52 protein-coding genes and 1 pseudogene (1 of these 53 only partly in view) are annotated in these 56,649 nt (G+C 59.8%); 21 read left to right on the forward strand and 32 right to left on the reverse strand.

Annotation, left to right across the window (positions count from 1 at the left end; genetic code table 11):
- Positions 1-142: 142 nt before the first annotated feature.
- The 6 genes from FQ187_RS19020 to exbB form a co-directional block, all read right to left on the reverse strand.
- Entirely contained in the window at positions 143-1,543 is a 1,401-nt protein-coding gene (locus FQ187_RS19020) for an aminoacyl-tRNA deacylase and HDOD domain-containing protein (RefSeq protein ID WP_149630662.1), read from the reverse strand.
- 78 nt (positions 1,544-1,621) lie between these two features.
- Positions 1,622-3,697 (reverse strand): ATP-dependent DNA helicase RecG, encoded by a 2,076-nt coding sequence (gene recG / locus FQ187_RS19025; protein WP_129439976.1) that lies wholly within the window; start codon positions 3,695-3,697, stop codon positions 1,622-1,624.
- A 9-nt stretch (positions 3,698-3,706) separates the two neighbouring features.
- Positions 3,707-4,636, reverse strand: a complete 930-nt coding sequence (locus FQ187_RS19030; protein ID WP_008150125.1) for a hydrogen peroxide-inducible genes activator — start codon at positions 4,634-4,636, stop codon at positions 3,707-3,709.
- Between the two features lie 279 nt (positions 4,637-4,915).
- Entirely contained in the window at positions 4,916-5,665 is a 750-nt protein-coding gene (locus FQ187_RS19035; protein WP_149630663.1) for an energy transducer TonB, read from the reverse strand.
- On the reverse strand, positions 5,662-6,090 hold the full coding sequence (gene exbD / locus FQ187_RS19040) for a TonB system transport protein ExbD (protein WP_149630664.1): 429 nt from the start codon (positions 6,088-6,090) through the stop codon (positions 5,662-5,664). The genes FQ187_RS19035 and exbD overlap by 4 nt, the downstream gene beginning before the upstream one ends.
- A gap of 6 nt (positions 6,091-6,096) precedes the next feature.
- Positions 6,097-7,074 (reverse strand): tonB-system energizer ExbB, encoded by a 978-nt coding sequence (exbB, locus tag FQ187_RS19045; protein ID WP_149630665.1) that lies wholly within the window; start codon positions 7,072-7,074, stop codon positions 6,097-6,099.
- Between the two features lie 189 nt (positions 7,075-7,263).
- On the opposite strand from exbB, the gene FQ187_RS19050 reads away from it, so the two are divergent.
- Entirely contained in the window at positions 7,264-8,121 is an 858-nt protein-coding gene (locus FQ187_RS19050) for an SDR family oxidoreductase (RefSeq protein ID WP_149630666.1), read from the forward strand.
- 51 nt (positions 8,122-8,172) lie between these two features.
- Here the strand turns inward: FQ187_RS19050 and FQ187_RS19055 are convergent, their stop codons facing one another.
- The 7 genes from FQ187_RS19055 to FQ187_RS19085 all read right to left on the reverse strand — a co-directional run bounded on the left by FQ187_RS19055 (position 8,173) and on the right by FQ187_RS19085 (position 14,296).
- Entirely contained in the window at positions 8,173-8,907 is a 735-nt protein-coding gene (locus tag FQ187_RS19055) for a hypothetical protein (protein ID WP_149630667.1), read from the reverse strand.
- A gap of 79 nt (positions 8,908-8,986) precedes the next feature.
- Entirely contained in the window at positions 8,987-9,727 is a 741-nt protein-coding gene (locus FQ187_RS19060) for a hypothetical protein (RefSeq protein ID WP_149630668.1), read from the reverse strand.
- A 74-nt stretch (positions 9,728-9,801) separates the two neighbouring features.
- Complete coding sequence (locus FQ187_RS19065) at positions 9,802-10,182, reverse strand: RidA family protein (protein ID WP_003229509.1); 381 nt, start codon at positions 10,180-10,182, stop codon at positions 9,802-9,804.
- A 24-nt stretch (positions 10,183-10,206) separates the two neighbouring features.
- Positions 10,207-12,312: a bifunctional GTP diphosphokinase/guanosine-3',5'-bis pyrophosphate 3'-pyrophosphohydrolase gene (gene spoT / locus FQ187_RS19070; RefSeq protein WP_033059343.1), complete on the reverse strand. Its 2,106-nt coding sequence runs from the start codon at positions 12,310-12,312 to the stop codon at positions 10,207-10,209.
- A 56-nt stretch (positions 12,313-12,368) separates the two neighbouring features.
- Positions 12,369-12,632 (reverse strand): DNA-directed RNA polymerase subunit omega, encoded by a 264-nt coding sequence (gene rpoZ, locus FQ187_RS19075; protein ID WP_007894670.1) that lies wholly within the window; start codon positions 12,630-12,632, stop codon positions 12,369-12,371.
- A 167-nt stretch (positions 12,633-12,799) separates the two neighbouring features.
- On the reverse strand, positions 12,800-13,420 hold the full coding sequence (gene gmk, locus FQ187_RS19080; RefSeq protein WP_149630669.1) for a guanylate kinase: 621 nt from the start codon (positions 13,418-13,420) through the stop codon (positions 12,800-12,802).
- Positions 13,421-13,432: 12 nt separating this feature from the next.
- Positions 13,433-14,296 (reverse strand): YicC/YloC family endoribonuclease, encoded by an 864-nt coding sequence (locus tag FQ187_RS19085; RefSeq protein WP_149630670.1) that lies wholly within the window; start codon positions 14,294-14,296, stop codon positions 13,433-13,435.
- Positions 14,297-14,566: 270 nt separating this feature from the next.
- Here FQ187_RS19085 and rph point away from each other — a divergent pair, with 270 nt between their 5' ends.
- From rph to gltS, 3 genes are all read left to right on the forward strand, one after another.
- On the forward strand, positions 14,567-15,289 hold the full coding sequence (rph, locus tag FQ187_RS19090; RefSeq protein ID WP_010465211.1) for a ribonuclease PH: 723 nt from the start codon (positions 14,567-14,569) through the stop codon (positions 15,287-15,289).
- A gap of 28 nt (positions 15,290-15,317) precedes the next feature.
- Entirely contained in the window at positions 15,318-15,686 is a 369-nt protein-coding gene (locus tag FQ187_RS19095) for a DUF4870 domain-containing protein (protein WP_149630671.1), read from the forward strand.
- 379 nt (positions 15,687-16,065) lie between these two features.
- Positions 16,066-17,271, forward strand: coding sequence for a sodium/glutamate symporter (gltS, locus tag FQ187_RS19100; protein WP_149630672.1), 1,206 nt, complete (start codon positions 16,066-16,068; stop codon positions 17,269-17,271).
- An 80-nt stretch (positions 17,272-17,351) separates the two neighbouring features.
- Here the strand turns inward: gltS and FQ187_RS19105 are convergent, their stop codons facing one another.
- Entirely contained in the window at positions 17,352-18,131 is a 780-nt protein-coding gene (locus FQ187_RS19105) for an exodeoxyribonuclease III (protein WP_008030595.1), read from the reverse strand.
- Between the two features lie 82 nt (positions 18,132-18,213).
- Between FQ187_RS19105 and pyrE the strand changes: the two genes are divergently transcribed.
- A complete protein-coding gene (pyrE, locus tag FQ187_RS19110) occupies positions 18,214-18,858 on the forward strand; it encodes an orotate phosphoribosyltransferase (RefSeq protein ID WP_149630673.1) in 645 nt (214 codons plus the stop codon).
- Between the two features lie 165 nt (positions 18,859-19,023).
- On the opposite strand, the gene argB is transcribed toward pyrE, so the two are convergent.
- The 4 genes and pseudogenes from argB to coaBC all read right to left on the reverse strand — a co-directional run bounded on the left by argB (position 19,024) and on the right by coaBC (position 23,284).
- Positions 19,024-19,929, reverse strand: a complete 906-nt coding sequence (gene argB / locus FQ187_RS19115; protein WP_109626724.1) for an acetylglutamate kinase — start codon at positions 19,927-19,929, stop codon at positions 19,024-19,026.
- A gap of 25 nt (positions 19,930-19,954) precedes the next feature.
- A pseudogene (locus tag FQ187_RS19120) lies at positions 19,955-21,358 on the reverse strand (phosphomannomutase/phosphoglucomutase); the annotation flags it as partial.
- Positions 21,359-21,614: 256 nt separating this feature from the next.
- On the reverse strand, positions 21,615-22,070 hold the full coding sequence (gene dut, locus FQ187_RS19130) for a dUTP diphosphatase (protein ID WP_149630675.1): 456 nt from the start codon (positions 22,068-22,070) through the stop codon (positions 21,615-21,617).
- Positions 22,071-22,075: 5 nt separating this feature from the next.
- Positions 22,076-23,284, reverse strand: coding sequence for a bifunctional phosphopantothenoylcysteine decarboxylase/phosphopantothenate--cysteine ligase CoaBC (gene coaBC / locus FQ187_RS19135; protein ID WP_149630676.1), 1,209 nt, complete (start codon positions 23,282-23,284; stop codon positions 22,076-22,078).
- 136 nt (positions 23,285-23,420) lie between these two features.
- On the opposite strand from coaBC, the gene radC reads away from it, so the two are divergent.
- Entirely contained in the window at positions 23,421-24,095 is a 675-nt protein-coding gene (radC, locus tag FQ187_RS19140; protein WP_149630677.1) for a DNA repair protein RadC, read from the forward strand.
- Positions 24,096-24,224: 129 nt separating this feature from the next.
- Here the strand turns inward: radC and FQ187_RS19150 are convergent, their stop codons facing one another.
- A complete protein-coding gene (locus tag FQ187_RS19150) occupies positions 24,225-25,811 on the reverse strand; it encodes an ABC transporter substrate-binding protein (RefSeq protein ID WP_149630678.1) in 1,587 nt (528 codons plus the stop codon).
- 446 nt (positions 25,812-26,257) lie between these two features.
- On the opposite strand from FQ187_RS19150, the gene rpmB reads away from it, so the two are divergent.
- On the forward strand, positions 26,258-26,491 hold the full coding sequence (gene rpmB, locus FQ187_RS19155) for a 50S ribosomal protein L28 (RefSeq protein WP_007894701.1): 234 nt from the start codon (positions 26,258-26,260) through the stop codon (positions 26,489-26,491).
- Between the two features lie 11 nt (positions 26,492-26,502).
- Positions 26,503-26,658: a 50S ribosomal protein L33 gene (rpmG, locus tag FQ187_RS19160; protein ID WP_007894709.1), complete on the forward strand. Its 156-nt coding sequence runs from the start codon at positions 26,503-26,505 to the stop codon at positions 26,656-26,658.
- Positions 26,659-26,730: 72 nt separating this feature from the next.
- Here the strand turns inward: rpmG and FQ187_RS19165 are convergent, their stop codons facing one another.
- On the reverse strand, positions 26,731-27,093 hold the full coding sequence (locus FQ187_RS19165) for a cupin domain-containing protein (RefSeq protein ID WP_149630679.1): 363 nt from the start codon (positions 27,091-27,093) through the stop codon (positions 26,731-26,733).
- 238 nt (positions 27,094-27,331) lie between these two features.
- Here FQ187_RS19165 and FQ187_RS19170 point away from each other — a divergent pair, with 238 nt between their 5' ends.
- Both FQ187_RS19170 and FQ187_RS19175 read left to right on the forward strand, forming a co-directional pair.
- The gene (locus tag FQ187_RS19170) at positions 27,332-28,825 is read left to right on the forward strand and encodes an aldehyde dehydrogenase (RefSeq protein ID WP_046045050.1); all 1,494 of its coding nucleotides are present in this window, start codon (positions 27,332-27,334) and stop codon (positions 28,823-28,825) included.
- 191 nt (positions 28,826-29,016) lie between these two features.
- Complete coding sequence (locus FQ187_RS19175) at positions 29,017-30,159, forward strand: MFS transporter (RefSeq protein ID WP_149630680.1); 1,143 nt, start codon at positions 29,017-29,019, stop codon at positions 30,157-30,159.
- A 30-nt stretch (positions 30,160-30,189) separates the two neighbouring features.
- Here the strand turns inward: FQ187_RS19175 and FQ187_RS19180 are convergent, their stop codons facing one another.
- Positions 30,190-31,770 carry a phospholipase D family protein gene (locus tag FQ187_RS19180; protein WP_149630681.1) on the reverse strand — a complete coding sequence of 527 codons (1,581 nt, stop codon included), beginning with the start codon at positions 31,768-31,770 and terminating at the stop codon, positions 30,190-30,192.
- A gap of 56 nt (positions 31,771-31,826) precedes the next feature.
- The gene (locus tag FQ187_RS19185; RefSeq protein ID WP_149630682.1) at positions 31,827-33,248 is read right to left on the reverse strand and encodes a PLP-dependent aminotransferase family protein; all 1,422 of its coding nucleotides are present in this window, start codon (positions 33,246-33,248) and stop codon (positions 31,827-31,829) included.
- Positions 33,249-33,427: 179 nt separating this feature from the next.
- On the opposite strand from FQ187_RS19185, the gene FQ187_RS19190 reads away from it, so the two are divergent.
- Entirely contained in the window at positions 33,428-33,673 is a 246-nt protein-coding gene (locus tag FQ187_RS19190; protein WP_140675494.1) for a DUF1127 domain-containing protein, read from the forward strand.
- A gap of 47 nt (positions 33,674-33,720) precedes the next feature.
- On the opposite strand, the gene FQ187_RS19195 is transcribed toward FQ187_RS19190, so the two are convergent.
- A complete protein-coding gene (locus FQ187_RS19195) occupies positions 33,721-35,034 on the reverse strand; it encodes an FAD-binding oxidoreductase (protein ID WP_149630683.1) in 1,314 nt (437 codons plus the stop codon).
- 147 nt (positions 35,035-35,181) lie between these two features.
- Between FQ187_RS19195 and FQ187_RS19200 the strand changes: the two genes are divergently transcribed.
- Positions 35,182-35,535: a YkgJ family cysteine cluster protein gene (locus tag FQ187_RS19200; RefSeq protein ID WP_149630684.1), complete on the forward strand. Its 354-nt coding sequence runs from the start codon at positions 35,182-35,184 to the stop codon at positions 35,533-35,535.
- Positions 35,536-35,571: 36 nt separating this feature from the next.
- Here the strand turns inward: FQ187_RS19200 and FQ187_RS19205 are convergent, their stop codons facing one another.
- Positions 35,572-36,060 carry an Lrp/AsnC ligand binding domain-containing protein gene (locus FQ187_RS19205; protein WP_010465173.1) on the reverse strand — a complete coding sequence of 163 codons (489 nt, stop codon included), beginning with the start codon at positions 36,058-36,060 and terminating at the stop codon, positions 35,572-35,574.
- 157 nt (positions 36,061-36,217) lie between these two features.
- Between FQ187_RS19205 and dadA the strand changes: the two genes are divergently transcribed.
- The 6 genes from dadA (at position 36,218) to FQ187_RS19235 (ending at position 42,349) form a co-directional block, all read left to right on the forward strand.
- Entirely contained in the window at positions 36,218-37,522 is a 1,305-nt protein-coding gene (gene dadA / locus FQ187_RS19210; RefSeq protein ID WP_149630685.1) for a D-amino acid dehydrogenase, read from the forward strand.
- A complete protein-coding gene (locus FQ187_RS19215; RefSeq protein ID WP_008150191.1) occupies positions 37,494-37,847 on the forward strand; it encodes a RidA family protein in 354 nt (117 codons plus the stop codon). Before dadA ends, FQ187_RS19215 begins: the two co-directional genes overlap by 29 nt.
- 96 nt (positions 37,848-37,943) lie before the next feature.
- Positions 37,944-39,017 carry an alanine racemase gene (gene alr / locus FQ187_RS19220; protein WP_149630686.1) on the forward strand — a complete coding sequence of 358 codons (1,074 nt, stop codon included), beginning with the start codon at positions 37,944-37,946 and terminating at the stop codon, positions 39,015-39,017.
- Positions 39,018-39,143: 126 nt separating this feature from the next.
- Positions 39,144-39,692 carry a cupin domain-containing protein gene (locus FQ187_RS19225; protein WP_008150195.1) on the forward strand — a complete coding sequence of 183 codons (549 nt, stop codon included), beginning with the start codon at positions 39,144-39,146 and terminating at the stop codon, positions 39,690-39,692.
- 181 nt (positions 39,693-39,873) lie between these two features.
- A complete protein-coding gene (locus FQ187_RS19230; protein WP_123434903.1) occupies positions 39,874-40,290 on the forward strand; it encodes a cytochrome c5 family protein in 417 nt (138 codons plus the stop codon).
- A 136-nt stretch (positions 40,291-40,426) separates the two neighbouring features.
- Entirely contained in the window at positions 40,427-42,349 is a 1,923-nt protein-coding gene (locus tag FQ187_RS19235; RefSeq protein WP_149630687.1) for an acetyl-CoA hydrolase/transferase C-terminal domain-containing protein, read from the forward strand.
- A 129-nt stretch (positions 42,350-42,478) separates the two neighbouring features.
- Here the strand turns inward: FQ187_RS19235 and FQ187_RS19240 are convergent, their stop codons facing one another.
- Complete coding sequence (locus tag FQ187_RS19240; protein ID WP_007934646.1) at positions 42,479-43,051, reverse strand: xanthine phosphoribosyltransferase; 573 nt, start codon at positions 43,049-43,051, stop codon at positions 42,479-42,481.
- 57 nt (positions 43,052-43,108) lie between these two features.
- Positions 43,109-45,118 (reverse strand): DNA helicase Rep, encoded by a 2,010-nt coding sequence (gene rep, locus FQ187_RS19245; protein ID WP_149630688.1) that lies wholly within the window; start codon positions 45,116-45,118, stop codon positions 43,109-43,111.
- Positions 45,119-45,381: 263 nt separating this feature from the next.
- Here rep and FQ187_RS19250 point away from each other — a divergent pair, with 263 nt between their 5' ends.
- Positions 45,382-47,055: a bifunctional diguanylate cyclase/phosphodiesterase gene (locus FQ187_RS19250; protein WP_149630689.1), complete on the forward strand. Its 1,674-nt coding sequence runs from the start codon at positions 45,382-45,384 to the stop codon at positions 47,053-47,055.
- A gap of 90 nt (positions 47,056-47,145) precedes the next feature.
- Here FQ187_RS19250 and FQ187_RS19255 read toward each other — a convergent pair whose 3' ends face one another.
- Positions 47,146-48,546 carry a NorM family multidrug efflux MATE transporter gene (locus FQ187_RS19255; RefSeq protein WP_149630690.1) on the reverse strand — a complete coding sequence of 467 codons (1,401 nt, stop codon included), beginning with the start codon at positions 48,544-48,546 and terminating at the stop codon, positions 47,146-47,148.
- Positions 48,547-48,699: 153 nt separating this feature from the next.
- Here FQ187_RS19255 and FQ187_RS19260 point away from each other — a divergent pair, with 153 nt between their 5' ends.
- A complete protein-coding gene (locus FQ187_RS19260; RefSeq protein WP_149630691.1) occupies positions 48,700-49,620 on the forward strand; it encodes a LysR substrate-binding domain-containing protein in 921 nt (306 codons plus the stop codon).
- Positions 49,621-49,803: 183 nt separating this feature from the next.
- Positions 49,804-51,780 (forward strand): methyl-accepting chemotaxis protein, encoded by a 1,977-nt coding sequence (locus FQ187_RS19270; protein ID WP_149630692.1) that lies wholly within the window; start codon positions 49,804-49,806, stop codon positions 51,778-51,780.
- A 92-nt stretch (positions 51,781-51,872) separates the two neighbouring features.
- On the opposite strand, the gene FQ187_RS19275 is transcribed toward FQ187_RS19270, so the two are convergent.
- The 5 genes in view from FQ187_RS19275 to FQ187_RS19295 are tightly spaced (at most 56 nt apart) and all read right to left on the reverse strand, a layout consistent with a single transcriptional unit that may run on beyond the window.
- Positions 51,873-53,306, reverse strand: a complete 1,434-nt coding sequence (locus tag FQ187_RS19275) for a VWA domain-containing protein (protein ID WP_149630693.1) — start codon at positions 53,304-53,306, stop codon at positions 51,873-51,875.
- Between the two features lie 56 nt (positions 53,307-53,362).
- Positions 53,363-53,869, reverse strand: coding sequence for a hypothetical protein (locus FQ187_RS19280; protein WP_149630694.1), 507 nt, complete (start codon positions 53,867-53,869; stop codon positions 53,363-53,365).
- Positions 53,870-53,873: 4 nt separating this feature from the next.
- Positions 53,874-54,605 carry a hypothetical protein gene (locus tag FQ187_RS19285; RefSeq protein ID WP_149630695.1) on the reverse strand — a complete coding sequence of 244 codons (732 nt, stop codon included), beginning with the start codon at positions 54,603-54,605 and terminating at the stop codon, positions 53,874-53,876.
- Positions 54,606-54,639: 34 nt separating this feature from the next.
- On the reverse strand, positions 54,640-56,184 hold the full coding sequence (locus FQ187_RS19290) for an SUMF1/EgtB/PvdO family nonheme iron enzyme (protein WP_149630696.1): 1,545 nt from the start codon (positions 56,182-56,184) through the stop codon (positions 54,640-54,642).
- On the reverse strand, positions 56,174-56,649 hold the 3' end of the coding sequence (locus tag FQ187_RS19295) for an ABC transporter permease (RefSeq protein WP_149630697.1). It continues 748 nt past the right edge of the window; 476 of the gene's 1,224 nt are visible here — the last part of the coding sequence; the start codon falls outside the window, past its right edge; its stop codon occupies positions 56,174-56,176. The genes FQ187_RS19290 and FQ187_RS19295 overlap by 11 nt, the downstream gene beginning before the upstream one ends.

A 56,649-nucleotide genomic window follows, 5' to 3' on the forward strand; every position in this document is an offset into this window, starting at 1 on the left:
TTTTCCCAGGTCGATGGCGGCAATAGCTACTTTGTTCATGGCAACGGTCTCCGGTGAGCCCCCTGTGAAAGCTTAGTGGGCGATCACAGGGGGCGGCGGGGGTAGCCATTTCATTATTTGACCGAGTGTGGGAGCGGGGGTTTTATGCCTGGCCGAATTGCGAAGCCAATTCGCGCAGCAGCACTTCAGCCTCAAGTACTTTGCTGACGACGTCGTTGGCTTTCTCGCGAGTCAGGCCGACGCGTTCCAGCAACGCATCCGGGATGTCTTCATCCGGGCCTGAGCCGACGCCACGGCTACGCAACAAACGCACAGCCAGGCACACAAGGTTGGGGTACTCGGCGTAATCGCCGTCGTAGCCCGGGTCGTGCTGGAAGCGCAGCGCGGTGGCCAGTTCTTCGGGCATGTCCCAGTAGCGCATCAGCCACGAACCGATCTGTTCACGGCTGATGCCCAGCAAGTGTTGCTCGACGTAGCTGTGGCACAGGTGCGGGTTGACCTCCAGGTGGCGGCAGATCAGCGAGAAGTGCGGCGGGAAGACGTGGGCCAGCAGCAAGTAGCCGAAGTTGTGCAGCAGGCCGGCGAGGTAGGTCAGGCCGGCTTCCGGGCGCTGGGCGCGCGGCATGGCGCGGGTCAGGCCTTCGATGACGGCGGCGGTGTAAATCGATTGCTGCCAGTAGGGCGTGGTGTGTTGCGGGTGGTCTTTGGGCAGGCTCAGGGTTTTGCCCAGGGCCAGGCCCAGCGCCAGGTTGATCACCAGGTCGAAACCCAGCACCCGGACGATGGCGTCTTCCACTGAGCGAATCTTGCCCGGCGAGGCGTAGTACGGCGACGCCGCCCAGCTCACAACCTGTGCGGCCAATGCCGGGTCGGTTTCGACGACGCCGGTGATGTCGTCGATGGTAGCGTTGGGGTCGACGCGCAGTTTGATGATTTTCTGCGCGGTTTCGGCCAGCGGCGGAATTTCGATGGTCTCTTCCAGACGCTGCTGGATGCGCCGCGCGGTGAACGCTTGAACAGCCTGGGTGATTTCCTCGCGGTCATCGTGGGGGCGGTCGAGGTTCGGGCGAATGCTGGTCAGCGCTTCGCCGAAGTTGGCGGCGCTGGCCTTGGTCAGCATGGTCTTGAAGTCTTCACTGGTGACTTCCAGCAGCACGCCGGGCTCGCCCGAGTTGATCAGCAACTTCGGCTCGCGCAGCAGGCTTTCTTCATACAGGCACGGTGAACTGGTGAGCGCCGGCATACCGGGCAGCAGGCTCAGGTTGTGTTTGCCGAGCATTTTTACCAGCCGTTCGGTAGACACGGCGGTGAGGCGGCGGCCCGTCAGTTCGGCGAGGCGATTGAGGTCCAGCAATTGGCTCTGCGGGAACAGCACCATGAGCGTGCCCACGGCGTCATCGAGCAGAACAGCCTGCACTTTGCGTGCGGCGTTCAGGCCGTGATGGTCGAGGACTTCTTCGTAGGCAATACCCAGTTTGCCCAGCATCAGCCGAATAACCGACGGAGCGTGCGGGGTGGCGGGTGCGAGGGCAACTTCGGTCATGGTCTGTATCCGTTTTAAAACAGTGGCAGGAGTATAACCAGCTTGCTCAGAACGGTGGTTCAGAAACTGCGACGGTGCTCACACTTGGCCGTATTGCTGCCCATGACGTAGCCAGCGGTCGAGCAGTGGGCTGACGTGATCCGGCCAGCGTTCCAGCAGTGCTTGGGCGGCGTCACGCACGGCGGGCAGCAGATCGGCGTCGCGCATCAGGTCAGCGACCTTGAATTGCAGCAGGCCGGTCTGACGCGTACCGAGCATTTCGCCGGGGCCGCGCAGCTCAAGGTCTTTTTCGGCGATGACAAACCCGTCGTTGGTTTCGCGCATGATGCCCAAACGCTGACGACCGATCTGTGACAGCGGCGGATGGTAAAGCAGCACGCAATGACTGGCCGCGCTGCCCCGACCCACACGACCGCGCAACTGGTGCAATTGCGCAAGCCCGAGGCGTTCAGGGTTTTCGATGATCATCAGGCTGGCGTTGGGCACGTCGACGCCGACTTCGATCACCGTGGTTGCGACCAACAGTTGCAGGTTGCCGGCCTTGAATTCGGCCATGACCGCGGCTTTCTCGACGGGCTTCATGCGACCGTGGATGAGCCCGACCTTCAGCTCGCCGAGGGCGGCGGTGAGGTCTTCGTAGGTGGTTTCGGCGGCCTGGCAGGTCAGCTCTTCCGACTCTTCGATCAGCGTGCACACCCAATAGGCCTGACGCCCTTCAGCGCAGGCGCCGCGCACCCGTTCGATGACTTCGACGCGCCGGGTATCGGTGATCAGCACGGTGTTCACCGGGGTCCGGCCAGGCGGTAGTTCGTCGAGGATCGAGGTGTCGAGGTCGGCGTAGGCGCTCATGGCCAGCGTCCGGGGAATCGGTGTCGCGGTCATGATCAGCTGGTGCGGGCACATCCGCCCGCCGACACCTTTCTGTCGCAGCGCCAGCCGTTGCTGCACGCCGAAGCGGTGCTGTTCGTCGATGATTGCCAGTGCGAGGTTTTTGAACTGCACTTCGTCCTGGAACAACGCGTGGGTGCCGACCACCATTGGTGTGCCACTGGCGATCTGCTCCAGTGCGGCCACACGGTTCTTGCCTTTGAGCTTGCCGGCCAGCCACGCGACTTCAATGCCCAGCGGTTCGAGCCAGCGTTTGAAGGTGATGAAGTGCTGCTCGGCGAGAATCTCGGTGGGCGCCATCAGCGCCACTTGATACCCGGCCTCCAAGGCCTGGAGTGCAGCGAGGGCGGCGACCACGGTTTTACCCGCGCCTACGTCGCCCTGAATCAGCCGCAACATGGGCTCGTGCTGACTGAGGTCGTAGGCGATTTCGTTGCCGACCCGTTGCTGAGCGCCGGTCGGAGTGAAGCCAAGGTTCGCCAGATATTGAGCTGGCAGCCGGGTGGCTTTCGGCATCGCTGGCGCGCGCAGGGAGCGCATGCTCTCGCGCAGGCGCTGCTGGGACAGTTGATGGGTCAGCAGTTCTTCGAAAGCCAAGCGGTGCTGCGCCCAGTGATGACCGAGGGCGAGTTCGTCGACGTCGGCATCGGCCGGCGGGTGGTGCAGGTAGCGGATCGCATCGGCCAGCGGCGCCAGTTGATAGTCCCGCGCCAGTTCGGTCGGCAGCCAGTCGGGCAGGCTGGTAGGGCCGAGCATCGTCAGGGTCTGCATGCACAACTGGCGCAAGCGCTGTTGGGTCAGGCCTTCAGTGAGCGGGTAAACCGGGGTCAGGGTTTCATCCACTGGCGGCGGCTCGTCGCCGGTGATGGCGCGGTATTCCGGGTGATAGATCTCCAGCCCCGACGCACCGGGCCGCGCTTCGCCGTAGCAGCGAATGCGCGTGCCACGTTTGAGGCCTTCTTTCTGGGCGTTGCTGAAGTGGTAGAAACGCAGACTGAGCCCGCCAGTGCCGTCTTGCAGGCGCACCACCAGGCTACGGCGGCGGCCCATGACCACATCGGCGCCGCTGACGGTGCCTTCGATTACGGCGTCTTGCCCGGGTCGCAAGTGGCCGATCGGGACCACGCGCGTGCGGTCCTGATAACGCAGCGGCAGGTGGAACAGCACGTCCTGAAGATTCTCCAGGCCGACCTTGGCCAGCTTCTCGGCCATGGCCTCGCCGACCCCCTTGAGTGCCGTCACCGACACTTGCGACAACTCGGTCATGGCAGCGACTTAGGCCGCAACCACCGGTGCTTGCGGCTTGGCCACCGAGCACAGGCGAATGGAGTCAGCGAGGATTTCAATAGCCTTCGGCCGCGGGAAGCTCGCGCGCCAGGCGATGGCCACGGTGCGGAACGGCACCGGAGGCGTCAGTGGACGCACTTCGATCACGCCGGGGGCGTAGTGATGGCTGTCGACTGCCGACAGCGGCAGGATCGAGATGCCGAGGCCGGACGCAACCATGTGGCGGATGGTTTCCAGGGAACTGGATTCCACCGTGGTGTGTTTGGCGCCGTCGTTGCCTTTGGCCAGGGTCGGGCAGGCTTCCAGCACTTGATCACGGAAACAATGGCCTTCGCCGAGCAGCAGCAGGCTCTTGTCGTTGAGCAGGGCGGCGTCGATGGATTCTTTTTGGGTCCACGGGTGCTGGGCCGGCATCAGGACGTAGAACGGCTCGTCGTAGAGCTGGAGGGTCAGCACGTCGGCTTCGTTGAACGGCAGGGCGATGATGATCGCGTCGAGCTCGCCGTTGCGCAGTTTGTCGCGCAGCACGTGGGTGAAGTTTTCTTCGATGTACAACGGCATCTGCGGGGCGACCCGGTGCAGTTGTGGAATCAGGTGCGGAAACAGGTACGGGCCGACGGTGTAGATGGCGCCGACTTTCAGCGGCGCGGTCAGCTGGTTCTTGCCGGCCTGGGCCAGTTCGCGGATGCCTTGGGCCTGTTCCAGCACTTTCTGCGCCTGGGCGACAATGCCTTCACCGACCGGGGTCAGGCGCACGGCACTCTTGCTGCGCTCGAAAATCAGCACACCGAGTTCGTCTTCAAGCTTTTTCACGCCCACCGACAGGGTCGGCTGGCTGACATGGCAACGCTCGGCCGCGTGGCCGAAGTGCTGCTCTTGGGCGAGGGTAACGATGTAGCGTAATTCTGTAAGAGTCATAGCAAGCGTCCATGAAGTTGCGAGCCAAGCATACCGGCTGCAATCGATAGACGCACGTTATCAGACTGAGTGCGTTGAGTGACACAGGGCAAAGCAGGTTTGCCGCTGGCGGATATGCAAAAGGCACCTTTCGGGTGCCTTATCGCCGCTATTTCTGTCGCTGAGGATCCCCTGTGGGAGCGGGCTTGCTCGCGAAGACGCTGTGTCAGTCAAAGTTGATGTCGACTGTCACACCGCTTTCGCGAGCAAGCCCGCTCCCACATGGGGATCTGCGGCGTTTTAGCGCCGACGTTTTTCCAGCGAGTAAACAAACGGTGCAACGATTTCGATGGAGCCGTTGGTCAACATATCCGCCGGTGGCTTGGGCAGTGGTTGAGCCTCGCGGATCATTTGCAGGGTGGCGCGGTCCAGATCGGCGTTGCCGGAAGGGCTCGCCAGTTCGAACGACAACACATTACCTTGCGCATCCATCACGAAACGTAGACGGTTCACACCTTCCTTGTTCCGCATCCTTGCAGCGGGTGGATACTTCTTATGCTTGGCCAAATGCGCGAGCAATTCGCTCTGCCAACTGGCCTTGGCGGCTTGCTGTGCGGGTGACGGACCTGGCGCTGGCTGCGCGGACTTTTCGGTCGGCGCCTGAGTCGGTTGCGCGTCGCTCGGTTTTTCCTCGGACGGCTTCTCTTTAGGCGGTTCGGGCTTTTTCTCCACAGGCTTGGGCGGTTGAGGCTTTGGCTTGGGTTTGACCGGTTTCGGCACGGCGATCTCGGCCTTTGGCGCTTCAGCCAGCTTCGGTATCGGCAGTTCTTCCACCGGAGCGGGTGGCTGTGGCGGCGTTATGACCTTCGGCGGGGCCGGCGGTGGCGGGGCCGGAACTGGCGCCAACTCGACCATCATCGCCTGCGGCGGCAGCTCGATCGGTGGGCGCGACGTCCAGTTCAGCGCCAGCGCAATGGCCAGCGCATGGACGCCCAGCACCACGGCCAGGCTCGCGCTGTAACGCGTCAGCTTTTGGCGCGTCGTGATCATTTCTTGACTGCCGTCTCGAGTCCGACCAGACCCACCTTCAGGTAACCGGCAGAGCGCAGGTTGTCCATCACGCTCATCAGGTCGCCGTAGTCCACACCTTTATCGGCCTGGAAGAAGATCGTCGTGTCTTTCTTGCCTTTGGTCTTGGCGTCGAGGGTGGCGCCGAGTGCTTCGGCCTTCACTTCGTCTTCGCCGAGGAACAGGCGTTGGTCAGCCTTGACGCTGAGGAACACCGGTTTCTCTGGCCGCGGCGCCGGTTTGGCGCTGGAAGCGGGCAGGTCGACCTTGATGTCTACGGTGGCGAGCGGGGCCGCCACCATGAAGATGATCAACAGCACCAGCATCACGTCGATGAACGGTGTGACGTTGATTTCGTGGTTCTCGGCCAGATCGTCGTCTGCGCCTTCTCTCAAATGCAGGCCCATGGCCGATTACCCCACTTTCACCATGTGCGGTTGCGAGCTGCGCTCGGACGGCTGGTGGTCGAGGTCGCGGCTGACCAGCAGCAGGACTTCTGCTGACGCATCGGAAACCTGCGCCTTGTAACCGGCAATGGAGCGGGCAAAGACGTTGTAGATCACAACGGCCGGAATCGCTGCAACCAGGCCCAGCGCGGTTGCCAGCAGGGCTTCGGCGATGCCGGGAGCCACGACGGCAAGGTTGGTGGTCTGGGTTTTGGCGATGCCGATGAAGCTGTTCATGATGCCCCACACGGTACCGAACAGGCCGACGAACGGCGCGGTGGAACCGATGGTGGCGAGCACGCCGGTGCCGCTGCTCATGTTGCGACCGCAGGCTGCAACCAGGCGCTCAAGGCGGAAGGCGACGCGTTCCTTGATGCCTTCTTTCTCGCGGCTGTTGACCGACAAACGCATCTCTTCCAGGGCGTCATGAACCAGCAAGTTGGCGAGGGTGCCTTGCTTGGTAGCTGTCGCACTGGCTTCTTTAAGCGTTGTGGCTTTTTTCAGGTGAGCGATTTCAGTGCGCAGACGACGCTTGGCGCCCATCAGCTCGAAACCCTTGGCGATCCAGATGGTCCAGGTAATGATCGAGGCGATGGCCAGACCGATCATCACGATTTTCACGATGATATCGGCGTTCTGGTACATGCCCCACGGCGACAGGTCGTGGGCCATGCCCAGAGAGTTGTCGGCTTCGAGGACTTCCGGAGCGTCTTCGGCGGTGGTGTCTACGGCTTGGGCCGGGTCGGTCGCAGCCGGGGTAACGGCCGGTGCGGCGTGATCGGCAGGAGCTGGAGCAGCAGTGGCAGTGGCAGCCGGAGCGGCTGGCGCTTGTGCGTCAGCGAAAGCGGCGGTCGGCGCCAGCATCAGGCTGAGCAGCAGGGCGGCCACTGCGCTCCAGGCGCGAGGTCGTTTGGTTGGCGAAGCGGGGAATTGATTGGGTGTCATGCTGGCCGGACCTGAGAAAGAAAAACGGTAGATGCTCTTCCAGGCCTCGAGAGGCCGAGAACAAAAGTGGCTGGCATTATTGCAATTAATTCTTGTTAACAAAAGCAATAGCGTCTCTTTTTTTCCTCCATTACTAGCCGCTCATCCATTTCGGGCGCTAGTCTGTACCTTTCTTGAGGGAGTTTTCTGATGTCCGCGCCTTCTGTTTTGATCGCCGGTTGTGGTGATGTCGGCAGTCGTCTGGCCACGCAATTATTGGTTTCGGGGTGGGAGGTTCACGGCTTGAGGCGTGACATCTCGCGCCTGCCCGAGGGGGTAATTGGCGTTGCCGGTGACTTGTTCAATGAAGACTGTCCAGCGACCTGGCCAGTCGGCGCGGTGGATTACCTGGTGTATTGCGTGGCCGCCACCGATCACGACGAGGCGGGTTACCGCGCCGCATATGTGCAGGGTTTGCAGTACGTGCTGGAATGGCTGAGCGACTACGGGCAAGTGCCTGATCGACTGCTGTTTGTTTCCAGCAGCAGTGTGTATGGCCAGCAGGAAGGCGAGTGGGTCGATGAGACTTCGTCTGCTGCGCCCGCTGGCTATTCAGGGCGTGTGATGCTGGAAGCCGAGCAGATTGCCCTCAATAGCGGCATTCCGGCCAGCATTGTGCGTTTAACCGGTATCTACGGTCCCGGCCGTGAGTGGCTGTTGACCCAGGTTCGCCGGGGCTATCGCGTTGCGGTCGATCCGCCGTTGTATGGCAACCGTATTCATGCAGACGACGCGGCGGGGCTGATGGCCTGCTTGCTTGAGGCGGACCGGCGCGGGGTGGCGCTGGATGACGTCTATATCGGCGTCGATAATGCGCCAGCACCACTGGCAGAAGTGGTGGGCTGGCTACGAGAGTATTTGGGCGTGACCGAATGGGATGACGACGCGAGCGTGCGGCGCACTGGCAGCAAGCGCTGCAGCAATGCGCGGGCCAAAGCCTTGGGCTGGACACCGAAGTACCCAAGTTACCGCGAAGGTTATGCCGCGATACTTGCCCAGGGGAGTTGAGCTGAGCGAGCCTCTAAACAACAGGCGCCTGCGGGCGCCTTTGTTTTTGGGTCATTGTTTTTCCAGCAGCCACTGGCGTGGGCCGGGGGTGAAGTGGGGGATTTCGTCTGGCCGGGATTGATTGATTGTCTGGAAAATCTCCAGCTGCTTGCCTTTTCGAACGAAAATCCATGTGTCACTCAGCTCACCTGTGCCCAGATACAAGGTGTCATTGCCTGCGCCTTGGTTGGCGCAATCACCGTCCAGGCATAACTCGAATCGATCAGTTCCCGGTAACCCTGAAACATGGCCATCTTCCGTAAACTCGACTATTTGGCCTGTTCCGTGACCGCCGATAATTTTCCACTGCCCGCCCAGGTAAGCGGCGTTCAGGGCATTCCTGAAGGTGTTACCCCACCTTGTCCCCGTTTTGGCGGTCTTGCTGGGGCGACTGAACACCTGCTGGGGTACGTACTCTTTGGCCAGTTGGGTCAGTCGCTTGCCATCCAGGCGCAGCTCGTCAGTGCCGTAGCCGTTGTAGTCAACGGTCCAGGCATTGGGTGACGTTTGCAGCAGTTGGCCTTCACCCATCTCAAAACCGCTGCTCACTTGCGCCTTGCCGGTGTGGGTGTTGATGTCCCATTCCAGATTCCGGCCATGGGTGTTTAAGGATTCATGTAAAGACTGGCCTTGGACCGCTGCATCGATGGCCGCCTGATTGATCCAGATACCGCTGATATCCGTTTCTGCGGGCATAGAGGTGCAGCCGCCGAGCAGCAATAGGCCAAGGATTAGCAGTGAGCGCATGATCAATCCTTGAGCGGAGGGCAAGAATTCGACGGTGCAGGCTAAAGAAAAAGGAGCCCGCAGGCTCCTGTATTCTGTATCACTGTTTTTCCAGCAACCACTTGCGATCGCCCGGGGTGAACTGCGGCATTTCATCCGCCTGTGCGGTGTTCACTGCCTGGAGGATTTCCAGTGCCTTGCCCTTGCGCGCAAAGATCCAGGTGTTGCCCTGACCATTGGCCTGTAGCCACATGTTGTCATTGCCGCCGCTCATCGACGCGCAATCACCGGCCAGGCACAGGGCATAACGATCCGCCCCCGGCAGGCCGGCAACCTGGCCGTCAGCCTGGAATTGCACGGTATTGCCTTCACCGGGACCGCTGACGACTTTCCAGCTGCCGCCCATGTAGGCCGAATACAGCGCGCGCTCGAAGCTGGCGCCGATGGGGGCGCCGTCTGGCACCTGAACCTGCGCGCGGTCGAAGACTTGCTCCGGCTCATTGTCGCTGGCGACCTGGCTCAATTGCTTGCCGTCACGCTTGAGCTCACTACCCGAGCTGCCATAAAAGTCGATTTTCCAGGCGCCGGACTGTTCGCCCAGCAGCTTGCCGTCGACATTTTCAAAACCGTTGGTGTAGCGGGCCTGACCGGCCTTGGTGTTGACGTCCCATTCCAGGTTCGGGCCATAGGCCTGGAGCGCTTCGCGCAGGGGGCCACCTTTGGCTGCTGCATCGATTGCCGCTTGATTGATCCAGGTGCCGCTGATGTCACGGTCGGCAGGGTTGCTGGCACAACCGCCCAAGAGTAGGGCGACCAGCGAGAGAGCTAGCGCTTGGCGCATTTTGGAATCCTTTCAGAACCCTTTCTTTACAAGATCGGTCAGCGCAGTCCCGTTGAGGACTGCGCCGTACGCATTTACTCGATGACCAGAATGGCATCCATCTCAACCTGCGAACCCTTTGGCAAGGCCGCTACGCCGATGGCGGCGCGGGCAGGGTAAGGCTGGTCAAAGTACTTGCCCATGATCTCGTTGACCTTGGCGAAGTGGCTCAGGTCGGTGAGGAAGATGTTCAGTTTGACGATGTCCTTGAACGAACCGCCAGCGGCTTCAGCCACGGCTTTGAGGTTCTCGAACACCTGGACGGTCTGGGCTTCGAAGCCTTCTACCAGTTCCATGGTTTTTGGGTCCAGAGGAATTTGACCCGACATGTAAACGGTGTTGCCGGCCTTGATCGCCTGGGAGTAAGTGCCGATAGCGGCCGGGGCCTTGTCGCTGGTAATAACTGTTTTGGTCATGAATGACTCCTTGTAATGAGTGGCTTACGCACGCATGCGAGTGATGCGAATCACCCCGGTCAGGGCGCGCAGTTTCTTGATCACGCGGGCCAGGTGCACGCGGTCGTGCACGCTGACCACCAGTTGGACCACGCTGATGCGACCATCGCGTTCGTCCATGCTGATTTTTTCAATATTGCCGTCGGCCGCGTTGACGCTGCTGGCCAGCAGAGCGATCAGGCCGCGCTGGTGCTCCAGCTCGACGCGCAGCTCGACATTGAATTCGCCGGTGACATCCTTGGCCCACGAGAGCTGGATGCATTTTTCCGGGTTGTGGCGGATTTCGCTGATGTTGCGGCAGTTGTCCAGGTGCACGACCATGCCTTTGCCCGCGGACAGGTGGCCGACAATCGGGTCGCCCGGGATCGGCGTGCAGCACTTGGCGTAACTGAGCACCAGGCCTTCGGTGCCGCGAATCGCCAGCGGGCCTTCCGCGCTCGGCAGCTGTTCGCCTTCACCAAGCAGTCGGCGGGCGACCACGTAAGCCATACGATTGCCTAGGCCGATGTCTTCGAGCAGGTCTTCGATCAGTTCCAGGCGGTACTCGGTGAGCATCGCCTTGACGCGCTCGGCTGCTACTTTCTCCAGCGAGCTGTCGAAACCGTTGAGGACCTTGTTCAGCAGGCGTTCGCCGAGGCTGATGGACTCGGAGCGGCGTTGCAGTTTCAGCGCATGGCGGATGTGGGTCCGCGCCTTGCCGGTGACCACGAAGTTGAGCCACGCCGGATTCGGTCGCGCGCCGGGGGCGCTGACGATCTCGACCGTGGAGCCGCTTTGAAGCGGTTCGGACAGCGGTGCGAGACGTCGATTGATCCGACAGGCAATGCAGCTGTTGCCCACGTCGGTGTGCACCGCGTAAGCGAAGTCGACCGCCGTGGAGCCTTTGGGCAGCTCCATGATCCGGCCTTTGGGGGTGAACACGTAGACCTCGTCCGGAAACAGGTCGATCTTCACGCTCTCGATGAATTCCAGCGAGTTGCCGGCCCGTTGCTGCATCTCCAGCACGCCTTTGACCCACTGGCGGGCGCGGGCATGAGTACCTTTTGGCTGCTCATCGCCACTGGATTTATAGAGCCAATGGGCGGCGATGCCGTTGTTGGCCATCTCTTCCATTTCACGGGTGCGGATCTGAATCTCGATCGGTACACCGTGCATCCCGAACAGCGTGGTGTGCAGCGACTGGTAGCCGTTGGCCTTGGGGATCGCGATGTAATCCTTGAAGCGCCCCGGTAACGGTTTGTACAAATTATGCACAGCACCCAGCACGCGGTAGCAGGTATCGACCTTGTCGACGATGATCCGGAACGCATAGACGTCCATGATCTCGTTGAAGGCCCGACGCTTGCCGCGCATTTTCTTGTAGATGCCGTAGAGGTGTTTCTGACGACCGCTGACCTCGCCCTGAATGCCGTCGATGGCCAGGCAGTGGCTGAGTGATTCTTCGATCTTGTTGACGATTTCCTTGCGATTGCCCCGGGCGCGTTTGACCGCTTGGTTGATCCGTGCGGAACGCATCGGGTGCATCGCCTTGAAGCCGAGGTCTTCGAATTCTATGCGGATGGCGTGCATGCCCAGCCGGTTGGCGATGGGCGCATAGATTTCCAGGGTTTCCTTGGCGATCCGTCGGCGTTTTTCGCCGGACAGGACTTCCAGGGTCCGCATGTTGTGCAAGCGGTCGGCGAGTTTGACCAGGATCACGCGAATATCGCGGGCCATGGCCATGGCCATTTTCTGGAAGTTTTCAGCCTGGGCTTCGGCCTTGGTCTCGAAGTTCATCTGGGTCAGTTTGCTGACCCCGTCGACCAGTTCGGCCACGGTTTCGCCGAACTGCGCTTGCAGCGCTTCCTTGGCAATACCGGTGTCTTCGATCACGTCATGCAGCATCGCAGCCATCAGGCTCTGATGGTCCATGTGCATGTCGGCAAGAATATTCGCAACCGCGAGTGGGTGCGTGACGTACGCCTCACCGCTACGGCGGCGTTGGCCGTCGTGCGCTTGTTCGGCGTAGAAGTACGCTCGGCGGACCAGGTTGACCTGGTCCTTGCCGAGGTAGGTCGATAAGCGATCGGCGAGGGCGTCTATGCTCGGCATGATGAAACCTGCCGTTCGCTGTGACCCCGCGCCGTGCTACGTCGACCAGGCATGGCTTAGACTGCCTCGTTGGACTCGTCCTCGAACGCTGCGAACAGCGGTTCGTCTTCGACGATTTCAGCGTTGGCGATGAACTCGTAGCTCATCAGGCCTTCAGCGATTTCACGCAAGGCTACAACGGTAGGCTTGTCGTTTTCCCACTGAACCAGTGGCTCTTTGCCGCCGGTGGCCAGTTGACGGGCACGCTTGGTAGACAGCATGACCAGCTCAAAGCGGTTTTCCACGTGGTTTAGGCAATCTTCAACGGTTACGCGGGCCATGGTATTCCTCGGAGCGAATGCAATATGCGCGCTGCCCGGTTGGGCGAGCGGACTCAACAGTTTAAAAAATCACCAGCGATTAGGGAAGCGCTGATTTTTTGACCAAGCCCTTCAGCGCGCTGCAAGTGCCAATGTAAAGCCCCTGCAGCGGTTTTGGGAAGTGCTGTTTAGCCGAGTAATTCGGCCAAAAGTTTTCCGTTACGCTGCTGCTGACGCTTCTGGTGCAGCTGATTGGCACGGAAAATCGCCTGCAAATCGCGCAGTGCGTGGGCGAAATCGTCGTTGATGATCAGGTAATCGTAGTCGACGTAGTGGCTCATTTCGCTGACGGCTTCGCGCATCCGGCCTTCGATGACTTCGTTGCTGTCCTGGCCGCGATTGTTCAGGCGCTGGTGCAAGGCTTGCAGGGACGGCGGCAGAATGAAGATCGAACGGGCCTGGGGCATCAACTTGCGCACTTGCTCTGCACCCTGCCAGTCGATTTCCAGAATCAGGTCGTGGCCTTCGTCCAGGGTCTGCTGCAGGTGGCTTTGCGAAGTGCCGTAGAGATTGCCGAACACTTCGGCGCGCTCGAGGAAATCCCCATGCTCGATCATCTTCACGAACTCGCTGCGTTCGACGAAGTGATAGTTCACGCCGTTCACTTCACCGGGGCGCATGGCGCGGGTGGTGTGGGAGACGGAAACGCGGATCTCCTGGTCAGCGTCGGTCAGGGCCTTGACCAGGCTGCTCTTGCCCGCGCCCGAAGGTGCGGAAATGATGTACAGGGTGCCGGTGCTGTGGGTCATGTCAGGGTTGCCTTACTCAATATTCTGCACTTGTTCGCGCATCTGCTCGATCAACACTTTGAGGTTGACCGCCGCCTGGGTGCTGCGCGGGTCGAAGGCTTTGGAGCCCAGTGTGTTCGCTTCGCGGTTGAGCTCTTGCATCAGGAAGTCCAGGCGCCGACCGGCAGCGCCACCGGATTTGAGTACCCGGCGAACTTCGATGATGTGAGTGCTCAGGCGATCCAGTTCTTCGGCGACGTCGCTCTTTTGCGCGAGCATGACCATTTCCTGCTCCAGCCGCTGCGGGTCCATCTCAGCCTTCATGTCGGCGAAGCGGTCGAGCACTTTCTGGCGCTGGGTGGCGAGCATCTGCGGGACCAGTTCACGCAGGGTCACCACGTCTTCTTCAATGGAGGCCAGGCGATCATTGATCAACCGTGCCAGCTCCGCGCCTTCGCGCTCGCGGCCGGCCTTGAGTTCTTTCAGGCATTCGTTGAACAGCGCCAGGGCTTCGGCATTCAAGGCTTGCGGGTCGGTCGCATCGCCCACCAGCACGCCGGGCCAGGCCAGGACTTCCAATGGGTTCAGCGCGGCCGGATTTTTGATCAGGCTGGCGATGGTCTCGGCGGCGGCGACCAATTGCGCGACGCGCTCGCGGTCCACCTGCAGTGGTTTGTCGGTATTTTCTTCGGTGAAGCGCAGGGTGCATTCGAGCTTGCCCCGGGAGATTCCCTGACGCAGCGCTTCGCGGACCGCGCCTTCGAGGTCGCGAAAGGACTCAGGCAGACGCAGGTGCGGCTCCAGGTAGCGGCTGTTGACCGAGCGCAGTTCCCAGCTCAGGGTGCCTTGGGCGCCGGCTTTTTCGACGCGGGCAAAGGCGGTCATGCTGTGCACCATGGAGGTTCCTCGCAATGCAGGTTCATGCGTTACCAAAGGTTTCGCAGACCTGATCTATATGAATTTAAGCCCAGAGGCAGCAAAGGCGCAGGATTGTAGCGCAGTGGGGCGAATGCGCCCAAACACACGGAGTGACAAAGGGCTGCAGGCCGTCGGTAAAGCGCTATTCAGGGCCTTCAGTCGTCGGGGGATTTTTTTAGAAGTGCCCACTTGCGGCCCTGCGGCTCTATAATGCTCCGCAGTTTTCCGTCCCCCGTACAGGTATTCCCTATGAAACGTCCAAGTGGTCGCGCTGCCGATCAGCTCCGCTCGATCCGCATTACCCGCAACTACACCAAACACGCCGAGGGATCTGTACTGGTCGAGTTCGGTGATACCAAAGTCATCTGCACCGTCAGCGTCGAGAACGGCGTGCCGCGTTTCCTCAAAGGTCAGGGCCAAGGCTGGTTGACCGCCGAATACGGCATGCTGCCGCGCGCCACTGGTGAGCGTAACCAGCGTGAAGCGAGCCGCGGCAAGCAAGGCGGCCGCACCCTGGAAATCCAGCGTCTGATCGGCCGTTCCCTGCGCGCTTCGCTGGACATGTCCAAGCTGGGCGACGTCACCCTGTACGTCGATTGCGACGTGATCCAGGCTGACGGCGGCACCCGCACCGCGTCCATCACCGGCGCCATGGTTGCACTGGTCGATGCCTTGAAAGTGATCAAGAAGCGCGGCGGCCTGAAAGGCGGCGACCCGCTGAAGCAAATGATTGCTGCCGTATCGGTGGGCATGTACCAGGGTGAGCCGGTACTCGACCTCGACTACCTGGAAGACTCGGCCGCCGAGACTGACTTGAACGTCGTGATGACCAGCACGGGTGGTTTCATTGAGGTTCAGGGCACTGCCGAAGGCGCACCGTTCCAGCCGGAAGAACTGAACGCTATGCTTGAGTTGGCGAAGAAAGGCATGACCGAAATCTTCGAACTGCAAAAGGCTGCACTGGCCGACTGATCGGACTGCTCCACGCAAGGAGGACGCCATGAGTGACGAGCAACAGCTGCTTCCCATACCGAGCAAAGAGGTTCGGCAGTGGGCCATGTTTTGTCACCTGTCCGCCTTGCTGGGGATCTGGATTCCGTTCGGTACGCTGATCGGCCCGCTGATTCTCTGGCAGATGAAGCGCGAGATGGACCCGTTTGTTGATGCTCAAGGCAAGGAGGCGCTGAACTTTCAGATCACCGTCGCCATTGCCTCCGCCATCTGCTTGCTGCTGATGGTGGTGATCGTCGGGTTTTTTCTGTTCGGTCTGTTGGCGATTGGTGCGCTGGTACTGACGATCATCGGTGGCGTGAAGGCCAATGAAGGGGTGCCGTATCGGTATCCGTTCACTTGGCGGTTGATCAAATAACGAACAGCGCTAGATTCCCTTGTGGGAGCGACAGCTGTGTGAAAATGCAGTTCGCCACGCTTTAAAGCAAATGCCCTGACTTGTCGGGGCATTTGTTTTTTTAAATTTGATTAGCTTCCCCCAACGTTGCCATTAGCAATATCGCTCTTACACTTCTAGTCACAACTGCTTCGCCTCAACACCGCCTATGTGCTTGGCAATGAGACTTCACGGTTGATAAAGTTGCCCCAAGTAATATTCCTTCAGAAATATTTCGATATATTCAGACCATTGAAGGTCTTTGAATTTAAAGCAAATCAGTGTTGATAAGATCAACCTGTTCAAGAGGCGTGTCCAGGTAAAAAGTTCGCCCCTGAATATATATCAAAGAATAATCCCAATGGTTCAGCTCGATTTCTATGGAACACTTGTGGCCGCCTCTTTAGTACTGTTGTTGGGGCGTGGACTGGTCACACGAATCGGTTTTTTACGCAGTTACAATATCCCTGAGCCTGTAGCAGGCGGCCTGGTGGTGGCTCTGCTTCTCCTGGTTTTGCGGGGATTTGATATTGACGTCCGATTTGACACCTCACTGCAGACGCCCTTGATGTTGGCGTTTTTTGCCACCATTGGCTTGAGTGCTGACTTCGCAAGCCTGAAGAAAGGCGGGCGCGTAGTGGGGGTCTTTCTACTGGCGGTCATCGGGCTTCTGGTGGTCCAGAATGCCATGGGCATCGGGCTCGCAAAGGCCTTGGGGCTCGATCCGTTGATGGGCTTGCTTACGGGCTCGATTACGTTGTCTGGCGGTCACGGTACAGGCGCTGCGTGGGGAGCGACGTTCAGCGAGAAGTTTGGTCTGGCGTCCGCCTCTGAACTCGCGATGGCCTCTGCGACGTTTGGCTTGGTGCTGGGTGGTTTGATTGGTGGTCCGGTCGCTCGCCTGCTCATCAAACGTGTCCAGACACCCGGTTGCGAGAAAGATAAGCCGCGTCTGCCGAAGGGCTTTGAGCAGCCAAACAAAGAGCGCTCGATCACGCCATTTTCGTTTATCGAGACGCTCGCCCTGATCGCCGTCAGTCTGATGGCGGGCTCCCTTTTGAATGGCCTGCTCCACGGAACTGCGTTTGAGTTGCCGACGTTCGTATGTGTCTTGTTCGTGGGTGTGGTTTTACGCAACGGACTTTCCGCACTTGGCTTGTATCAGGTGTTTGAGCGTGAAGTTTCCGTGTTGGGGAATGTCAGCCTATCGCTGTTTCTGGCGATCGCTCTGATGTCGCTCAAACTGTGGGATCTGGCAGCGCTGGCGTTGCCGATCTTTATCATCCTGGCTGCGCAAGCGTTGGTCATGGCACTGTTTGCGATTTTCGTGACATTCAGAATGATGGGCAGCAACTACGATGCGGCAGTGCTGGCGGCGGGGCACTGCGGTTTCGGACTGGGAGCAACGCCAACTGCCATCGCTAACATGCAAGCGGTGACACAGCGTTACGGACCTTCGCAGATAGCGTTCCTGGTGGTGCCAATGGTGGGTGCTTTCTTCATCGACATCATTAATGTCATCGTGATCAAGTTGTACCTGGCGCTGCCGTTTTTCGCCGCTGTTTGAAGGTATAACGCAGAAAAATGCCCGTATCTTTCGATACGGGCATTTACGTCAATCGGTCAGCAGGTTTTCGTGTCAGTGACCTAGATAGTCAGCGTCCAGTCGTAGTCCACGATCAACGGCGCATGCTGCGAGAACCGTGGCTGACGTGGCAGGCGCGCACTGCGTACAAAGCGGCGCAAGCCCGGGGTCAGTATCTGGTAATCGAAGCGCCAGCCCAGGTTGAGCATTTCCGCCTGTTCGTTATCCGGCCACCAGCTGTACTGGTCACCTTCACGGCTGACTTCACGCAGGGCATCGACATATCCCATGTTGCCGACAATCTCGTCCATCCAGGCACGTTCAGGTGCCAGGAAGCCCGGGGATTGCTGGCTGTCACGCCAGTTTTTGATATCCAGCTTCTGTTGCGCCACGTACAGCGAGCCACAGTAAATGTACTCGCGACGTTTGCGTCGCTGTTTATCCAGATAACGGGCGAAATCGTCCATTAGCTTGAACTTCTGGTTCAAGTCTTCATCGCCGTTCTGCCCCGAAGGGAGCAGCAAGGTCGCGATGCTGACCTTGTCGAAATCGGCTTGCAGGTAGCGCCCGTAGCGGTCGGCCGTCTCGAAGCCGAGACCGCTGATGACAGCCTTCGGTTGCAGCCGCGAATACAAAGCCACGCCACCTTGGGCGGGAACTTCGGCTTCGCAGGCATAAAGGAAGTAGCCATCCAGTTGGAAGGCTGGATCGTCCAGTTCAAAGGCGGAGGCGCGGGTGTCCTGCAGGCAGATGACGTCGGCATTCTGTGCTTGCAGCCAACTGAGCAACCCTCGCTCCACTGCAGCCTGAATACCATTGACGTTCACACTGATGATCCGCATAAATGGCCCCAAAAATCGCGTGGGTGTATGATACACGGCGTCAACCTAATTAGCTAAATCCGTGGTATTTGGGGTTTTTTTCATGCAAGCGTATCAGCGCGATTTCATTCGTTTTGCCATCGATCGCGGCGTTTTGCGCTTCGGCGAGTTCACCCTGAAGTCCGGACGCACCAGTCCTTACTTCTTCAATGCCGGCCTGTTCAACTCGGGTTCGGCCCTTGCGCAGCTGGGTCGTTTCTATGCGGCGGCCATCGTCGAGAGCGGTATTTCGTTCGATGTATTGTTTGGCCCGGCGTACAAAGGCATCCCTTTGGCGGCGACCACCGCAGTGGCCTTGGCCGAGCATCATGACCGTGATTTGCCATGGTGTTTCAACCGCAAGGAAGCCAAGGCTCACGGTGAAGGCGGCAGTCTGGTCGGCGCACCGTTGACCGGCGACGTGCTGATCATCGATGACGTGATCACCGCTGGCACTGCAATCCGTGAAGTGATGCAGATCATCGCTTCCCAGGAAGGTGCGAAGGCTGCGGGCGTGCTCATCGCCCTGAACCGTCAGGAGCGTGGCACCGGCGAGTTGTCGGCCATCCAGGAAGTGGAGCGTGATTTCGGCATTCCGGTGATCAGTATTGTTTCGCTGAACCAGGTGCTCGAATTCCTGGCTGACGATCCGCAGCTCAAGCAGCATTTGCCAGCCGTAGAAGCCTACCGCGCACAATTCGGCGTTTAACCACAATCCCTTGTGGGAGCGGGCTTGCTCGCGAAAGCGATGTATCAGTCAACGAAAATGTTGAATGTGATGGCCTCTTCGCGAGCAAGCCCGCTCCCACAGGATCGGTGGTTAAAAAAAGACCCCGCTCAGCCAGTCTGAGCGGGGTCTTTTTGTATGGGCTGCCTAGGGACGCTTGCGATTGCTGATCAAGGTACCCACACCGGTATCGGTGAAGATTTCCAGAAGAATCGCATTTGGCACCCGGCCATCGATGATCAACGAGCTGCCCACGCCACCTTGCACGGCTTCCAGCGCGCAACGGATCTTCGGCAGCATGCCGCCGTAGATGGTGCCGTCGGCGATCAAGTCGTCGACCTGTTGGGTGGTCAGGCCGGTCAGGACCGTGCCCGACTTGTCCATCAGGCCGGCGATGTTGGTCAGCAGCATCAGCTTTTCAGCTTTCAGCGCTTCGGCGACTTTACCGGCCACCAGGTCAGCGTTGATGTTGTACGACTCGCCGTTGGCGCCGACACCGATTGGCGCGATCACCGGGATGAAGTCGCCTTTGACCAGCAGGTTCAGCAGGTCGGTGTTGATGCCGACTACTTCGCCCACCTGGCCGATGTCGATGATTTCCGGTTGAGTCATCTCCGGCGTCTGGCGGGTCACGGTGAGCTTCTTCGCACGAATCAGCTCGGCATCTTTACCGGTCAGGCCGATGGCGCTGCCGCCATGACGGTTGATCAGGTTCACGATGTCCTTGTTCACCTGGCCGCCGAGGACCATTTCCACCACGTCCATGGTTTGCGCGTCAGTCACGCGCATGCCATCGATGAAGTGGCTCTCGATCGACAGACGCTTGAGCAGGTCGCCGATTTGCGGGCCGCCGCCGTGAACCACCACCGGGTTAATGCCGACGGCTTTCATCAGCACGATGTCGCGGGCGAAGCCGGTTTTCAGCTCCTCGCTTTCCATCGCGTTGCCGCCGTATTTAATCACCAGCGTCTTGCCGACATAGCGGCGAATATAAGGCAGCGCTTCGGACAGGACCTTGGCGGTGTTGGCGGCGGCTTCGCGTTCGAGGGTCATTCAGGGCTCCGGGTGCTTCAGAAGATCAAAACGGTAATTGGAGATCAGGTGCAACACGCTTCAACTGGACTTTGAATACGTCCTTGATGCGCTGCAATTCAGCCTCGTCATCGGCCTCGAAACGCAGCACCAGCACCGGTGTGGTGTTGGACGCGCGAACCAGGCCCCAGCCTTTGGCGTAGTCGACTCGCACGCCGTCAATGGTGGTCAGGTCGGCGCCTTCGCCCCACTTCGCGTCGTGCAGTGCATCAATGATGCTGAATTTGCTCTCTTCGGTCACATGGATATTGATTTCTGGCGTAGAAATATCGTTCGGGAAGGTCGCAAACAGCTCTTCCGCGGTGAATTTTTCTTTGCTGAGGATCTCCAGCAGGCGCGCGGCGCTGTAAATGCCGTCGTCGAAACCGAACCAGCGTTCCTTGAAGAATATGTGCCCGCTCATTTCGCCGGCTAATAGGGCGCCGGTTTGTTTCATTTTCTTTTTAATCAACGAATGACCGGTCTTCCACATGAGCGGACGGCCGCCGTATTCCTTGATCAGCGGCGTCAGGCGACGGGTGCATTTGACGTCGAAGATGATCTCCGCGTCAGCGTTGCGCGCCAATACATCACGGGCGAACAGCATCAGCAGGCGGTCCGGGTAAACGATGCTGCCGGTGTTGGTTACCACGCCGACGCGGTCGCCGTCGCCGTCGAAGGCCAGGCCCAGGTCAGCGTTGGATTCCTTGACCTTGGCGATCAGGTCCACGAGGTTTTCAGGCTTGCCTGGGTCCGGGTGGTGATTCGGGAAGTTGCCGTCGACGTCGCAGAACAGCGGGATGACTTCGCAGTTCAGGGCTTCGATCAGTTGCGGGGCAATCACGCCGGCGGCGCCGTTACCGCAGTCGACCACCACCTTCAGGCGGCGGGCGAGTTTGATGTCCTGAACGATTTCGGTGTTGTAGCGGTCGAGGATCTCGACCTGGGTGATGCTGCCCTTTCCGCTGCTCAGGTTGTTGGTCTTGAGGCGTTCGTGCAGGGCCTGGATCTGTTCATTGGCCAAGGTGTCGCCAGCGATGACGATCTTGAAGCCGTTGTAGTTCGATGGGTTGTGGCTGCCGGTGAGCATTACGCCGGATTTGCCGGCCAGCACGTTGGCGGCGTAGTACAGCGCAGGCGTTGGCACCAGGCCGACGTCGCTGACGTGGCAACCGCTGTCGGCGAGGCCTTTGATCAGTTGTTCGACCAGTTCTGGGCCGGACAGGCGACCGTCACGGCCGACGGAAACGTTCGGTTCGTCCTGGGCCAGGCTCTGGGAGCCGATGGCGCGACCGAGCCAATAAGCGGTTTCAGCGTTCAAGAATTCCGGGACGGTGCCGCGAATGTCGTAGGCGCGGAAGATGCTGTCGGGGAACTTGGGTGCGACTTGGGCTGGGCTGCTCATTACTGGAAATGCTCCATCTCGAAGGGTGGTTGGACCTGCTGCGAAGAACTCGTCGACAGGCTCAAACTGAAGGGTATGACGACGTTTTCCACTGAGAGTTCGTGGTGTGCAAAGGCCATACCCCCACATTGGCGAGCGATTGGCTGGCCAATGACTTGATTTTGGGCGGTAAACCTTCCAGATGAGGCTAGTGCAATTTTCATCCTGAAGTGCAAAACCTTGGTGTCAGGCCGGGCAGGGAGCCCAGCCTGAGTCCCTGTGATCAATGGCTGCCGGAGTGCCCGAAACCGCCGGCACCGCGCTCGGTTTCAACGAACTCTTCGACCATCTCGAAGTGCGCTTGAACCACTGGCACCAAAACCAGTTGGGCCAAACGTTCGCCGACCACGATGTTGAAGTCGGTCTGGCCACGGTTCCAGCACGAGACCATCAGCGGGCCTTGATAATCGGAGTCGATCAGGCCGACCAGGTTGCCCAGCACGATGCCGTGCTTATGGCCCAGGCCCGAACGCGGCAGAATCAGCGCCGCCAAACCCGGATCGCCGATGTAGACGGACAGGCCAGTCGGGATCAGCAGGGTTTCGCCCGGCTTGATGACGGTGTCTTTTTCCAGCATGGCGCGCAGGTCGAGGCCGGCGGAGCCTGGCGTGGCGTACTGCGGCAGCGGGAAATCGGTACCGATGCGAGGGTCGAGGATCTTGGCTTGCAAAGTGTGCATGTAAATTAAACCTGGTTCAGACGTTCGGCGATAAAAGTGATCAGCTGGCGAGCAATCTTGCTCTTGCTGGTCTGGGCGAAAAGTGTGGCGTGTAGCTGGCGGTCGATCACGCTGCAGGCGTTTTCTTCGCTGTTGAAGCCAATGCTCGGGTTGGCGACGTCGTTGGCGACGATCAAATCGAGGTTCTTGTCTTTCAACTTGCGTGCAGCGTAATCGAGCAAGTGTTCGGTTTCGGCGGCGAACCCGACACTGAACGGACGGCCAGGGCGAGTGGCGATGGTGGCCAGAATGTCCGGGTTACGCACCATCTGTAGCAACAGGCCGTCGCCGTTCGTAGGGTCTTTCTTGAGTTTCTGTGGGGCGACGACTTCCGGGCGGTAATCCGCGACCGCCGCCGAGGCGATGAACAGGTCGCAAGGGATCGCGGCTTCACACGCGGCGAGCATGTCGCGGGCGCTGACCACGTCGATGCGGGTGACGCGATCCGGCGTCGGCAGGTGCACCGGGCCGGTGATCAGCGTTACGCGGGCGCCGGCTTCCACTGCGGCTTCGGCCAGGGCAAAGCCCATCTTTCCGGAGCTGTGATTGGTGATGTAGCGCACCGGGTCGATGTTTTCCTGGGTCGGGCCGGCGGTGATCAGCACGTGTTTGCCGGTCAGCGCCTGACGCTGGAAGCAGTCCGCCGCGCACTGGGCGAGGTCGGTGGCTTCGAGCATGCGGCCCATGCCGACGTCGCCGCAGGCCTGGCTACCAGAGGCTGGGCCGAAGGTTTTCAGGCCACGGCTTTCGAGGGTTTGCAAGTTGGCCTGGGTGGCCGGGTCGCGCCACATGGCCTGGTTCATCGCCGGGGCAACGGCGACCACGGCGTCGGTGGCCAGCACCAGCGTGGTCAGCAGGTCATTGGCAATGCCTTGGGCCAGGCGGGCAATGAGGTCCGCGGTGGCGGGGGCGATCAGCACCAGGTCGGCCCATTTGGCCAGCTCGATGTGGCCCATGGCAGCTTCGGCCGCCGGGTCGAGCAAATCGAGGTGGACCGGATGCCCGGACAAGGCCTGCATGGTCAACGGTGTGATGAACTCGCTGCCGCCGCGGGTCATGACCACGCGCACTTCGGCGCCCTGGTCGATCAGGCGGCGAACCAGGTCGGCGCTCTTGTAGGCAGCGATACCGCCGCCGACGCCCAGAACGATGCGTTTCCGATACAGCCGCTGCATAGGTCTGCCTTTCATTTCGTTGATGACTGCGTGGCGATACCCCCTCCCCAGGGATGAAATCGCCCGCAAAAAAGATGGGCTACGATATCACAGCGACCGCTACGGAACAGCGGCGCCCACAGACCAGGGAGGTGCTATGAGTATTCGCGATTGGCCGGCGGCGGAACGGCCGCGGGAGAGGTTGCTTGAGTTGGGCTCGGGGAGCCTTTCAGACGCCGAATTGCTGGCGATTTTTTTACGAACCGGCGTGTCGGGTAAAAGCGCGGTAGATCTGGCGCGACACCTGTTGAATCAGTTTGGCAGTCTGCGTGCGCTGCTCGAGGCCGATCAGGAAGCATTCAGCCGGCAATTGGGGCTCGGGCCGGCGAAATTCGCTCAGTTGCAAGCGGTCCAGGAAATGGGCCGGCGGCATTTGGCCGAGCGTGCGCGCCAAAAATCGGCGCTGGAAAATCCGCAGGCGGTTCGTGATTACCTGAAGTCAATGTTGCGCCATGAGCCTCACGAGGTATTCGGCTGTCTGTTTTTGGATTCCAGGCATCAAGTGCTGACCTTTGAAGTGCTGTTTCGCGGATCCATTGACAGCACCAGTGTCTATCCGAGACAAGTGGTTAAACGCGCGCTGGCCCACAACGCCGCAGCCTTGATCCTCTGCCATAACCATCCCTCGGGTAATACCAACCCCAGTCAAGCCGACCGAGTGCTGACCAAGCGCCTGCAAGAGGCGCTGGACCTGATCGATGTGCGGGTGCTCGACCATTTCATCATCGGTGACGGCGATCCGCTGTCCATGGCCGAGTACGGGTGGATGTAGAGGGGCGAATGCAAACCCCCTGTGGGAGCGGGCTTGCTCGCGAATGGGCCGTGTCAGTCGACATCAATGTTGAATGACACTCCGCATTCGCGAGCAAGCCCGCTCCCACAGGGTTTGTGGCGACGCTGATTACTTGAGGATGACCTTCGAGTAGTCCTGACGGCCGAACGGGCTGACGACATACCCTTCGACATCCTTGCGCGTCAGCGCGAAGGCGGTCGGGTGGGCCAGCGGCAGCCACAGCGCCTGCTGCTGGATCTGTGCCTGGGCCTGTTCGTAGAGCTTGGTACGCACACCTTGCTCGCCGGTGGTCTTACCGGCGCTGATCAGCTTGTCCAGGTCCTGGTTGCAGTAGCGTGCGAAGTTGGTGCCGGATTTGACCGCGGCGCAGGAAAACTGCGGCGTGAGGAAGTTGTCCGGGTCACCGTTGTCGCCGGCCCAGCCCATGAACAACAGGTCGTGTTCACCGGCCTTGGCGCGGCGAATCAGTTCGCCCCATTCGATCACCCGAATCTCGGCCTGGATGCCGATTTTCGCGAGGTCCGATTGCAGCATTTGAGCGCTGAGGCTCGGGTTCGGGTTGAGCAGACTGCCAGAAGGTCGGGTCCAGATGGTGGTCTGGAAACCGTCCTTGAGCCCGGCCTTCGCCATGAGTGCTTTGGCTTTTTCGACGTCATGCGGATAACCCGGCAGGCTTTTGGCATAGCTCCAGGTGTTCGGCGGGTATGGACCGTTGGCAGGTTCGGCGGTGTCTTCGAACACGGCTTTGACATAGTTGGCCTTGTCGAACGCGAGGTTGATCGCCTGGCGCACTTCAGGCTTGTCCAGCGGCGGATGCTGGCTGTTGATACCGACGAACGCGGTCATGAAGGCGTCAGTCTTTTCCACTTTCAGAGTCGGTTCTTTCAGCGCGGCCTGTACGTCCAGAGGCTTGGGCGACAGGGCGATCTGGCACTCGTTGCGGCGCAATTTCTGCAAGCGGACATTGGCATCCGGCGTGATGGCGAAGATCAGCGGGTCCACCGAAGGCTTGCCACGGAAGTAATCCGGATTGGCCTTGTAGCGGATCGAGGCATCTTTCTGGAAGCGCGTGAAGATGAACGGCCCGCTGCCGATTGGCTGGCTATTGAGCTTCTCCGGGGTGCCGGCCTTGATCAGTTTGTCGGCGTATTCGGCGGAGTAGATCGAGGCGAAGCCCATGCTCAGCGTCGCGAGAAAGGTCGAGTCCGGGTGATCGAGGGTGAAACGCACGGTCAGCGGGTCCAGTGCGTCGATCTTCTTGATCAGTGCAGGCAATTGCATCGACTGGGCATGCGGGAAGCCGCTCTGGGCGACTTTGTGCCAAGGGTTTGCCGGGTCGAGCATGCGGTCGAAGCTGAACTTCACGTCTTCGGCGGTCATGTCGCGCGACGGGCTGAAGTACTCGGTACGGTGGAATTTCACCTGCGGGTGCAATTTGAAGACATAGGTCAGGCCGTCGGGCGTGACTTCCCAGCTGTCCGCGAGGCTCGCGACCACTTTGCCGCTAGCGGTATCGAAGTCCACCAGGCGGTTCATCAGCACGTCGGCCGAGGCGTTGGTGGTGGTCAGCGAGTTGTATTGCACCACGTCGAACCCTTCCGGGCTTGCCTCAGTGCAAACGCTCAGAGCGGCGGCATGGGCCAATGGGCTCAGCAGAAGAGGGGCGAGCAACAGCGGTAGGGCAGCGAGGCGCATGGTCGGATTCCTTTACAGATCGAAGGCCCATCTGCAAGTGCAGTCTGGAAAAGGCTTACCCTAGTGGGCTCTTTTGTAAATGACTATCCCCTTTTTCATTTTAAGGGGACTATGTGCGCTTGCTTTCGGTGCGTGCTGGCTGAGAAAAACTCTGAATCGGCGTGTTGGCTGATTCTCTGCGACGAGCGGTCTTTAGCGGCGACAGCCTTTATCCAAGGCGCTCGAAGCCCGAAAAGCGGGGTTTTTATCAAGTCTGTTCACACGGAATGTTGTTGCTCTCCAGTCTTTCTGGTATAAAGCAGCGCTCTTTTCTAGGGGCCCGGTTCCTTCACTGTAGGTGTAGCCGGTAAGACCTCTAAAGAAACGCGGCGCCTGGCGCCAAATGACTGAGAGATTAAGCGGCCAACCCATGCCGGGTTGGGCATGTGGTTTTAGAGGGCTGAGGCATGTCGAGAGTATGTCAAGTTACCGGTAAGGGTCCGGTGACTGGGAATAACATTTCCCACGCAAACAACAAAACCCGTCGTCGTTTCCTGCCGAACCTGCAGCATCACCGCTTCTGGGTTGAAGAAGAGAAACGTTTCGTGCGTCTGCGCGTATCTGCCAAAGGCATGCGTATCATCGACAAGCGTGGCATCACTGTCGTGCTGGCCGAAATCCGCAAAGCTGGCAAGATCTAAGGGAGATAATCATGCGTGAATTGATTCGTTTGATCTCGAGCGCCGGTACTGGTCACTTCTACACTACCGACAAGAACAAGCGCACTACTCCGGACAAAATCGAGATCAAGAAATTTGATCCGGTTGTTCGTAAGCACGTGATCTACAAAGAAGGCAAAATCAAGTAATTGATTTTTCCCTCTTACGAAAAAGGCCCGTATCGCGAGATACGGGCCTTTTTTGTGGTTTGAAGAAAGTCCTCAAGCCTTCTGTTCAAACGCCACATAAATCTTGCGGCACGGCTCCAGCACCTCCCAGGTGCCTCTGAACCCGGCCGGGATCACGAAGCGATCGCCCACTCGCAGGGTCTTGCCGTTGCCTTCGTTGTCGCGCAGCACTGAAACCCCCTGAACGATTTCGCAGTACTCATGCTCGGTGTAGTTCACATGCCACTGGCCGACTTCGCCTTCCCACACGCCTGCGCTCATCTGGCCGCAAGGGCTGTTGTAGTGGTTGTACACTGCTTGTTCGGGGTCGCCCTTGAGGACTTTCGCCGGGTCTGGCCGATAGCGATCGGGCTGGGTGGTGGCCTGGCTGAAGTCGACGATGTCCTGGATGCTCATTTTTATAATCCCCCGTGATTGCGGCGCGAGTGGTTCGAAAGTCCAAAGTCTATGTTTATTAAAACGAACACCGCAAGGCCGTTTGCCGACCTTGTGTCAAATATATTGAAACAACCCCGGCCACTGGTTTAGGGTGGCGGTTGCCTTGGGCCGAAAAAGCAGGCTGGCCGGGCAGAATTCCTGAGGACGCCCGCGAAGACCGCGGGGCCCTCGTATTCAACAAGAGGAGGACACTCGTATGACCACCCTGACTCGTGCCGATTGGGAACAACGGGCTCGCGATCTGAAGATCGAAGGCCGCGCCTACATCAATGGCGAATACACCGATGCTGTCTCCGCCGAGACCTTCGAGTGCATCAGCCCGGTCGATGGCCGTCTGCTGGGCAAGATTGCCAGCTGTGACGCCGCCGACGCCCAGCGCGCTGTTGAAAACGCCCGCGCCACCTTCAATTCCGGCGTCTGGTCGCGCCTGGCGCCGACCAAACGTAAAGCCACCATGATTCGTTTCGCCGGCCTGCTGAAACAGCACGCCGAAGAGCTGGCCCTGCTTGAAACCCTGGACATGGGCAAGCCGATCAGCGATTCCCTGTACATCGACGTTCCAGGCGCGGCGCAAGCCCTGAGCTGGAGCGGTGAAGCGATCGACAAGATCTACGACGAAGTGGCCGCGACTCCCCATGACCAGCTGGGTCTGGTGACCCGCGAACCGGTCGGCGTTGTCGGCGCCATCGTGCCGTGGAACTTCCCGCTGATGATGGCCTGTTGGAAACTCGGTCCGGCGCTGTCCACCGGTAACTCGGTGATCCTCAAACCGTCCGAAAAATCGCCGCTGACCGCCATCCGCATCGCTGCGCTGGCCGTTGAAGCCGGCATCCCGAAAGGCGTGCTGAACGTCCTGCCAGGTTACGGTCATACCGTCGGCAAAGCCCTGGCCCTGCACAATGATGTGGACACCCTGGTGTTCACCGGTTCGACCAAAATCGCCAAGCAATTGCTGATCTACTCCGGCGAATCGAACATGAAACGCGTCTGGCTCGAAGCCGGTGGCAAGAGCCCGAACATCGTGTTCGCCGATGCGCCGGACCTGCAAGCTGCCGCTGAATCGGCTGCCGGCGCCATCGCCTTCAACCAGGGCGAAGTCTGCACCGCCGGCTCGCGTCTGCTGGTGGAACGGTCGATCAAGGATAAATTCCTGCCGCTGGTGATCGAGGCCCTCAAAACCTGGAAACCGGGCAACCCGCTGGACCCGGCGACCAACGTTGGCGCGTTGGTGGATACCCAGCAGATGAACACCGTGCTGTCCTACATCGAATCCGGCCACACCGACGGCGCCAAACTGGTGGCGGGCGGCAAACGCATTCTTCAGGAAACCGGTGGCACCTACGTTGAACCGACCATTTTCGACGGCGTTAGCAACGCGATGAAAATCGCTCAGGAAGAAATCTTCGGCCCAGTGCTGTCGGTGATCACTTTCGATACCGCCGAAGAAGCCATTGCGATTGCCAACGACACCCCTTACGGCTTGGCCGCAGCGGTGTGGACCCAGGATATTTCCAAGGCCCATCTGACTGCCAAGGCACTGCGCGCTGGTAGCGTGTGGGTCAACCAGTATGACGGCGGCGACATGACGGCCCCGTTCGGTGGCTTCAAGCAGTCCGGCAACGGTCGCGACAAGTCGCTGCACGCGTTCGACAAGTACACCGAGCTGAAGGCGACCTGGATCAAGTTGTAAGCCAGTGAAGGAGCCCGATTGTAAGTCGGGCTCCTGAACGACGCAGATCCCTTGTGGGAGCGGGCTTGCTCGCGAAGGCGCCGTAACAGCCAACGATGATGTTGGATGTGATGGCCTCTTCGCGAGCAAGCCCGCTCCCACATTTGCTTTGTGCGCCGGTTAAAAAATAACAATCCACAGGAGCGTGGAAAATGCGTTGGGCGACTTATTTCGCCGTGTTGGCGTCTGTCTTGAGTGTCGGCCTGGCGCTGGGCGTCAGCATGCCGCTGGTGTCGTTTCGCCTGGAAGGCTGGGGTTACGGCTCGTTCGCCATCGGTGTGATGGCTGCGATGCCCGCCATTGGCGTATTGCTGGGGGCAAAGATCTCCAGCCATCTGGCCGCGCGTCTGGGCACGGCCAATCTGATGCGTTTGTGCCTGTGGGCCGGGGCGTTGTCCATCGGTTTGCTGGCGCTGTTGCCGAGCTATTCGATTTGGTTGGTATTGCGGCTGATGATCGGGGTGATCCTGACCCTCGTCTTCATCCTCGGCGAAAGCTGGATCAACCAGCTTGTGCTGGAAGAGTGGCGCGGGCGATTGGTGGCGTTGTATGGCAGCAGCTATGCGCTGAGTCAGCTGGCCGGGCCGTTGCTGCTTGGCGTACTGGGCACTGAGCACGATTACGGATTCTGGGTCGGCGTCGGTTTGCTGATGGCGGCACCGTTCCTGTTGCTGGGCCGCAGCGGCGCGCCGACCAGTGAAGCCTGCAGCGTGACCTTCAGCGACTTGCTGGGTTTCTGCCGTGGCCTGCCGGCGATTGCCTGGGCGGTGTCGCTGTTCGCAGCGTTCGAAGCGATGATCCTGACTCTGTTGCCGGTCTATTGCCTGCGTCAGGGCTTTACGACGGAAATTGCGTTGGCGATGGTCAGCACGGTGGTGGTGGGTGATGCCTTGCTGCAATTGCCGATTGGCGCACTGGCTGATCGCTTGTCGCGACGTACGTTGTTCACCGGGTGTGCGGTGGTCCTGCTGATATCGAGCCTGGCCATCCCGTTGTTGATCGATACGTTGCTGATCTGGCCGTTGTGGGTGTTGTTCGGTGCCAGTGCCGGTGGCTTGTTCACCTTGTCACTGATCCTGATCGGCGAGCGCTATCGCGACGATGCGCTGGTGCGCGCCAATGCGCATATCGCGCAGCTGTGGGGTATCGGTTGCCTGATCGGACCGCTGGCGGCTGGTGCCGGCAGTCAGTGGATCAGCGGGCATGCGTTGCCCCTGCTGATGGCGGCAGGTGCGCTGGGGTTGGTGATTCTGCTGTCACGGCAAGGCGCGTTTGGTGCCGTTCAGCCGGCATAGATCTTGGCAATCTATCTGACTGCACTGTTTTTAAAGCATCCGTTCCAGGCCGACCATGTTGCTGAGCCACGAATTGAAATGCTGCCACCAAGTTCCCGGTTCTTTGGTCAACGTGTGCAGCTTGCCGTCATCTTCGGTGACCCAGACGATCTGACCCTTTTCCAGCCGGGCCTGATAGCTGAGGGGCGGCGCCATACCCTCCAGTGCAAATTCGCGCACCCGTACGGCGAGCTGCGGGTTGTCCACCAGGACCCCGACTTCGGTGTTCCACAGCACCGAGCGCGGGTCGAAATTGAACGACCCGATGAAGGCTTTCTGTCGGTCGAAAATCATCGCCTTGCTGTGCAGGCTGGAGTCGGAACTACGGGAGGAGCTGCTCCTGCTGTGAAACAGGCTCGGTCCGCTGCCGCTACCACCGTTGTCGCCGGGCTGACGACGCAATTCGAACAATTGCACGCCGTGCTCCAGCAAGGCTTTGCGATAAGGTGCGTAACCACCGTGCGTAGCGGGTACGTCGGTGGCTTCCAGTGAATTGGTCAGCAAACTCACCGACACGCCGGCATCGGCGCGACCGGTCAGATACACCTGACCCGGCTGGGTGGGGACGATGTAGGGCGAGACCATGATCAGTTCCTTGCTGACCCCATTGAGCTCGGGCGCCAACTGGGTGGTCAGTTGCAAGTACGGCTCCGGCTCACCCTTGGACAGCACCTTGTTCGGTGAGTCCCACAACGCCTGGTTCCAGGCCCAGATCAGCTCCCGGCGCCAGACATCCAAACGCGGGTGCGTGGTGTAGGCCATCAACTGCTGATAAAGCGCGTGGTTCTGTTTACGCGTTTCCTCCAGGGATTCGTCCAGTCGGGTCCGGGTGTTTCTCAGATCCTTGGCTGTCGGCTTGGTCGAGAGAAACTGTTCGATCGGTTTGCTCAGGGCGCTGTTCCAGTACTGGTCGAAGCTGTGCCCCAACTGCTCTGCAACCGGGCCGACGCTGAGCATGTCGATGTCGGTGAAATTCAGGTTGGGCTCGGCATCGAAATACTCATCCCCCAGGTTGCGCCCGCCAACTATCGCCACGCAGTTGTCTGCCACCCACAGTTTGTTGTGCATGCGCCGGTGTTGCAGCGACAGGTTGAAGAACCGGCCCATGGTTCGCGTAACGACGGTGCTGCGGCCCAAATGTAGCGGGTTGAACACGCGGATCTGAATCTTCGGATGTGCGGTGAGGGTCGCGATGATCCGGTCCAGGCCATCGCTGGTGGTGTCGTCGAGCAGAATCCGCACCCGCACGCCGCGGTCGGCGGCGTGGAGCAGCTCGCTCACCAATATTCGTGTGCTGATGCCGCCATGGACGATGTAGTACTGCAGATCGAGGCTGCTTTGGGCGTTGCGAATCAGTTCGGCGCGGGCGGTGAAGGCCTCGGCGCTATCGGAGAGCAAACGAAAGCCCGATTGGCCTTGATGGGGGGCAGCCTGTGCCTGGATCGAGCGGCCGAACGCCGAATCGGTCGCCGGCAGGGCCTGACTCGGTTCGCGAGGGACATAGAGTGTTGTGCAGCCACCAAGGAGCGAAGCGAGTAACAGAAGAGCAAGCAATGGCTGTCTGATTCTCACGGAGCATATTCCGAGTGGTGGCGGGTAGCATATGGACGCCGCATCCCGAAGAAAGGTCAGTCGGTTTCCGCTAGCAGTTTGATTGCCATCGCACCGACCTTGCGCACTGCTTCTTCGATCTGCGGGGTTGTTTTGGCAGCGTAGTTCATCCGCAGGCAATTGCGGTATTTGCCCGACGCCGAAAAGATGCTGCCGACGGCAATCTGTACGCCTTGATCATGCAGCGCACGATTCAGTTTCAGGGTGTCGAAACCCTCCGGTAGCTCGACCCAGAGCATGAAGCTGCCCTGGGGACGACTGGCGCGGGTACCGGCCGGAAAATAGCGGCTGACCCAATCGATCATCACATCCCGATTGCGCTGGTATTGGGTGCGCATCCTCCGCAAATGCGGTTCGAAATGTCCGGCCTTGAGAAATTCGGCAATCGCGATCTGCGGTTGCGGCGCCGTAGAACCGGTGCTGATGTATTTCATGTGCAGCACCCGTTCCAGATACCGTCCCGGCGCCACCCAACCGATCCGCAGCCCCGGCGCCAGGGTCTTGGAAAATGAACTGCACAGCAGGACGCGGCCGTCCTCGTCGAAGGATTTGATCGTGCGCGGGCGCGGGTAGGTGTAGGCCAGTTCGCCATACACATCATCCTCGATGATCGCCACGTCGAAACGCTGTGCGAGTGTCAACAACGCGCGTTTACGTGACTCCGGCATGATGTAGCCCAGCGGGTTGTTGCAGTTGGGGGTCAACTGTATGGCCTTGATTGGCCATTGCTCCAACGCCAGTTCGAGGGCATCGAGGCTGATCCCGGTGAGCGGATCGGTGGGGATTTCCAGGGCTTTCATGCCCAAGCCCTTGAGTGTCTGCATGGCGCCGTGAAAGCTTGGCGAGTCCACGGCCACAATGTCGCCCGGTTCGCAGATGGAGCGGATGCTGGTGGACAGCGCTTCGTGACAACCGGTGGTGATCACCAGATCGTTGGCGCTCAACTGGCAGCCGGAATCGAGCAGCAGGCGGGCAATCTGTTCGCGCAGTTCGAGGGTGCCGTAGATGTTGTCGTAATACAGACCGGGCATGTCCTGCCGCCGGCTGATTCGCGCCAGGTTGCGCAGCAGCGGTTTCATGGTCGGCGTGGTGATGTCCGGCATGCCGCGGCCCAGTTGCACGACATCTTTGCGTGGGACGGCGCGAATGAGTTCCAGCACCTGATCCCACTGGGAAATATCCACCGGACGCTGTGCCGGGCGGCCAATTGCCGGAAGCTCCGGCAGTTCGCGCCCCACGGGTACGAAGTAGCCCGACTTGGGTTTGGGGGTCGCCAAGCCGCTGTCTTCCAGCACGCGATAGGCCTGCTGCACCGTGCTCAGGCTGACGCCGTGTTCAACACTCAACGCCCGCACTGACGGCAGCCGGTCACCGGGCCGATAGAAGCCCTGTTCGATACGCGTGCCGAGTAGTTCGGCGAGATTGACGTAAAGGGTCATGGCGCAGTCTCGGTGTGGGTGGTTCGGTTAACCAGTACAGATGGGTCGAAAATAGGGGATTCAGACGCTGAAATGCAAAATCTGTATGGAGTTAATACAGGCTCGTTGAATCTGTAATGCTTTTTGCCGTCGACGCATCATGAAAGCTCTGGCTACCCAAGTAAACAGGAGCAATCAAAATGAACGGCTTGAGCGATGTGCGGCTGACGTTACACAGTCAGGAACTGGCGGCAGGGCAAAACAACGGCGCACGCGAGGCGGTCATGCGCAACGCCCCGTCCGGCCTGAGCCGCTGGGGTCTGTTCTGGCATCGTCTGCACACGCGCAAGGCATTGCTGGAGCTCACGACTGAGCAGCTTAAGGACGTTGGGTTGAGTCGGGAACAGGCGCGGGAGGAGGGGCTTAAACCGTTCTGGCGGATCTGACTTCTGACGATCGCTCCCACGCAGGAGCGTGGGAGCGATCATCTTCGTCAAACCAACTCTTTAAGCCGATGCCACAGCATCCCCAGCGCCAGTAATGGCGAGCGCAAAAGCTTACCGCCAGGGAACGTGATATGCGGCACCTTGGCAAACAGATCGAACCCTCCACTCTGCTGGCCACTGATAGCTTCAGCCAACAACTTCCCCGCGAGGTGCGTGGCATTCACGCCATGACCGGAATAAGCCTGGGCGTAATACACATTCGGCTGATCCTTGAGCCGGCCGATCTGCGGCAGACGGTTGGCGCCGATGCCGATCATCCCGCCCCATTGATAGTCGATCTTCACCCCGACCAGCTGCGGGAAAACTTCCAGCATCTTGGGCCGCATGTACGCGGCGATGTCCTTCGGGTCGCGACCTGAATAATGGCAGGCGCCGCCAAACAGCAAGCGGCGGTCCGCCGAGAGCCGGTAGTAATCCAGCGCCACCCGTTGATCGCAGACCGCCATATTCTGCGGCAGCAGCGAGTGAGCCAGCGCTTCGCTCAAGGGTTCGGTGGCGATGATGTAGCTGCCGGCGGGCAGCACCTTGCCGCTGAGTTCGGGATTGAGTTCATTGAGGTAGGCATTGCAGCCCAGCACCAGCGTCTTGGCGCGAACCGAGCCCTGGGCAGTATGGACCTTGACCTCGGGGCCATAGTCGATGCGGGTGACCGCCGATTGTTCGAACAGCTTCACCCCCAACTGCTGCGCGGCGGCCGCTTCGCCCAATGCCAGGTTCAGCGGGTGCAGATGCCCTGAACCCATGTCTATCAATCCGCCGACGTAGCGGTCGGAACCCACAACGGAATGCATTTCACTGGCTTGCAGCAGACGGGTTTCGTAACGGTAACCGAGACTGCGCAGCTCTTCGGCATCTTCAGCGAAACCTTCGAGGTCTCGGGGTTTGTTGGCCAGGTCGCAATAGCCCCACGTGAGGTCGCAAGGGATCTGAAAACGCTCGACGCGCTGTCGGACGATTTCCACCGCTTCCAGGCCCATGAGTTTCATCTGACGCACACCGTCCGCACCGATCACGTTAGCGAACTGATCGAGGCCATGGCCGACGCCACGAATCAACTGTCCTCCATTGCGTCCGCTGGCGCCCCAACCGATTTTGTGGGCTTCGAGCAGGATCACGCTGAAACCGCGTTCGGCCAGTTCGAGCGCCGTGTTCAACCCGGAGAACCCGCCACCGACCACGCATACGTCAGCCACCAGGTCGCCTGTGAGCACTGGATGATCGGGCTGCGGCAGGCTGCTGGCGGCGTAGTAAGAAGCAGGGTGCTGGTGGTTCGGGGCAGGTTGCTGAGCACGGGCATTCATGTGCGTGTTCCTGATTCTTGTGTTTAGAAAATTTGACGGAGCATAAGCCGGACCTTCGGACACGGGCAACACTGGTCGGTTGGTGCTGTCTGGATCGGGGCTTTTACGTCAGAATCCCGCTCTATTCCGCTTTTGGTCACCGCTTCGATGAGCTGCAACAGTCAGAAAATTCGCACGCTACGGCAGCAGATTCCCTCGTTCGAGTGCGTGCCCGGCTGCCATGACTGCTGTGGGCCGGTGACCACCTCGCCGGAAGAAATGTCCCGCCTGCCGCGCAAGACCCGGGCCGAGCAGGATGCTGCGATGGATGAGCTCAATTGCGTTCACCTCGGACCCAACGGCTGCACCGTGTATGACGAGCGGCCGCTGATCTGTCGACTGTTCGGCACCACCAAGACCTTGCCATGCCCGAATGGACGGGGGCCGGTGGAGCTGATTCATCCGCGGGTCGAGAGGCAGATTCACGAGTACATGGCCAGCACCCGGCAAGTCCTCGTGTGATCGATCCCACGCAGAGTGGGAACGATCTGTGTAGGCTCAATCCGGAATCGGCAGACACAGGCTCTCTTTCACTTCTTCCATCACGATGTAGCTCTTGGATTCGCGCACATGCGGCAACTTGAGCAGGATGTCGCCCAGCAGTTTGCGGTACGAGGCCATCTCGGAAATCCGCGCCTTCACCAGATAGTCGAAATCCCCTGACACCAAATGGCACTCCAGCACGTGGGGAAGCTTCAGGACCGCGCGTCGGAACTCTTCGAAAGTGTCGCCGGATTTGTAGTCGAGGCTGATCTCGACGAACACCAGAAGACTACCCTTGAGGTGCTGCGGATTGAGCCGGGCGTTGTAGCCCATGATGATCCCTTCGCGCTCCAGCCGCCGGACCCGCTCGGTACACGGCGTGGTCGAGAGACCGACCTTTTCCCCCAGCTCGGTGAAGGAAATGCGCCCGTCCGCTTGCAGGATCCGCAGGATGTTGCGGTCGATCTTGTCCAGCTCACGTTTGGTCTGAGTGTTGGTACGCATAGGGGATGCGCCTCCGTGAAAAGCGTTTTTGCCGAGAATTCTCGCCAAATATAGGCACTTATATAGTGAAAAGCACTGCCTAATCTTTTTTACACTGCGCACATCAATGCTCGACAACTACGAACGTCAGCGGCAAGCCGCGATGAGGGATATGAAAATGCGCGTTATGGTCTTGGGTAGCGGCGTCATCGGTACCACCAGTGCTTACTATCTGGCGCGTGCCGGGTTTGAAGTGGTGGTTGTGGACCGTCAGCCGGCCGCTGCCATGGAGACCAGTTTCGCCAACGCCGGGCAGGTGTCGCCGGGTTATGCCTCGCCGTGGGCTGCGCCGGGTGTTCCGCTTAAAGCCATCAAGTGGCTGTTGCAGCGGCATGCACCGCTGGCGATCAAGGCCACCGCCGACATCGACCAGTACCTGTGGATGGCGCAGATGCTTCGCAACTGCACCGCCAGCCGTTATGCGGTGAACAAGGAGCGCATGGTCCGTCTGTCCGAGTACAGCCGTGACTGCCTCGACGAATTGCGCGCCGAAACCGGCATTGCCTACGAAGGCCGCAGCCTCGGTACTACCCAACTGTTCCGCACCCAGGCTCAACTCGACGGCGCCTGGAAAGACATCGCCGTGCTGAAAGAGTCCGGCGTGCCGTTCGAACTGCTCGACCGCGCCGGCATTGCCCGCGTTGAGCCAGCGCTGGCCAGCGTCACCGACATCCTCGCCGGTGCCCTGCGCCTGCCGAACGACCAGACCGGCGATTGCCAGATGTTCACCACCCGCCTGGTCGAAATGGCTACCAAACTGGGTGTGGAATTCCGCTTCGACCAGGACATTCAGCGCCTCGACTACGCCGGTGATCGCATCAACGGCGTATGGATCGATGGCAAGCTGGAAACCGCTGATCGCTACGTACTGGCCCTGGGCAGCTACTCGCCGCAATTGCTCAAGCCGCTGGGTATCAAGGCGCCGGTGTATCCGCTCAAGGGTTATTCCTTGACTGTGCCGATCACCAACCCGGCGATGGCCCCGGCTTCGACTATCCTCGACGAGACCTACAAGGTCGCGATCACCCGTTTCGACAACCGCATCCGCGTCGGCGGCATGGCTGAAATAGCCGGTTTTGACCTGTCGCTGAACCCGCGTCGACGCGAAACCCTGGAGATGATCGTCAACGACCTCTATCCTCAGGGCGGCGATCTGGCCCAGGCGAGTTTCTGGACCGGTCTGCGTCCGACCACCCCGGACGGCACGCCGATCGTGGGTGCTACACCGTTCAGCAATCTGTTTTTGAACACGGGTCACGGTACGCTTGGTTGGACCATGGCGTGCGGTTCCGGTCGCTTGCTGGCTGATCTGATGGCGAAGAAAACGCCGCAAATCAGCGCCGAAGGCCTCGATATTTCCCGTTATGGAAAAAAACTTCAGGAGTCTGCAAAACATGTCAATCCAGCGCCAGCTCACCAATGAGCGCATGAGCCAGATCGTAGTCCACAGCGGTACCGTGTATCTGGCAGGGCAGGTCGGCGACGATATGAACGCCGGGATTGAACAGCAGACCCGTGAAACGCTTGCCAACATCGAGCGTTTGCTGGATCTGGCCGGGACCGACAAGAGCCGTTTGCTGTCGGTGACGATTTACTTGAAAGACATTGATGCACACTTTGAAGGCATGAACGCGGTCTGGGACAAGTGGCTGCCAAAAGGCGTCGCACCGGCCCGTGCCACCGTTGAATCGAAATTGTGCGAACCGGAAATCCTGGTTGAGCTGTCGGTTGTCGCCGCTCTGCCATAAGCCCGTCAGAAAGATCCCTCTCCCGGTGCTACTGGCGGTTCACGCCGTCAGTCAGCGCCGGTTTTTATTCCCATGACCGCCTAGAAGTCTGCCGCCATGCGTCCAGCCCGTGCCCTGATCGACCTTCAAGCCCTGCGTCACAACTACCAAATCGCCCGTGAAGTCACGGGGGCCAAGGCCCTCGCGGTGATCAAGGCCGATGCCTACGGTCATGGCGCGGTGCGTTGCGCCCAGGCGCTGGAAGCCGAAGCAGACGGTTTTGCCGTGGCCTGTATCGAAGAAGCGCTGGAGCTGCGAGCCGCGGGCATTCGTGCGCCGGTGTTGCTGCTGGAAGGTTTTTTCGAGGCCGATGAGCTGTCGCTGATCGTCGAGCATGACTTCTGGTGTGTGGTGCATTCGCTGTGGCAGCTCGAAGCCATCGAGAACGCTGCACTGAGCAAGCCGATCACGGTCTGGCTCAAGCTCGATTCGGGCATGCATCGGGTGGGCTTGCATCCAAAGGATTATCAGGCGGGCTATCAACGGCTGCTGGCCAGCGGCAAGGTCGCGAAGATTGTTCTGATGAGCCACTTCGCCCGGGCCGATGAGCTGCACAGTCAGGCCAGTGATGAGCAGGTCGCGGTGTTCGAAGCGGCGCGCCAGGGCTTGTCGGCCGAGGTTAGTCTGCGCAACTCGCCGGCGGTGCTTGGCTGGCCGCAGATTCCAAGTGACTGGGTTCGCCCGGGCATCATGCTCTACGGCGCGACTCCGTTTGAAGAAGCCAATGCCGTGGCGTCCCGCCTGCAACCGGTGATGACCCTCGAATCGAAAGTGATTTGCGTGCGTGAACTGCCGGCCGGCGAGCCGATCGGTTACGGCGCCACATTCATCACCCAGAAACCGATGCGCGTGGGCGTGGTGGCCATGGGTTACGCCGATGGCTACCCACGTCAGGCACCGACCGGTACGCCCGTGATGGTTGCCGGGCAGCGCAGCCAGTTGATTGGCCGGGTATCGATGGACATGCTCTGCATCGACCTGACCGATGTGCCGCAAGCCGGCCTCGGTTCGACCGTCGAGTTGTGGGGCAAAAACATTCTCGCCAGTGACGTGGCCGCGGCCGCGGGCACGATTCCTTACCAGATCTTCTGCAACCTGCGCCGGGTGCCAATGCTCTATTCCGGGGCTTAGGTCAAAACGTCCCGACCGAAAGTCGCTTCACCGAACAGGATTCAGGTCCAAGTGTTGTAAATACTGAACGCTGTCGCCATGATAACGCTCAATATCCAACAACCTGAATCCTTGGAGACTCCAGCATTGGACGTCGGTGAACGACTGCAATCCATCCGTAAGCTCAAAGGACTTTCCCAGCGTGAACTCGCCAAACGCGCGGGTGTCACCAACAGCACCATTTCGATGATCGAGAAGAACAGCGTCAGCCCCTCGATCAGTTCGCTGAGGAAGGTACTGGGCGGGATTCCCATGTCCATGGTCGAGTTCTTTTCCGAAGAGATCCTGCAGGAAAAACCGACTCAGATCGTCTACAAAGCCAACGAGCTGATCGATATTTCCGATGGCGCAGTGACCATGAAGCTGGTCGGCAGGGCTCATCCGAGCCGGGCCATCGCGTTCCTCAACGAAATCTACCCGCCAGGCGCCGACACCGGTGACGAGATGCTCACCCATGAGGGCGAGGAAACCGGGATTTTGCTCGAAGGTCGACTTGAGCTGGTGGTGGGGCTTGAAACTTTTGTGCTCGAAGCCGGCGACAGCTACTACTTTGAAAGTACTAAACCGCACCGTTTCCGTAATCCGTTCGATGCGCCAGCGCGACTAATCAGCGCAGCTACTCCAGCGAATTTCTAAGAAAAGAGGCGTCCCGCCAGTATTGCGGAGGTGCCCGGGTTGTTTTTCCGCCACGCATAAGACCCCTTCGACTTTAGGGTTGTTTCAGTGTGGCGGGCTTACCGTTATACTTGCGCCCGCCTGCGAACCGTGGCCGTGGGCGTGACTAGCCACCATTGAGGGTGAACGCGTGAATCTAATTATGAAAATGCTGGCCGTACCAGCAACCGTATTGGCCCTTTGGGCAGTCAGCGCACAAGCTGCGACCAACGACGATATTGCTAAACGCCTTGAGCCAGTCGGCCAGGTCTGTGTTCAGGGTAAAGAGTGCAAGGGGATGGAAGTCGCTGCTTCTGCGGGTGGCGGTGGTGGTGCCAAAACCCCTGACGAAGTGATAGCCAAACACTGCAACGCTTGCCACGGTACCGGCCTGTTGGGCGCGCCGAAAATCGGTGATGCCGCCGCTTGGGGCGAGCGCGCCAAGAAGGAAGGCGGTGTTGACGGTTTGCTCGCCAAGGCGATCTCCGGTATCAACTCGATGCCGCCAAAAGGTACCTGCGCCGATTGCGCAGACGCCGAGCTCAAAGGCGCCATCCAGAAGATGTCCGGCCTGAAATAAGCCTTCATCTTCAGCAAAAAAGCCGCTTTCGAGCGGTTTTTTTGTGCCTGCGATTTGGCTTTCGAGACTGTTCATTGCAGCAAAGACCCGGCAAGCTCGGTCCAACCCCAATTCACGGAATGTAAGGGAGGATCAGATGGTGCAGCTGTGTTCTATCGAGCAAGCGGTCGATGATGTCTTGGCACGGTTGCCGGCGCATATCCACATGGGCCTGCCCCTTGGCCTGGGCAAACCCAACCACTTCGTCAACGCGCTGTTCCAACGCGTCGCGCAGTTGCCCGAGCGGCAGTTGACGATCTACACCGCCCTTTGCCTGGGCCGTCCTTCCTTGGGCGACGGTTTGCAAAAGCGCTTCCTTGAGCCCTTCATCGAACGGGTTTTCGGCGATTATCCGGAACTGGATTTCCTGGCCGAGCTGCATCGCGACAGCCTGCCGTTCAACATCCATGTTCAGCAATTCTTCATGCAGCCCGGCAGCCTGCTCCACAGCGCACAGGCCCAGCAGGATTACGTCAGCAGCAATTACAGCCACGCCGCTCGAGACATCAACGCCGCCGGTTTGAACCTGGTGGCGCAATTGGTGGCCAGCCACAGCGAACATCCCGATCGCCTGAGCCTGAGCTGCAACCCGGACATCACCCTCGACCTGTTCCCCATGATCGCCAAGCGTAGGACGGCGGGGGAGACGATCCTGCTGGTGGGCCAGGTGCACAACGATTTGCCCTACATGCCGGGGGACGCGGAAGTCAGCATGGACACTTTCGACCTGCTGATCGACGAGAAGGACAGCACCACGCTGTTCTCCACGCCGAACATGCCGGTGGGTTTCCAGGATCACTTCATCGGGCTGCACGCCAGCACGCTGGTGCGCGACGGCGGCACCCTGCAGATCGGCATCGGTGCCATGGGCGACGCACTGACTGCTGCGTTGCTGGCGCGGCAGGCTGACAATGACGGTTACAAGGCGTTGCTGGCGGACGTCAATCTCAGCCAGTGGGCACAACTCATCGACCGTGAAGGCGGCGTCGAACCCTTCGCCAAAGGCCTTTACGGTTGCAGCGAAATGTTCGTCAACGGCTTGCTGGTGCTGGCCGATGCCGGGATCGTGCGGCGTAAGGTCTATCCGGATGTGCCGACCCAGCAACAGGCGAATGCCGGCACGCTGGATGAAACCGCGCAGACTGACGGCATCTCGGTGCATGGTGGTTTCTTCCTTGGGCCGCGCAGTTTCTATGAGCGCCTTCGCGAGCTGCCGCACAGCAAGCGGCTCGAATTCAACATGACCCGCATCAGCTACATCAACGAGCTCTACGGTCAGGAAGAACTCAAACGCTTGCAGCGCCTCGATGCGCGTTTCATCAACACCGTGTTTACCATGACCTTGTTGGGTGCAGGCGTGGCCGATCAGCTCGAAGACGGGCGAGTACTCAGCGGTGTCGGTGGGCAGTACAACTTCGTCGCCCAGGGTCATGCGCTGGAAGGGGCGCGTTCGGTATTGCTGCTGCGCAGCTGGCGCGAATCAGGCGGTGAAGTCAGTTCGAACATCGTCTGGGAGTACGGCCATTGCACAATCCCGCGACACCTGCGAGACATCGTAGTCACCGAGTACGGCATCGCCGACCTGCGGGGCAAGACCGATGCGGCGGTGATCGAGGCGTTGCTGAACATCAGTGACTCACGTTTCCAGCCGGGGTTGATCGAACAGGCTCAGGCGGTCGACAAGTTACCGAAGCATTTCCGTATTGATCCACGGTTCGCCGACAACAGTCCGCAGCGCTTGCAGGCCATTCAGGCGCGGCATCCGCAGTTGTTTCCGGAGTATCCGTTGGGTTGTGATTTCACCGCAGAGGAGAAGGATCTATTGCGGGCGCTGAACTGGCTGAAGAGCAAGTTCAAGCTCACGGAGATTCTGGAACTGGGCAAGGCAGCGCTGGATGCGCCGGAGCCTTCATCGTTTCCCGAGCATCTGGAGCGGATGCAGCTGACGAAACCGGAAGGGCTGAAAGAGGATTTGTTCCAGCGGTTGCTGCTCACCGGCCTCAAAGCCAGCGCTTTGTAACGGCCAGCGGAGACCAAACGTGGGAGCGGGCTTGCTCGCGAATGCGGTGTGTCAGTCAAAGTTGATGTCGTCTGACACACCGCATTCGCGAGCAAGCCCGCTCCCACACTGGTTTTGCGGTGTGGCGGTTTATTCGATGAAGGTTACGACGCCATCCTTCAGCGACTGCACGCGAGCCAGCGATTCAACGCGATAACCCTGCGCATCCAGTTCCGCACGGCCGCCCTGGAACGACTTCTCGATCACGATACCCAAACCCGCGACGGTAGCGCCGGCCTGTTTGATGATCGAGATCAGCGCTTGCGACGCCTTACCGTTGGCCAAAAAGTCATCGATGATTAGCACGCGGTCGCTGCTGGTCAGGTGGCGCGGGGAAATCGCCACGGTGCTTTCGGTCTGCTTGGTGAACGAGTAAACGGTCGCCGACAGCAGGTTTTCGGTCAGGGTTAGGGACTGATGCTTGCGCGCAAAAATCACCGGCACGCCGAGGTTCAGACCGGTCATGATCGCCGGCGCGATGCCCGAGGCTTCGATGGTGACGATCTTGGTGATGCCCGAATCCTTGAACAGCGTGGCGAATTCGTCGCCGATCAGCTTCATCAGGGCCGGGTCGATCTGGTGGTTCAGAAAGGCGTCGACTTTCAGGACCTGGTCGGAAAGCACGATGCCTTCTTCGCGAATTTTCTTGTGCAGTGCTTCCATGAAGCTTTCCTCTACGGGCGGCTTGTGCGCCTAAGGCCGGTTAAAAAGTAGTCGATTCTAGCGCTTTAACATCGCGCGTATATCCGCCAGTGCCGTATTACCGCGAACAGCTTTGACTTCAACGGGCGTGTCGTCGTTGCCTTCCCAGGCCAGGTCGTCCGGCGGCAGTTCATCAAGGAAGCGGCTCGGTGCGCAGTCGATGATCTCGCCGTATTGCTTACGCTTGGCGGCGAAGGTGAAGGCCAGCGTCTGACGCGCGCGGGTAATTCCGACGTAAGCCAGCCGACGTTCTTCTTCGATGGTGTCGGCTTCGATACTGGAACGGTGCGGGAGGATTTCCTCTTCCATGCCCATGATGAACACGTAAGGGAATTCCAGACCTTTGGAGGCGTGCAGGGTCATCATCTGCACACCTTCGGCACCGTCTTCCTCTTCCTGCTGACGTTCCAGCATGTCGCGCAGGACGAGTTTGCCGATGGCGTCTTCGACGGTCATCTCGCCTTCTTCGTCTTTTTCGAGGGTGTTCTTCAACGCCTCGATCAGGAACCAGACGTTACCCATGCGGTAATCGGCAGCCTTGTCGCTGGAGCTGTTGGTGCGCAGCCAGTTCTCATAGTCGATGTCCATGACCATGCTGCGCAGCGCCGAGATCGGGTCTTCGCCAGCGCATTGCTCGCGGACCTTGTCCATGAAGCGCTTGAAGCGCGACAGTCGATCGGTGAAGCGCGTATCCAGATGCTCGCCCAGACCGATTTCGTCGGTGGCGGCGTACATTGAGATTTTGCGTTCGGTGGCGTAGTTGCCAAGCTTTTCCAGCGTGGTCGAACCGATCTCCCGGCGTGGGACGTTGATCACCCGCAGGAAGGCATTGTCGTCGTCCGGGTTCACGATCAGGCGGAAGTAGGCCATCAGGTCTTTCACTTCCTGACGTCCGAAAAAACTGTTGCCGCCGGACAGGCGATACGGAATCTGGTGGTGTTGCAGCTTCAGCTCGATCAGCTTGGCCTGGTAGTTACCGCGGTACAGAATCGCAAAATCGCTGTAGGGCCGATCCGTGCGCAAGTGCAGGGTCAGCAGTTCCACAGCCACGCGTTCGGCTTCGGCGTCTTCGTTGCGGCAACGGATCACGCGGATCTCATCGCCGTGACCCATCTCGCTCCACAGCTGCTTTTCGAATTCGTGCGGGTTGTTCGAGATCAGCACGTTGGCGCACCGCAGGATGCGGCTGGTGGAGCGATAGTTTTGCTCCAGCATCACCACTTTCAGGGACGGGTAATCGTCCTTGAGCAGCATCAGGTTTTCCGGCCGCGCGCCGCGCCAGGCATAGATCGACTGGTCGTCGTCACCGACCACGGTGAACTGGTTGCGTATGCCGATTAGCAGCTTCACCAGCAAATACTGGCTGGCGTTGGTGTCCTGGTATTCGTCCACCAGCAGGTAGCGGACTTTGTTCTGCCATTTTTCGAGGATGTCGGCGTGTTCCTGGAACAGCTTCACTGGCAGCAGGATCAGGTCGTCGAAGTCCACCGCGTTGAACGCCTTGAGCGTGCGCTGATAGTGGGTGTAGACGATGGCTGCGGTCTGTTCCTTGGGGTTGCGCGCGTTTTCCAGGGCTTCGGCGGGCAGGATCAGGTCGTTTTTCCAGGAGCCGATCATGTTCTTGATCTCGTCGACGCCGTCGTCGCCCGAGTATTCCTTCTGCATGATGTCGGTCATCAAGGCTTTGACATCGGTCTCGTCGAAGATCGAGAAACCTGGCTTGTAGCCCAGCCGCACGTGTTCCTTGCGGATGATGTTCAGGCCCAGATTGTGGAAGGTGCAGACCGTCAGGCCGCGGCCTTCGCCGCCCTTGAGCAAGGTGCCGACCCGTTCCTTCATCTCGCGCGCGGCCTTGTTGGTAAAGGTCATGGCGACGATGTACTGGGCGCGGATGCCGCAGTTCTGGATCAGATGGGCGATCTTGCGCGTGATCACACTGGTCTTGCCGGAGCCTGCGCCGGCGAGCACCAAAAGAGGGCCGCCGACGTAGCTCACGGCTTCTTGCTGCCGGGGATTGAGTCGGGACATACGAAATCAGGGCGTCGTTTGCGAAATGGGCCGGCATTTTAACAGGCTCAGCGAATTGTGCTGCTCTCTCCGACTTGTGACGCAATACGCTATCTATATTTGCCGGTTTTGATACTTTCACGCAGGATGCGCGGTGAGTTTGCGTCTAATGTTCGTAATTCCGGATACAAAGCCGCGTTTGATAACCGAGGTCATTTGGTCATTGGTTACCGGCGCTGCATAATGCCCGCCGCCTACATCTTTGCAGAGTCTAGGGAGCTAGCTTGTCTACGCCTGTCGAACCCTTGCGTTTGCTGCTACTGGCCGAAGAGCCAGCGTGGGCAGCGTTGTTGCGCGAGTGTCTGGCTCCGATGGGGAGCTCGACCGTGCTGATCAGCGCGCCGAGCTGGGAGTCGGTCAGCAGTCTGTTCGATGACAACCGCAGTGCGGTGTTGTTGACGATTCCAGCGCTTCAACCTCTACCTGGCCGTTGCAGCCTGCCGACGGTATTGCTGCTCGAGCACGAACCACTGTCGCCGCCCGATGGGGTGAGCGACTGGCTGGTACGCGATCACCTTGATCCCGGCATGTTGCGCCGGTGCCTGCGGCATGTTCGCGAGCGTGGCGTGCTGGAAAACACCCTGCAGCGCCTGGCCGAGCAAGACCCGCTGACCGGCATCGCCAACCGCCAGGGTTTCCAGACCTTGCTGGCGGCACGCCTGGCGGAAAACGACGGCCGCGGCCTGGCCCTCGGTCACCTCGACCTCGACAACTTCCGTCACGCCAACGATGCCCTCGGCCACCAGGCCGGTGACCGGTTGATCCTGCAAGTGGTCGCGCGGCTGAAAAGCCAGCTTGAGGCCGGCGATCAACTGGCGCGACTGGGCAGTGATGAGTTCGCCCTGCTGATCGACACCCGCCGCGCGCCTCAGCGCGCCGAATGGATGGCCGAGCGCATTACCGAAGCGCTGGCCGAGCCTTACTGGGTCGACGGCGAAAGCCTGTTGATCGGTTCCAGCCTCGGTATTGCTCACGCCCGGGCCCAGGCCGGCGCCGATCCGCTGATGTGGCACGCACACATCGCCATGCAACAAGCCAAAAGTACTCAGGGCTGTACCTTTCACATCTTCAACGAACGCATCAACCGCAACGCCCGCAGCATAGCCGACCTCGAAAGCGAGTTGCGCCGGGCGTTGCGCCGGGATGAACTGGAACTGCATTACCAGCCACGCCTGAACCTTGAGGACGGGCAGATCGTCGGCCTCGAAGCCTTGGTGCGCTGGCGTCATGGCGAGCGCGGCTTGCTGCCACCCAGCGAATTCGTGCCGCTGGCCGAGCAAAGCGGCTTGATCGTGCCGCTGGGTTACTGGGTGATTTCACGTGCCTTGCGCGATATGCAGGCGTTGCGCGAACGGGGTTTGCCGGCGTTGCACATGGCGATCAACCTGTCGTTCCGGCAGTTTCAGGACAGCCAGTTACTGTCGACGTTGAGTCGGTTGATTGCCGATCGCGGTGTCGAGGCGCAATGGCTGGAATTCGAACTGACCGAAACCGCGGTGATGCGCCGCAGCGATCTGGTGAAGCAGACCATGGATGCCCTCGGACGCCTGGGGGTGCGCTTCTCGCTGGATGACTTCGGCACCGGGTTTTCGTCGTTCGTGCACCTCAACAGCCTGCCGATTGCCTTGTTGAAGGTCGACAAGAGCTTTGTCGGTGGCATGGAGGAGCGGGAAGAGAATCGCAAACTGGTCCACGCAATGATCAACCTGGCGCACAACCTCAATCTTGAAGTGGTCGCCGAAGGCGTAGAAACGCCGGAGCAACTGGATCTGTTGCGCGGGTTTGGCTGCGACCAGGTGCAGGGATATCTGATCAGCAAGCCGTTGCCATTGGCGGAGCTGGTTGAATACCTAACCTTCGGCAGCAGCCAACAGCCTGCACAGGAAGTCGTGAACTAAGTGGGAGCGGGCTTGCTCGCGAAAGCGGTATGTCAGTCAAAATGATGTCGACTGACACGCCCCCTTCGCGAGCAAGCCCACACATTGATCTCATTCTGTCTGGACGGTCCCGAAGTTCTGTTCTGGCGCCGGTTCGCGTCTGATCATCAGCTTCATCTTCCACTCAAACGCCCACGTCAGGCTCACCGCCGCGCACGCCAATCCCAGCGCCAATCCCCACCAGACCCCCGTCGGTCCCCAATTCAAATGGAAGGCCATCCACCAGGCAGCCGGCGCGCCAATCAGCCAATAGCACCCCAAGCCCACCAGGAACGTGGTCTTGGCATCCTTGAGCCCGCGAATGCAGCCCATGGCGATGGTTTGCGTGCCATCGAACAGCTCGAACCACGCGGCGACCGCCAACAGGCTCACGGCCAGGTTGATAACGTCACGAAACGCCGGGTCGTTATGGTCCAGGAACAAGCCGATCAACTGATTCGGCAGGAACCAGAAGACCATGGCAAAGCCCAGCATTGACGCCGCGCCAAAGGCGATCCCGACCCGTCCGGCCAGACGTGCATCCAGCAACTGTCCGGCACCGTAATGCTGGCCGATGCGCATGGTGATCGCATACGAAAGCCCCGCCGGAATCATGAACGCCACCGAAACAATCTGCAGGGCGATCTGGTGCGCCGCCAGTTGCGTACTGCCCATGGTGCCCATGCACAGCGCGGCGAAAGCAAACAACCCGACTTCCACCGCGTAGGTGCCCCCGATGGGCAGGCCGAGGCGCCACAGCTCTTTCAAATACTGACGGTTCGGACGCGATAGCCCTTGGCGCAATGGATAAGCGTCGTAAGCCGGATGCCGACGGATGTGCAGCGCCAGCGCCACGGCCATCAGATTGGCGACAATAGCGGTGACCAGCCCGATGCCCACCAACCCCATTTTTGGCAGACCGAACATCCCTGTGATCAACGCATAGTTGAGCAGGAAGTTGGCCACGGTGCCGCCGAGGCTGATGACCATCACCGGTGTTGCCCGGCCGATGGCGCTGGTGAAGCCGCGCAGGGCCATAAAGCTCAGGTAGCCGGGCAGGGCGAACGGCAGGATCAGCAGGAACTGCCCGGCCGCGTGGACGTTGGTTTCGGTCTGGCCGAATAGCAGCAACACCGGCTTGAGGTTCCACAGCAGCAGCCCGGCCACCAGCGCCATCAACCACGCCAGCCATAACCCGGCCTGGGTCAGCCTTGCGGCGCCGACGATGTCGCCGGCACCCTGACGGATTGCCACCAGGGTGCCGACCGCGGCGATCACGCCAATGCAGAAGATCGACACGAACGAGTAAGTTGCTGCGCCCAGACCGCCACCGGCCAGCGCCTCTGGACTCAGGCGCGCCATCATCAAGGTGTCGGTGAGGACCATCAGCATGTGCGCCAACTGCGAGGCAATCAACGGCCCCGCCAGCCGCAGGATGGCCCAGAGTTCGGTACGTGCTGGATGCATGGTCATCACGCTCGATAATTAAAGAGGGACAGGAAAGCGTCGATTCTCGGCGCTCTACGGGGTTTGCACAAAGGGATAAAAAGGATGGGTTGCATGATTCAAACTCATGCTGGGGAGTTTCTGCTAGGGTGACCGAGTCCCGCTATAGGAGCTTTCCGAATGTCCCGTCGTCTTCCTCCCTTGTATGCCCTGCGCGCATTCGAAGCGGCGGCGCGGCATAGCTCGTTTACCCGTGCGGCCGAAGAGTTATCGATTACTCAAAGTGCGGTCAGTCGGCATATTCGTACGCTCGAAGAGCATTTTGCCTGTCGGCTGTTTCACCGCAGCGGACGCAATCTGCAATTGACCGAATCGGCGCGGTTGATCCTGCCCGGCATTCGCGAAGGCTTCACCGCCCTGGAGCGGGCCTGCAATACCTTGCGCGCCGAAGATGACATCCTGCGCATGAAAGCGCCGTCGACCCTGACCATGCGCTGGTTGCTGGCACGACTCAGCCGATTTCGGCACCTGCAACCGGGCAACGAGGTGCAATTGACCAGCGCCTGGATGGACGTCGACTCGGTGGACTTCAACCATGAACCGTTCGACTGCGCCATCATCCTCAGCAACGGAAATTTTCCGCCGGACTGGGAGGCGAGTTTCCTGTTCCCGGAAGAGCTGATTCCAGTCGGTGCGCCGAATCTTCTGCAGGATCAACCGTGGGATGTTGCACGGCTGGCCAATGCCGAACTGTTGCACCCGACGCCGGATCGTCGCGACTGGCGCAGTTGGCTGGAACGCATGGGGCTGGCGGATCAGGTGTCGCTCAAGGGCGGGCAGGTATTCGACACGCTGGAACTGGGCATGATCGCCGCCGCCCGAGGTTATGGTGTGTCCATGGGCGATCTGCTGATGGTGGCGGAAGATGTGGCTCAGGGACGTCTGAGTCTGCCGTGGCCGACGGCCGTCGCCAGCGGTGAGAAATATTACCTGGTCTGGCCGAAAACCCGCCCCGGAGGTGAACGTTTGCGCAGGCTCAGCGACTTCCTGCAAGGCGAAGCCCGAGCAATGGAATTGCCCGACGTTCAACACTTGGGCTGAATCGATAGAGCCGTCGCAATGGCGGCCTTGAGCCATATCCCCGTTATTTACTCAAGTATTCAGATTCTCCGCCGAAAATGCAGATGGAACCTTCGTGCAGGTTCGACGCAATTCCCATTATTAGAATTTTGCTGAGTGTGCAGCCAGATCAAGGAGGATCCGGTCGCTCGGCCAGGAGCTGTCATGTCTCAACCTCGTGCCCGGATCGCCTCACAGCTTGGTCTTGCGCTTGCCGTGATACTGGCGATTGTCATCAGCGGCAGTACCGTGTTCGCCCTGCGCTCGCTGGATACCGCCAACCTCGCCACCCGCGAAGAACACCTGGCCAGTGAAGCCCGGTTGCTGGCCGATCAGTTGAGTACCTTTCACGGCACGTTGCGTGAAAGTACCCAGCGCCTGAGCGGTCTGTTCGAGAAGCGCTTCAGCGCCGGTTTGAGCGTGCATCCGGACGAACCGGTGGCCGTGGCGGGCGCTCAGACCCCGGGCCTGCACCTGGGCAACGAAGTGTTGAACAACAATTTCAAGGAAGTGGACGAGTTCAAGCAAATGACCGCCGGCGTTGCGACGGTGTTTGTGCGCAGCGGCGAAGACTTCATTAGGGTCAGCACGTCCCTGAGCAAACAGGACGGCACCCGAGCCATCGGCACACTGCTCGATCACGCGAATCCGGCCTATGCCCGCTTGATGGCGGGGCAGGCCTACGTCGGTCGTGCCTTGCTGTTCGAACGCTCCTACATGACTCAGTACACCCCCGTACGTGACAGTGGCGGTAAGGTGATTGCTGTTCTGTTCGTAGGATTCGACTACACAGACGCGCAGAACGCGCAGTTTGCCAACCTCAAGCGCTTCCGTATCGGCCAGACCGGTTCCCTGGCGCTGCTGGATGAACAGAGCAAATGGCTGGTGCCGATCGCGGGCGTACAAGCGCTGGATCAAGCCGTCCCGGCCATCGTCAGTCTGGCGAAAACGCCGGGCAAGGGCGAGTTCTGGAGCGACAAGTCCGAAGATTTCTACAGCATTGCCGTACCGTTTGAAGGCGGCCCATGGTCGGTCGTGGCGAGCATGCCGAAAACCGAAATTCGTGCCGTGACCTGGAGTGTCGGCATTCAATTGGCGATTGGCAGTCTGCTGGCGATGTTGATCGCGGTGGGTTCGGCGGTCTGGTTGCTGCGCAGCAAACTCGCGCCGCTGGGTGATCTGGTGCGTCAGGCGGAAGCCTTGGGCGCCGGTGATTTGAGCGTGCGGCTGAACGTGTCGAGCAACGACGAAATCGGTCAGTTGGCCCGCGCGTTCAACCAGATGAGCCAGGCGCTGTCGACCATGGTCGAGCACATCCGCAGGGCCTCGCAAGAGGTCAACAGCCGCGCCCAGGCCTTGTCCGGTCTTTCCGGTGGCGCCTATGAAGGGATGGAGCAGCAGTCGGGCGAAATCACCAGCATGGCCGGCGCCGTGGAAGAGTTCAGCGCCACCTCCCTGAACATTGCCGACAACATGGGCAACACTCAGCGTCTGGCTCAAGAAAACGCACAGCAAACCCAGATCGGTCGTACGTCGATGGACGAAGCGTCCTCGTCCCTGGAACAAATCGCAGGTGCGCTGAACAGCACGGCGACGGTGATCAATACCTTGGGTCAGCGCTCCCAGGAAATCGGTGGCATCGTCGGTGTGATTACCTCGATTGCCGATCAAACCAACCTGCTGGCGCTCAACGCCGCCATCGAAGCCGCTCGTGCCGGTGAGCAGGGGCGTGGTTTCGCCGTCGTGGCCGATGAAGTTCGCAACCTGGCTTCGCGTACCCGCCAGGCGACAGATGAAATTTCCGGAATGATTCAAAGCATCCAGCAGGAAACCGGCAACGCCATCAGCACCATGGAACAAGGCAATGTGTTGATGCAGGAAGGCCTGTCACGCAACGCCAACGTCGCCAGTGCCTTGGCGCGGATCGATGAGCAAAGCCATTCTGCCGGTCAGCAATTCGCGGCGATCACCACCGCCACTCAAGAACAGAGCAGTACCGCCACCTTGCTCAGCAGCAACCTGCAAAGCATTGCCCTGGCAAACAGTGAGCAGCGCGAAGTGGTGTCCAATCTGGCGATCACCGCCAAAGAGCTGGAGAAGCTGGCGGCGGATTTGCGGCATGAGGTTGACCGGTTTCGTTGAGGCGTTGCTGAAATCGTCTTCGCGAGCAAGTCGGATCGCCGCTCCCACTTGCTCGCGAATGGGGTCACCTCAATTCAGGATCTGTTCCCAAGTCAGTTGCACTTGGCATTGCTGGATACTTCCTTGCTCGCCTGTTTCAACTGGTTACTCAACTCAGCCGCGTTGGTGCTGTTGTAAACCCGACCTCCGGTGTTTTCAGCGATACAGCGTGACGGGCCGCCAGCACCGATTTTCACCACGTTGACCCGCAGGCGCGGTTGTTCCCTGGCGATTCGACGGGATACCGCGCAAACGTCCTGCCCGCAACCGTCTTCTCCGTCGACGAACATCACAATAACCGCATCGTTATTGCGCCCGTCGACGGTACTCGCTGCGCGGGCCAGGCTGTCGGCCAGCGGTGTGCCGTCGTCGGGAACCAGACCTCGAATCCCGTTGATCAGCCGCGGGCGGTCGCCGAACTTGAACACACCTCGGTCCGGTGTTCTTTCACAACCGGCGAAGGTGATCAGGCGTGTGTCGATCTTCGGGTCCAGCCCGTTGATCATGCTGGCCAGCGAGTCCTTGGCGACGTCCATGCGGCTGGGTTTGGCGGTGAGCCGCATGGTGCGGTTCGGGTCCAGGAGCTTGTTGAGGTCACTACCGAAGAACCAGTCCTCGTCGGCTTTCACTGACTTGATGTTCAAGTTCATCGAACCCGAGGTATCGAGCACCACCACGAATTGCGGGATCTCTGCATTCGGCGCATTTTTACGGCATGCGAAGTTGTCCAGCGTCGGGGCCGGTGGCGGGGGTGGTGGTGGGGCAGCCACTACCGGTTTTGGTGGTGGAACCGGTTTGGGTGGCGGGACCGGCTTGGGTTCCGGTACCGGTTCTGGCGTGGGTTCTGGTACCGGAGCAGGTTTCGGTTCCGGTTCCACAACAGGCTCGGGGACAGGCTCAACCGGTTTCTCAACCGGCGTCACCACCGGCGCAACAGGCGCTACAGGCGGAACCACGACAACCGGCTCACGGTGCAGGAACCACCAGAGCCACAGCGCCAGAAGCAGCAACAGCAGCGCGAGCAAAGCCGCCGCGATCCACCAGCCACGACGCGATGGCGGCACGACCGGCACCACCGGCGGCACAATCGGTTTGGGCGAGCGCTGGTTCCAGCGCACCACCAAAGGCTCACCGTTGAGGCTGTAGAGTTTGTCCAGCTCCGGCGTGCCGAGCAGGCTGCGCAGGTCTTGCGCTTCCGTCGGTTGACCGCGTTTTTGCAGTTCGTCCGCCAGCTGTCCGAGGGACGTCTGACGCACTTCATAGGTTTCCAGCAAACGTCGTTGCGCGTCCTCGTTGAGGTCGGCGTAGGGCGTGGGTTGGCCACCCAGTTCGGTCCACCATTCCAGCACGTCGCCGCTGCCCATCCGCGGGATGGCAAAAAGGCTGGCGACGGTCGGCGGAAAGTGTTTCTGGATGAGGGCGACTTTGGCTTGCAGCGCACTCATCCCCTCCGATGTGGCTTGCGCATCCCTGATGACCCGCTGCATGACGACGATTCCTGAAAAAGTGCAGGCATCCATCGGGATGCTTGCGGGGTGAAAAGTTACTCTTCGTAGCCGAGGCTGAATTGCAGCTGATTGACCTTCTTCTGCAACGTTTTCAGCTCTTGCTGCTTGGCCGCCAGCGTCGCTGGCGTTGATTTGGCCGTTGGCGCCGCTTGCGAAGCCTTGAGCTGCTGCTCAAGGGCGGCAATCTGCTTCTGCACCTGGGCTTCATTGCCACGCCGGGCCTTGAGCGAGGTCAGCAGTTGCGCCAGCGACTGATTCAGCGCCGCCTGGGATTTCCGCTGGCTGGCCAGATCGGTTTTGGTGCTGAGCTGCTGGGCCTGAATGTTCTCGTACACCTGACGGAACATTGCGTTTTGCTGCCGGGACTCGCTCAGGGCCAGTTCCTTCTGCTTGACCTGATCGCTGTAACCACCGGAGTAGTCGCAGTTCATCTTGGCCAGCATGCTGCTTTCGCGATTGGTCGCATCGCATTCGCCAGGGTTGGTCGCGCAACCGCTCAGGGCCAGGACGGCAGTGATGACCATCAGTTGTCTTAGCGTCATGTGCTTAGCCCAGGGTGATTGCGGAGCGTTGGCTGTACAGAGCGTCGACTTCCCTCTGCAGGGTGACGACTTTCTGGTTCATTTTCTGAATGTTCATGTCCACCTGCTTGATCTCGGCGCTGGTGCCTTGTGCACGCTCGGCGTCTGCCACTTTGCTGTACTCGGTGACTTTGATACGCATGTTTGCAAGGTCTTTACGCAGGCGCGCGATGTCCGAATCGATCCCGGCGATTTGCGCCTGAGCCCTGTTCTTGTCGACTTTCTTGTTGGCGATGTCCTTTTTGATCTGGGCGATTTGCGCCTGGTCATCATTGATCACATGCTGAGCGGTTGCGGTACGGGCGATCACGTTCTGCGTGTCTTGTTCGACGTCGCTGTTCATCTTCGCCAAACGGGTGGCGGTGTCGGCGTATTCACTGCGACGTTGATCCAGGTAATAGTTAGCGCCCATGGCCACGCCACAGGCGGTAATACCGGCGGCGATGACGCACACGGTTTTGTTGTTGCTGTTGGACAGCGCGCAAGCGAGGATGCCGACACCGGCGCCGACGGCGCAGGCCTGGTATCCGGACTTGCTGAAGAACTCTGCGTCATTGCCCTGGGTCAGGCGCGGGTCGGCACCCTCGCTTTCGTCGAGCATGGAGCTGCCGGTGTTGGCGCACCCGGTCATTAGCAGGCTGCCGGCGACAACGAAAGCGATCTGTAGCTTGAAGCGAGTCCAAAGGCTGCGCGACATGGGGAAACTCCTAGGTAACGGTGTTGACGCGTTGTTATTGAGAGACGGTTTTGCAGCTGGTCAGCCAGGCTTCAGTATCGATTTTCTGCTTTTGCAGGAACGCCTTCTGATTGGCCCAGTGGGTGCGCAAGTAAGGTTTGAGGTCTTGCAGCTGTTTGCTGCGGGTGATGATTTCTTCCATTACCGGGACTTGCGTTTCAAGCAGTGGCTGACCGTACAAGGTAGCCGATTCCACCAGGCTGCTGGCGTAGTAACGGCTGAGTTTGTGCAGGCGATCCTTTTGCTCGTCGAGCTTGGTTTTACGCATATCGCAACTGGCATCTTTGTCTGCGCTTTCGCAGTTGAGCTTGTAGTTCTTTTGCAGGAAATCCACGTACTGGCCGTCGTCGAGCATCTTGGTGCACAGGAACGCACCCAGGTTGAGGCTGGCGCGGATCGCCTGGTCGCGGGTTTCTTCCTGCTGCTGGTTGCTGGCACGCAGCTGGTTTTCCAGGGCCTGGAGTTTTTCCTTGAGCGCTTTGTCTTCAACGCCCGAGGCGAGGTTGTTCAGGGATTGTACGGTGCCTTTGTCGGCGGATTCGGTTTCCTTGCTGCCGGTGCCGAGTTTCTTCCAGCTGCTTTCGATGCTGGCGACCCGCTCGCGAGAGGTGAGGGTCGGTGAGACCATGACCAAGCGCAGGCCGGTGGTTTTGTTTTTCACCTGGCCTTCGGCGTTGTAATAAGGCTCTTCCTTACGCAATGCCGTACGCAGGTCGGCCTGCGCGGTCAGGTAGTTGCCGCCACGGACGACGTAGCCGCCGGCCTGACCGTGCTGGCGGTCGAGTTTGTTCAGGCGAAACGGCTCGAACATCATTTCGTCGACGTTACCGAGCATGTCATGCAGGCCCAGCGGGTTGGGCTTTTGCAGTCCGGTCAATTGCACTTTGCCGTTGGACGATTGAGCCCCGGCGAACCACTCATAGGCGTTGATGCCTTCCGGCATCGGGTAGTGTGTGTCGCGGAATTCAGCGGCACCGACTTCCAGCCCGCCGCGCGCGGCGAACTCCCACTCGACTTCGGTCGGCAGGCGCAGGAAACCTTGCGCGCCGTCTTCCTTGGGCAGCTTGCCGGCGGCGTTTTTGCGCAGCCACAGGTTGTACTTGTCGGCGGCTTCGATGGCTTGCACCCAGCTCACCGCCGTTTGCGGCAAGCGCATCTTGGTGGCTGCGGTGGGGCAGGTTGCTTCGGTCAGCGCGGCGTATTGCAGTTGACTCATCTCGTATTTGGCCATCAGGTAGTAGCGGGATTTGTCGTTCTTGGCCCCGGTAAAACTGCCGGCGATAAAGGTCGGACGGGTCTGTTCGACGTAGCCGTATTCCGCACCGTCCTGACCGATGTTGATCGGGTAGTCATCCAGCGGACCGGCGACCGGGATGAACACCTTGCGGAACACCATCGAGCCTTCACAGGGCATCGGTAGCACGACGTCGCTAGCCTCGGGCATCGGGTTGTAATACTTCTCTTCCCAGCCCGCCGCTGAGGCGTCGAGCACGTAGCCGAGGCTCAGGGGCAACAGCAAGCCAAAACGTTTATAGCTCACGCAGACTCTCCGCAGGTTGGATGTTGATGGCTCGCAGGGCGCCGATCACGGCCACCAATGCAGCGACCAAAAAGGTCAGGAGCAGGGCGGCAACGCCGTGCCAAACAGTGATGTGGCAAACGAAGGTACCGGTGGCCTGGCTGCTGCCGAGCAAGTAGTCGAACAAATGACTGCCCACGGCATAAAACCCCAGCCCGCCAACGTAGCCGGCCAGACTCAGCGTTAGCGCTTGCAGGACCACGAAACCGCCGACGGACCTGCGTTTGAAACCCAGCAGACGCAGGACCGCCAGGCTTTTGCGTTTACGGTCGATGTTGGCCAGGAACGCGCCGACCATCGATGCCACGCAGCCGATCAACGCCGCCACGGCGATCACACCGAAGATCAGCCCCAGCACATGGTTGATGGCTTTGACGTTGTCGATGTCGGCCAGTCGGCTCGAGGTTTCGATGTGTTGTTCGTTGA

Source organism: Pseudomonas sp. ANT_J28 (genome assembly GCF_008370005.1).
GTDB lineage: Bacteria > Pseudomonadota > Gammaproteobacteria > Pseudomonadales > Pseudomonadaceae > Aquipseudomonas > Aquipseudomonas frigoris.

Coding starts and splice junctions, on each gene's coding strand:
- FQ187_RS19150 (WP_149630678.1), bottom strand. CDS start 25,811: ATGCGCCTCGCTGCCCTACCGCTGTTGCTCGCCCCTCTTCTGCTGAGC.
- FQ187_RS19190 (WP_140675494.1), top strand. CDS start 33,428: ATGAACGGCTTGAGCGATGTGCGGCTGACGTTACACAGTCAGGAACTG.
- FQ187_RS19065 (WP_003229509.1), bottom strand. CDS start 10,182: ATGACCAAAACAGTTATTACCAGCGACAAGGCCCCGGCCGCTATCGGC.
- FQ187_RS19175 (WP_149630680.1), top strand. CDS start 29,017: ATGCGTTGGGCGACTTATTTCGCCGTGTTGGCGTCTGTCTTGAGTGTC.
- pyrE (WP_149630673.1), top strand. CDS start 18,214: ATGCAAGCGTATCAGCGCGATTTCATTCGTTTTGCCATCGATCGCGGC.
- FQ187_RS19050 (WP_149630666.1), top strand. CDS start 7,264: ATGTCCGCGCCTTCTGTTTTGATCGCCGGTTGTGGTGATGTCGGCAGT.
- FQ187_RS19235 (WP_149630687.1), top strand. CDS start 40,427: ATGGTGCAGCTGTGTTCTATCGAGCAAGCGGTCGATGATGTCTTGGCA.
- FQ187_RS19105 (WP_008030595.1), bottom strand. CDS start 18,131: ATGCGGATCATCAGTGTGAACGTCAATGGTATTCAGGCTGCAGTGGAG.
- exbD (WP_149630664.1), bottom strand. CDS start 6,090: ATGGGCCTGCATTTGAGAGAAGGCGCAGACGACGATCTGGCCGAGAAC.
- FQ187_RS19275 (WP_149630693.1), bottom strand. CDS start 53,306: ATGCAGCGGGTCATCAGGGATGCGCAAGCCACATCGGAGGGGATGAGT.
- FQ187_RS19185 (WP_149630682.1), bottom strand. CDS start 33,248: ATGACCCTTTACGTCAATCTCGCCGAACTACTCGGCACGCGTATCGAA.
- rph (WP_010465211.1), top strand. CDS start 14,567: ATGAAACGTCCAAGTGGTCGCGCTGCCGATCAGCTCCGCTCGATCCGC.
- FQ187_RS19240 (WP_007934646.1), bottom strand. CDS start 43,051: ATGGAAGCACTGCACAAGAAAATTCGCGAAGAAGGCATCGTGCTTTCC.
- FQ187_RS19195 (WP_149630683.1), bottom strand. CDS start 35,034: ATGAATGCCCGTGCTCAGCAACCTGCCCCGAACCACCAGCACCCTGCT.
- FQ187_RS19200 (WP_149630684.1), top strand. CDS start 35,182: ATGAGCTGCAACAGTCAGAAAATTCGCACGCTACGGCAGCAGATTCCC.
- FQ187_RS19230 (WP_123434903.1), top strand. CDS start 39,874: ATGAAAATGCTGGCCGTACCAGCAACCGTATTGGCCCTTTGGGCAGTC.
- argB (WP_109626724.1), bottom strand. CDS start 19,929: ATGACCCTCGAACGCGAAGCCGCCGCCAACACCGCCAAGGTCCTGTCC.
- gltS (WP_149630672.1), top strand. CDS start 16,066: ATGGTTCAGCTCGATTTCTATGGAACACTTGTGGCCGCCTCTTTAGTA.
- FQ187_RS19205 (WP_010465173.1), bottom strand. CDS start 36,060: ATGCGTACCAACACTCAGACCAAACGTGAGCTGGACAAGATCGACCGC.
- FQ187_RS19020 (WP_149630662.1), bottom strand. CDS start 1,543: ATGACCGAAGTTGCCCTCGCACCCGCCACCCCGCACGCTCCGTCGGTT.
- FQ187_RS19170 (WP_046045050.1), top strand. CDS start 27,332: ATGACCACCCTGACTCGTGCCGATTGGGAACAACGGGCTCGCGATCTG.
- FQ187_RS19165 (WP_149630679.1), bottom strand. CDS start 27,093: ATGAGCATCCAGGACATCGTCGACTTCAGCCAGGCCACCACCCAGCCC.
- alr (WP_149630686.1), top strand. CDS start 37,944: ATGCGTCCAGCCCGTGCCCTGATCGACCTTCAAGCCCTGCGTCACAAC.
- rpmG (WP_007894709.1), top strand. CDS start 26,503: ATGCGTGAATTGATTCGTTTGATCTCGAGCGCCGGTACTGGTCACTTC.
- FQ187_RS19280 (WP_149630694.1), bottom strand. CDS start 53,869: ATGACGCTAAGACAACTGATGGTCATCACTGCCGTCCTGGCCCTGAGC.
- exbB (WP_149630665.1), bottom strand. CDS start 7,074: ATGACACCCAATCAATTCCCCGCTTCGCCAACCAAACGACCTCGCGCC.
- FQ187_RS19215 (WP_008150191.1), top strand. CDS start 37,494: ATGTCAATCCAGCGCCAGCTCACCAATGAGCGCATGAGCCAGATCGTA.
- FQ187_RS19260 (WP_149630691.1), top strand. CDS start 48,700: ATGTCCCGTCGTCTTCCTCCCTTGTATGCCCTGCGCGCATTCGAAGCG.
- FQ187_RS19255 (WP_149630690.1), bottom strand. CDS start 48,546: ATGACCATGCATCCAGCACGTACCGAACTCTGGGCCATCCTGCGGCTG.
- radC (WP_149630677.1), top strand. CDS start 23,421: ATGAGTATTCGCGATTGGCCGGCGGCGGAACGGCCGCGGGAGAGGTTG.
- rpoZ (WP_007894670.1), bottom strand. CDS start 12,632: ATGGCCCGCGTAACCGTTGAAGATTGCCTAAACCACGTGGAAAACCGC.
- rep (WP_149630688.1), bottom strand. CDS start 45,118: ATGTCCCGACTCAATCCCCGGCAGCAAGAAGCCGTGAGCTACGTCGGC.
- FQ187_RS19270 (WP_149630692.1), top strand. CDS start 49,804: ATGTCTCAACCTCGTGCCCGGATCGCCTCACAGCTTGGTCTTGCGCTT.
- dut (WP_149630675.1), bottom strand. CDS start 22,070: ATGCACACTTTGCAAGCCAAGATCCTCGACCCTCGCATCGGTACCGAT.
- dadA (WP_149630685.1), top strand. CDS start 36,218: ATGCGCGTTATGGTCTTGGGTAGCGGCGTCATCGGTACCACCAGTGCT.
- coaBC (WP_149630676.1), bottom strand. CDS start 23,284: ATGCAGCGGCTGTATCGGAAACGCATCGTTCTGGGCGTCGGCGGCGGT.
- recG (WP_129439976.1), bottom strand. CDS start 3,697: ATGACCGAGTTGTCGCAAGTGTCGGTGACGGCACTCAAGGGGGTCGGC.
- spoT (WP_033059343.1), bottom strand. CDS start 12,312: ATGCCGAGCATAGACGCCCTCGCCGATCGCTTATCGACCTACCTCGGC.
- FQ187_RS19030 (WP_008150125.1), bottom strand. CDS start 4,636: ATGACTCTTACAGAATTACGCTACATCGTTACCCTCGCCCAAGAGCAG.
- FQ187_RS19035 (WP_149630663.1), bottom strand. CDS start 5,665: ATGATCACGACGCGCCAAAAGCTGACGCGTTACAGCGCGAGCCTGGCC.
- FQ187_RS19060 (WP_149630668.1), bottom strand. CDS start 9,727: ATGCGCCAAGCGCTAGCTCTCTCGCTGGTCGCCCTACTCTTGGGCGGT.
- FQ187_RS19055 (WP_149630667.1), bottom strand. CDS start 8,907: ATGCGCTCACTGCTAATCCTTGGCCTATTGCTGCTCGGCGGCTGCACC.
- FQ187_RS19285 (WP_149630695.1), bottom strand. CDS start 54,605: ATGTCGCGCAGCCTTTGGACTCGCTTCAAGCTACAGATCGCTTTCGTT.
- FQ187_RS19085 (WP_149630670.1), bottom strand. CDS start 14,296: ATGGTGCACAGCATGACCGCCTTTGCCCGCGTCGAAAAAGCCGGCGCC.
- gmk (WP_149630669.1), bottom strand. CDS start 13,420: ATGACCCACAGCACCGGCACCCTGTACATCATTTCCGCACCTTCGGGC.
- FQ187_RS19095 (WP_149630671.1), top strand. CDS start 15,318: ATGAGTGACGAGCAACAGCTGCTTCCCATACCGAGCAAAGAGGTTCGG.
- rpmB (WP_007894701.1), top strand. CDS start 26,258: ATGTCGAGAGTATGTCAAGTTACCGGTAAGGGTCCGGTGACTGGGAAT.